This is a genomic window from Paractinoplanes rhizophilus (assembly GCF_042664765.1).
In the GTDB taxonomy this organism is placed as follows: domain Bacteria; phylum Actinomycetota; class Actinomycetes; order Mycobacteriales; family Micromonosporaceae; genus Actinoplanes; species Actinoplanes rhizophilus.
This window is the reverse complement of the sequence record NZ_JBHTBJ010000003.1, coordinates 1-57,223: the sequence shown is the minus strand read 5'-3', so window position 1 is coordinate 57,223 and position 57,223 is coordinate 1. Positions and strand designations below refer to the sequence as shown.

The window sequence follows — 57,223 nt, the reverse complement described above, 5'->3', positions numbered from 1 at the left end:
GTCCGCGTACTGGCCCTCGCGGCGCAGGTAGGCCAGCGCCTCGGCGCCGTCGGAGACGACGTTGAGCCGGTTGCGGACCTTGTGCTCCTCGAAGGCCTCCTGGGTCATCAGCACGTCGCCGGGATCGTCCTCGACCAGCAGCACCTCGATCGGTGTGCCATCGGCCCTTGTCGCATCAGTCACGCACTGACCTCCGTCTTCGCTGTCCCGCCCGGTTCCGCCGTGCCGTCGCCGGCGCCCGGTCCTTCGGACGGCTCGGCGGACCCGGCCTCGATCACGCCGGCGGGCGAAGGCGTGCCCGGCAGCACCGGCAGGGTGAAGTTGATCGAGGTCCCTTCCTCGACGTCGAGGTCGAGCCAGATCCGACCGCCATGGTATTCGACGATCTTCTTCACGATAGCGAGTCCGATGCCGGTGCCCTCGTACGCGTCGCGGGCATGCAGCCGCTGGAAGATCACGAAGACCTTGTCGGCGAACTCGGCCTCGATGCCGATGCCGTTGTCCCGCACGTTGATCAACCACTCGTCGCCCTCGCGCCGCGCGCTCACCCGGACCACCGGCGGCACGCCGGGGCGGCGGAACTTCAGCGAATTGCCGATCAGGTTGACGAACAGCGTGGTGAGCAGCGGCTCCTCGCCCTCGACCGTGGGCAGGCCGGTCCAGCTGATCTCGGCGTCCTCCCCGGCCCGGGCGTCGAGCTGGGAGCTGACGTCGGTGAGCACCCGCCCGAGGTCGACGTCGGTGAAGCCGGCGGTGAGGCGCCCGATCCGGGAGAACGCGAGCAGGTCGTTGATCAGCCGCTGCATCCGCTGGGCGCCGTCGACTGCGAAGGCGATGTACTGGTCGGCGCGCTCGTCGAGCTGACCGGCGTAGCGGCGCTGCAGCAGCTGGCAGAAGCTCGCCACCTTGCGCAGCGGCTCCTGCAGGTCGTGCGAGGCGACGTAGGCGAACTGCTCGAGGTCGCGGTTGGACCGGGTCAGCTCCTCGGCCTGGGCCTTGAGCTGCTCGTTCACCCACTCGATCTGACTGCGGGCCTCGCGTACCTCGGCCAGCTCGGCCGCGATCTTGCGGCGCATGCCGTCGACGTCGGCGGCCAGGCTGGCCAGCTCGGGCGAGCCGCCGCTCTCGATGTGCCGGTCGTAGTCGCCGGCCGCCACCGCGCGCACCTGCTCGGCCAGCTCGACCACCGGGCGGCTGACCAGCCGGTCGAGCAGCAGGAGCAGGGCCGCGCCGGCAATCACGATGATCGCGGCGGCGGCGATCTGGATCGCCACCATGGTCTGGCTCGAGTCCCGCGCCGCGGTCGCCGATCTGGTGCGCAGCGCCTGGATGTCGTTCTGCATCGCACCGATGGCCTGGCGCAGCGAGTCGAACTCGGTGGTCGAGCCGGCGATGATCAGCTGCTGGCCGGCCGTGGTGCCCTTGGTGTCGACGGCCTCGATCACCGGCTGGGCCACCTGGGTCTGCCAGACCAGCGCCCGCTGCTGCACCCGCCGGAGCGAGTCGCGGATGGCGGTGTCGCCGGGGTGCAGCAGCGCCTCGATCCGGCTGACCATCGCCTTCTCGTCGGCCAGGCCCTGGTTGTACGGGCCGAGCGAGCCCTGCTGGCCGGTGATCGCGTAACCGCGGATCCCGGTCTCCTGGTCGACGTACGCCGTGCTGAGCCCCTCGCCGGCGGCCCGCATCGGGCTGGCCCGGTTGAGCACGTCGTCGAGATGCCGGTTGTTGCGCGCCGCGGTCAGCACCGCGAGAACGGCCAGCCCGCTCAGAATCACGCCGGTGATGATGCACAGCGCGACGATCCGGTTGCGAAGAGTCCAGCCTCGCAGGTTCATCGTCCACTTCCGCGGGAGATCAGCAGCATGGCAACGTCGTCGGCGAGCGGGCCGCCGTTGGCCTGCTCGGCCTGCCCCACCAGCCAGGCCGGCAGCGCGGGCAGCGGCACGCCCCGGGCGGCCGGCTCGTCGAGCAGCGCGCACAGCCCGTCGACGTCGAGCCGCTCGGCGCCCACGCCGGTGTGGCCCTCGATCAGCCCGTCGGTGTACATCAGCAGCGACCAGTCGTCGCCGGCCAGCTCCAGCTCGGTCGGCGGCGCCGGCTTGGGCCGCACGCCGAGCACGATCCCGGGCCGCGCGTCGACCGGCTCGGCCCGCCCGCCCGAGAGCAGCACCGGCGGCGGGTGGCCGGCCAGCCGCACGGTCGCGCGGTTGCCGGGGAGGTCGAGCACCGCGGTGGCCACCGTGGCGAACACCTCGCGGGCCCGGCGCTCGCTCATCAGCACCTGCTCGAGCGAGCCGAGCACCTGGTCGTCGGACACGCCGGCCAGCACCAGCGCCCGCCAGGCGACCCGCAGCTCGACGCCGAGCGCGGCCTCGTCCACGCCGTGGCCGCAGACGTCGCCGACGATCACGTGCAGCCGGTCGTCGCCGATCTGGACGACGTCGAAGAAGTCGCCGCCGAGCAGGCCCATGGCCCGGCCCGAGCGGTAGACCGTGTGCACCTGCACCGCCTCGGTCGACATCAGCGGCTGGGGCAGCAGGCCGCGCTCGAGGCGGGCCGACTCGGCCTGGCGCAGCTCGACCTCGCGCAGCCGCTGCGCGTTCTCGTCGGCGCGCTTGCGCTCGACCGCGTACCGCAGCGAGCGGGTCAGCAGCACCCCGTCGACCTGCCCCTTGACCAGGTAGTCCTGGGCGCCCTCGGCGACCGCGGCCACGCCCAGGTGCTCGTCGGAACGGCCGGTGAGCACGCAGACCGCGGCGCTGCCGGCTACCGCGAGCAGCTTGCGGAGCCCGTCGATGCCCTCGGCGTCGGGCAGGCCCAGGTCGAGCAGGATGCAGTGGACGCCGGCCATCTTGGTCTTGGCCTCGCCCAGCGTGGTCGCCACCACCAGGTCGAACGGCGCCTCGGCCTCGCTCAGCAACTCGCGGACGAGGAAGGCGTCGCCCTCGTCGTCCTCGACCAGCAGGACACGCAGCCGCTCCTGGACAACCGCGGCGCTCGTGCGGGCGCGGGGCGCGACCGACGGCTCAGTCATGCCTTTACCCCACTCGCTTCAGCCGACCGGACGGGACGATCGTGTACCACTCCTGTCCGGCGCACAACTCGGCGATCATCACGCGCGACCCTCGGCCGGCTCGTCCGCGGCGGCCACCCGGCGCGCGTGCTCGGCGATGACCTGGCCGAGGATGCCGTGCAGGCGCCCGCAGTCGGGACAGTGCAGGTTCTCGTCCAGGCGGCGGCTGCCGCACTCCGCGCAGGTGCCCCGGTCTTCCGGGTCGTGATACTGCTCCAGCGCCCGGCACATGGCGCGGATCACGTGGTCGCCGACCGCGAAGACGCCCTCGCCGAGGGCGGTGCGCACGCCCACGACGGCGACCGGGCCGGACTCGGGATTCGGGTCAAAAGGGGCAACATTGTCGACGAACTTCGCGATCACGGCGGCGGGGTCGAACGGCGTGCTCACGCGACAACGCTATGCCACGCCCAAAACGATCTTCGGACTACCCGGTGTCACACCCCTCCGCTTAGATGGCACCCATGAGTGACACAGCCCTCGTGCGCGGGCCGAGCCGGGTGGCCGCGGCCCTGGCCACGCTGGTCGTCCTGGCCCTGGTCGGGTTTGCGGCGATCTGGTCGGTGCGCCCGCCGGCCGCCCGCGACGCGGGGGCTTCCGGGTTCGGCGCGCAGCGCGCGTTCGAGCAGGTCAAGGCGATCGCCACCGAGCCGCACCCGGTCGGCAGCGCCGCGCAGGACCGGGTGCGCGATCACGTGGTGCGCGAGCTGCGCGGGCTCGGGCTGTCGCCCGAGATCCAGGACACCGTGTCGATCGAGGGCGGCGAGCTGTCGTCGAGCGCGGGCGGGGCCGGGCTGGCACACGTACGCAACGTGGTCGCCCTCCTGCCCGGCAGCGATTCCACCGGCCGCATCTTCCTGGTCGCACACACCGACTCGGTGCAGGTCGGCCCGGGCGGCAACGACGACGCGGCCGGCACCGCGGCGATCCTTGAGATCGCCCGCGCGCTGACCGCCGGGCCCCGTCTGCGCAACGACGTGGTCCTGGTGCTCACCGACGGCGAGGAGGCCTGCCTCTGCGGCGCGAAGGCGTTCGTCGACCAGCACCCGCTCGCCCGGGACGGGGGCATCGCGCTCAACCTCGAGGCCCGCGGCAGCAGCGGGCCGGCGATCATGTTCGAGACCGCGGCCGACAACCGGGCGCTGGTCGGGGTGTACGCGCACGCCCCCAAGCCGGTCGGCACCTCGTTCGCGGTCGAGATCTACCGGCTGCTCCCCAACGACACCGACTTCACCGCGTTCCGCGAGGCCGGCTTCACCGGGCTGAACGCGGCGTACATCGACGGCGCGGCGGTGTATCACGCCCCCACCGACCTGCCCTCGGCGATGGATCTCGACAGCCTCCAGCACCACGGCGACAACGCGCTGGCCGTGACCCGCGATCTCGGCGGCCGTGACCTGGCCGCGCTGCGCTCCGCCGACGACGCGACCTACTTCCCCGCGCCCGGCCTGCTGGTGCGCTATCCGGGCGAGCTGGTCTGGCCGCTCGCCGGGCTGGCGCTGCTCGCGGTGCTCGTGTTCGGCTGGCTGGCCGTGCGCCGGGCCAGCACCACCGGCCGCAAGCTCGCCGGCGCGTCGATCGGCACGCTGCTCCCGATCGTCGTGGCGCCGGTGCTGGCCCAGCTGTTCTGGGCGCTGCTCAAGCTGATCCGCCCCGAGTACGCCGAGCTGCCCATCGACCCGTACCGCCCGGGCTGGTACCGCCTGGCCGTGCTGGCGCTGACCGCCACGGTGCTGTTCGCCTGGTACGCCTGGTTCCATCGCTGGCGGCGGGCCGGCCCGGTCGCGCTCGCCGTCGCCGGGCTCGGCTGGCTGGCCGTGCTCGGCCTGGTCCTGGCCGCCACCATGCCGGGCGGCTCCTACCTGGGCACCCTGCCCGCGCTGGCCGGCGCGGTCGCCGGCATCGTGGCGCTGCTGGTGCGCGGCTGGTGGTCGGTCGTCGCGATCGCGGCGGGCGGCGCGGTCGCGGTGATCATCCTGCTGCCCACGGTGATCATGCTGTTCCCGGCGCTCGGCATGCCGATGGCCGGCGCCGGCGCGTTCCTGGCCGTGCTGCTCGGCCTCGCCCTGCTCCCGGTGATCGAGATGATTCATCCGGTCGCGGGCGGCCAGCGCGGGCTCGACGCGCTGCGCGACCGCCGCCGCGGGGCCGTCCCCACCCTCGCGGCGCTGCTCGCCACGGTTCTCGCCACGGTGGTGGGCCTCGCCGCCGACCGCTTCGACGCCGACCACCCGGCGCTCACCCAGCTGATGTACGCGCTGGACACCGACAACAACACGGCCCAGTGGCTCAGCGACGAGCCGCGCGTGCAGAACTGGACGTCGCAGTACGTCTCGGGCGATCCGCACCCGGTCGACGCGACGCTGCCGGCTTTCGGCCCCGAGAAGATGCGCAGCGGCCAGGCACAGGTCGCCGCCCTCGCGGCCCCGAAGCTCACTCTCGAGTCGGACACCCGCTCGGGTGACAGCCGGGTGCTCAAGTTGCGGCTGCAACCGCAGCGGCAGGTCCGGCTCACCACGCTGCACGTCGAGTCCGGCGCCACGGTCACCGCGGCCACCGTCGGCGGGCGCGCGCTGCCCGCCGAAAAGCTGGCGGTGAAACAAGACGGCGGCCCGTGGGGCTTCGGCATCGTCTTCCACGCGCCGCCGGCCGAGGGCGTCGAGATCACGCTGACGGTACGGGCGAGCGGCCCGGTGCGGTTCCGGGCCATGGATGGCAGCGACGGCCTGACCGCGCTGCCCGGCTTCCGCGCCCGGCCCACCGGCGTCGGCATCGTCGGCTCGCACACCAGCGAGTTGCTGGCGGTCGCCAAGACCTACACGCTGTAAACCATGGCAAAGGTGCTGTACTCCGCGACCATGTCGCTCGACGGCTTCATCGCCGGCCCGAGCGGCGACATGTCCTGGCTGGCCGATTACCTGGGCCCGAACGAGACGGCCGAGCGCCTGGTCGACCGGATCGGCGCGCTGCTGGTGGGCCGGCGCACATTCGAGGGTGACGACCCCAACCGAGGCACCGAGAAGGAGGGCGCGCTCGAGGGCGCGTGGCAGGGGCCGCAGTTCGTGCTCACCCACCGCCCGACCGTACCGCCGCCGACCGGCACGACCTTCGTCACCGACGTGGCCAGCGGGGTGGCCGCCGCGAGCGCGGCCGCCGGCGACAAGTACGTCAACATCCTGGGCGCCGACGTCGCCCGTCAGGCCCTGGCCGAGGGCCTGATCGACGAGATCCTGGTCTTCGTCGCCCCGGTGCTGCTCGGCGACGGCACCCGCCTGTTCGCCTACCCCGGCGGCTCGACGGTCCGGCTGGAACGGTTGAGCCAGTCGGAGTCCCCGCTGGCCACCGGCATCTGGTATCGGGTGATCCGCCCATGACACGGCGGGACGCGGCCGCGACCTTCAGCGGCCGCGACCTCGACGGCCGGTGGGGGCGTCGTGCCGGAAGTGCACGAACAGGCGACCCCAGTTGTCGCCGTCCTTCTCGACGCGGTGGTAGAGCTGCTTGATCTCGCGCTGGTCGAGGAAGCGGAGCACCTTCTTCTTCAGCGCGCCGCTGCCCTTGCCCGGGATGATCTCGACCGACGAGGCCCTTTTCTCGATGGCCTCGTCGATGATCCCGCGCAGGGCCCGGTCGATCTCGTGGCCCTTGTTGAAGATGTCGTGCAGGTCGAGCTTGAGTTTCACGTCGAACGTCCCGTCGTTTGGCCGGCCCAGTCTACGGCTGCTCGGATTTGCCGAGCCATTCCTCGACGCGGTGGACGGCCTCGGAGTAGTCGGCGTGCTGCTTCATCGCCGCCGCGAGCCGCAGGTGCGGCAGCGCCTCACGAAAGCGGCCGGCCCGTTCCAGGGTCCGGCCGAGCACGTGGTGCGCGTAGTGATCCGACGGATCATGCTCGATCAGCGCTCTGAGCTGCGCCTCGGCACCCGCTAACTGGGCCGAGTTGAAGTACGCCCGGGCCAGCAGCTGGCGGACCGCGGTGTTGTGCGGCTCGGCCTCGACGATCGGCTCGAGCAGGCGGGACGCGCCGAGCGGGTCGCCGGACTCGAAGAAGAAGGTGGCTCTGCGGTACTCCTCGAGAAGATCCACGAACACGCTCCCCACACGGTCGCGAACAAGCCTTCGAACAACGCTGGCACAACAACGGGCCAACGGCGAGTGTTCCGATGATCCAAGCTTCCCGACAAATCACCGCATTCGGCAACTTCGGCGTCGGAGAATGCCTGCGTGGGGGACTTTCCGAGTCATGTGGTGTCCGTTCCGGCCCGTCCACGATTCGGGCGTGCCCGGGCCGGCGCGCTCGGGGTCTTCGCCCTGGTGCTGTGCCTGATGACGGCGGGCGGCAGCTCGCTGCCGGCGACCCGCTCGCCGGCCCTGCTGATCGCGGGGATGAACGACATCCCGTCCGCGCCCTCGGGCCGGTCGTGGGCGCCGGCCCCGATCGACGCCGACGGCCTGCGGATGGTGGCCGGCGCGGACGGGCAACGGTTCGTGCTGCACACCGTGGGCGGCGACCAGACCTTTCTGCCGGGAGTCGATCTCGGCGACACCACGCCGGGGCACCTACCGGGCGGCTCGTCGATCTCGGCGGCGCAGTACCGCGCCTGGTTCGCGGCGATGAGCATGCTCGGCATCCGGGTGGTGCGGACGTACACCATCCACCGGCCCGCCTTCTACCAGCAGCTGGCCCAGTACAACGGGGAGAACCCGGACCGGCCGCTGTATCTGATGCAGGGCGTCGCGCTGCCCACCGACGCGTACATCACCCGGCGCAACCTCTACGACAAGCAGGTCACCGACGCGTTCACCGACGAGCTACGGGACGCGTCGAACGCGGTCGCGGGCAAGCTCACCACCACCGACGGGGCTTGGGACGCCGACGTCACACCCTGGCTCGCCGGCTGGATCATCGGCGCCGAGCTCGACCCGTACGCGGCAAAAGCCTCCGACTCGCGCAACCAGGACGCCAAGCCGGTGTCCGGCCGGTTCTTCCGCAGCGTCGAGGGCGCCGCCCCGACCGAGAAGTGGCTGGCGGCGCGGATGAACGAGCTCGCCGGCTTTCAGGCGGCGAAGGGGCTGAGCGAGCCGATCGCGTTCGTGAACTGGCCGGCCACCGACCCGCTGCGGCACCCGGAGGAGCCGCTCGCGCAGGAGGACATGTACCAGCTCGACGCCAACCACGTGATGCCGACCGCGAACTGGCCGGCCGGCACGTTCGCCAGCTATCACGCGTTTCCCTACTACCCCGACTTCCTGCGGCGGGAGCCGGGACTGCAGAAGAACGGAGATCCGTACGCGTCGTACCTCGCCGCCCTGCACAAGCACCACGCCAAGATGCCCACGATGATCACCGAGTTCGGCGTGCCGTCGTCGATCGGCTCGGCGCACGCCGGCCCGCTCGGGCGCGATCAGGGCGGGCACAGCGAGGCCGACGCGATGCGGATCGACGCCGACCTGCTCCGGGTGATCAAGGCGCAGGGGCTGGCCGGCGGGTTCCTCTTCGAGTGGGCCGACGAGTGGTATCGGCTCGCCTGGAACACGATCACCCACCAGGACGCGAGCCGCCGGCAGCTGTGGCACGACCCGCTCACCAACGAGCAGCACTTCGGCCTGCTCGCCACCGACCCGGCCGGCGCGACCGAGCCGCAATCCCTGATCGACGCCGAGGGCGGCTGGCCGGCCCGCAGCGTGCGGGCGCACACCGACGAGGCGTACCTGCACCTGGACGTCCGGCTGGGCAACTCGCCGCCGGGCACCCTGCAGCTGGGGTTCGACGTGCTGCCGAGCCTGACCGGCGCGCCGATGGCGGGCAGCACCGATCGGCGGCCGGACGCGGTGTTCGCGCTGAACCTGGTGGGCGGGACCGGGCAGGCGTACGTGCGGCAGCAGCTCGACCCGCTGCCGCTGGACCAGGACGTGCCCGAGGCGCGGCGCGGGCGGGCGCCGAGCGGCTGGCGGGCGTACGAGTTGCTGGTCGGCCGCAAGCCGATCGAGCTGCAGAACGCGGGGTTGCTGCCCGAGGGGGTCCTGTGGCGCCTGCGCAAGGACCGGTTCACCGTACGGGTGCCGTGGGCGATGCTCGGCTTCGCGGACCCGTCGTCGCACGAGGTCGGGGTGCCCCGGGAGGGCAAGCTGACCTTCCCGACCAGCCCGGGGGTGACCGTCTCGGCGTCGGCGTCCGGCACCGATCAGACCATCGGGCAGGTCACCTGGGCCGGATGGGCCAGGCCGTCTTATACCGAGCGGCTCAAGCAGGGGGCTTCGGCGTTCCGGGACGCGGCGCTGTCGGTGTCGGCCGGGTGAGCATCACCAGGGTGACGCCGCCCGCGACCAGCAGCGCGCCGATCGTGATGAGCAGGAGCGGACTGCGGCCCGGCGCGCCCGGGTCCGGGTAGCCCGCGCCCCAGCAGTAGACGTCGCCGTCCTCGGTGAGGGCGCAGGTGTTGTCGCCGTCGGCGACCAGCTGGACGACCCGGCCCTCGAGGCTGACCCGGCAGAACCCCTCGCAGCCGTCGGCCCGCGCCGGCGCGGGCCCGGCCTGAGCGAGGGCCAGGCCGGCCACGGCCGGTGCGGGCCCGGCCAGGGCGGACACGGCGATCACGGCCAAGATCGCCAATACCCGACGCGTGATCCACATGCAATCATTATGGGCGTTTTGTACGCTTTCGAGGATTGCGACACGCTCCGTCTGCCGGCCTTCACCGGGGCGCTCCCCCACGTGCCGCCGGCCGTCGTCCCAACAGCTGGTCCGCAACTGGCATCACGCGCCCGGTGACACGCTATGCTTGCCGACGTGTTCAGGAGCTATCTGCGGTTTACGAGGCCGGCTTTCGCCGGTGCCTCGGTTGTCACCGCATGACCTGAGACACCAGCCAGAGCCGGCCCGGGGCAGCGACGACGTCGCTGCCTTTTTGTTTGCCGGCTCTCGCCCCGGGCGCCGGCCCGAAGTGGAGATGTACACGATGACCATCCCCGAGGTCCAGCGCGTCCGCGACCAGCGCATCGCCGCCGTCGTGCCGCTGATGAGCCCCGCGCTGCTGCACCACGAGCTGCCACTGACCGCCGGCCTGCACGACAACGTGCTCGACGGCCGCCGCCAGGTCGAGGACGTGCTCAACGCCCGAGATCCACGGCTGCTCGTGGTGGTCGGCCCGTGCTCGGTGCACGACCCGGTCGCCGCCGGCGAGTACGCCGGGCTGCTGCGCGAGCAGGCCGACCGGCTCGCCGACGACCTGCTGATCGTGATGCGGGTGTACTTCGAGAAGCCGCGCTCGACGGTCGGCTGGAAGGGCCTGATCAACGACCCGCGGCTGGACGGCACCGGCGACGTCGGGTCCGGGCTGCGGATCGCCCGCAAGCTGCTCCTCGAGATCGTGAGCAAGGGACTGCCGACGGCGGTGGAGTTCCTCGATCCCATCACGCCGCAGTACATTGCGGACACCGTGGCCTGGGGCGCGATCGGCGCCCGTACGGTCGAATCGCAGGTCCATCGGCAGCTGGCCTCCGGCCTTTCCATGCCGATAGGCATGAAGAACCGGCCCGACGGCAGCATCAGCACGGCGGTCGACGCGATCCAGGCCGCCGCGGTGCCGCACGTCTTCCCGGGCATCGACTACTCGGGTACCCCGGCGATCCTGCACACCACCGGAAACCCGGACACGCACCTGGTGCTGCGCGGCGGCGGGGGCCGGCCGAACTACAGCGCCGCCGACGTCGAGAGCGCGCTGCAGATGCTGCGCAAGGCGTCGTTGCCCGAGCGCTTGGTGATCGATTGCTCGCACGGCAACAGCAACAAGGACCACCTGCGCCAGCCGCTGGTCGCCGACGACGTGGCCGGGCAGGTCGCCGACGGGCAGCGCGGCATCAGCGGGGTGATGCTGGAGAGCTTCCTCGTGCCCGGGCGTCAGGACCTCGGCGGTTCGCTCACCTACGGGCAGTCGGTCACGGATGCCTGCATGGGCTGGGACGCGACGGTGGACGTGCTGTCCAAGCTGGCGTCGGCGGCTCACCGCGGGCGTGCCGGGCGGGCATAAGCCCCCACGCGATCAGGGGTGACGCGGGCTTGGACGACGTGCGGGGAATTCGCCGGCGACGATCGAGCCCGTGCGGCCCGGACGAGACGGCGGGCCCGCGTCTGGCGTGGTCAAGCGGAATCGGAGCGGCGGCGCACCAAGCGGTAGGTCACTGTGGACGCCACCGTCGTGGCACACAGGGCGGCGATCACGGCGGCGATCCACCAGCCGAGCACCGCCAGGATGACGGCGGCCGTCCAGATGACGATCGCGGTGAGGATCAGCGATAGGGTCGCGCCCCTTCGGGGCGCGGGCCGGGCGACCCGTCCGCCGCTCATGCGGACACAGAACTCCGGGTCCGCACGCCTCAACTGCCGCTCCAGCTCCGCCAGCCGACGGCTGTCTTCCCTGCTCAGCATGTCGTCACCTCCGGTCGGCGCCGAGCCTGCCTGGATCGAGCGCGAACCATCTCGATCTATCTCATTGTTACTCGCGCGTTGCCTTCGTGATACCTCCGGAGATGCCAGATCCCGTCGCGCGCCGAAATACGCCCGTGACCAGCGAGCCTTCAACCGGCAGGCCCGGAGATGGCATCGGACGACGGCGGACGCACCTCCGGGGCCGAACGATGGAGCGGGCCGGGTGCGAGAGGGCAGGGCCAAACTGGGCCGAGCGCCAGCGCGCCGCGCCGACGGCGCGCAGGAAGCAAGGCGGCACGCCAATTGCGCGGCGGCTGCGAGCAGAGTGGCACGCACCGGGTGGCACGCACCGCCCGGCACGGACCGGGTGGCACGGACCGCCCGGCACGCACCGGGTGACACGGACCGCGCGGCACGGACTCGGCCGCCTGCGGGCTGTATGACGTCGGGTCAGGCGGCGATGGCGGCCGCGGCGGTCAGTCGAAGGTGATCGTGGCCTCGGGGACGGCCCGGGCTCGGGCGACCTCGGCGGCCTCGGCCTCGATCTGTTTGCGGCGGGTGGCGGGGAGCGGGACGAACGAGGTGACGGAGAGGTCGACGCGTTTGCGGCCGGCCATCTTGGCTCGCCAGGTGCCCAGGATCTCGCCGTCGAGCAGGAGGACGCCGGGGTTGCCGAGGACGCGCCACACCTCTTTCTGTTGTGGGCGGTCGGGGACCAGCAGGTCGCGGTCTCTCGCCTGGAGCAACGGATCCATGCCGGGGAGCAGGCGCACGCCCTCGGACGGCTCGGCGGTGGCGAGGGCGTCGACCGAGGACTCGGGGAGCCACGCCCGGCGGCCGTCGACCTTGACCTCGGCCAGGCCGGCGGCAGGCCAGACCCGTTTCATCTCGGCCGTGGTGCTGCCGAGGTATTTGCCCAGCTCGGCGGGGGTGGCGGGGCCAAGGAAGCGAAGGTAGGTGGTGATGAGGTCGGCGATGCCCTCGTTTTCGGTGGGCTGGGGCGGGGCGTCGGGGATCGGGGCCAGGGTGGCGTCGCGGCCGCGGGACTCGACCTCGATGCCGCCGGGCAGGCCGGAGTGCTGCCAGACGTTGCCGGCGATGTGCTGGGCGCCGCAGCTGCGGCAGTAATAGGTGAGCTCGCGCGGCACCCGCTTGCTGACCTGGGTGCTGACCTCGCCGCGGGGCATCGAGTCGTGCACCACCTCGCGGAAGGCGGCCGCGGTCGCGGTGAAGGCGGCGATGCCGAGCAGCATGCCCTCGCGGATCTGGCCGCTCTTGATGCGTGCGGTGGCGTCGGCATCGCTGACCGGCCACAACTGTTTGACCAACGTGGACAGGTCGGCGCGACGGTGCAGGTGCGGGGCGCCGCGGGCGGCCCAGACGGTGATCAGGCGCTCGTCGTCGAGGTCGGCCGACGTGCGGGCGGCCAGGGCGACCCGCTGCGAACCCGGGGAATACTCCTGCACGCCCAGATCGAGCACGGGCAGGTCGGCGGGGCGCTGATCGGTGCGCTCGGCCAGGCCGAGGGCGGTCACGCGGTAGGCCATCACCTGTGCACGGTCGACAGTGACCATGACACCTCCCGGTTGGTCCGGAGGCCGCCCCGGCGACGGGGCGGCTTTCTTTCAAGTGCGACGACCGTACCGCCGGGCTGCGACATTTTTCAGGCGATCGAGGCGGCTGCCGGGATGGCCCGTCATCATCTCCCAGGTGTCGAGGCTGCTCGGGCCGTGCGGGCCGACCTGGAGGATGGGCGCCTCGCCGGTCAGCGTGTAGCCGCAGCGGCGGGCGACCGCGGCGCTGGCCGTGTTGGCCGGGTCGATCCGCAGCAGCAGGCGGCTCAGTTTGAGCGTGCTTCCGGCGTACGCGGAAAGAAGGGACAGGGACCCCGACGCCAGCCCGCGGCGACGATGGCGCGCGCCCACCAGATAGCCCAGTTCGGCCTCTTTGAGGCCGGCGTCGATGCCGAAGAGCAGCACCTCGCCGAGGGGCCGGCCACCGCGCTCGGTGATCGCGAGCTGGAGGCGCTGACCGCTCATCCGACCCTGACGTGCGCGTTTGAGGTACGCGACGCCGGCCTCCGTGTCGAACGGCGAGGGCATGGGCGTCCAGCGGGCGATGTCGGGATCGTCGAGGAGCTCGATCAGGTCGCCGAGATCGTCGGAACGCCACTCGCGCAGGACTACGCCGTCGCCCGTCAGCGTGATCGGGAAGGGGAGACGGCTGGCGGCCACGCCTTGATCCTGCCCGAATGAATCCGGTTCAAGCCAGTCCGTCATGATGCCACCCCGCAACCGATCGATGATCCACGAGGCGTGCGACGCGGCGGGGGCGGGCGAATACCGTTGAGCTCGTGGACGAGCGGACCGCGCTGGTGACGCGGCGGGGCGAGAACTACGGCGGCCGCTCCCGCCAGGAACGCGCGGTGGCTGCTGGCCGGGGTCTCGGAGGCCGCGCCGCGGGCGCCGGGGAGCATCGAGGAGATGCTGCGTCCGGCCGGACGCGGATTCAGCCGCGACGGGCGGCGATCTCCATGCCGGCCGCGCGCAGGCGGGTCACCAGGGCGTCGCCCAGGGCGGTGGCCGGCGTCAGGACGCCGCCCTCGGTGGCCGGCAGCGCGTCGCGGTCGTGAGCGAGGGCGAGGGCCGACTCGCCGAGCATGACGGCGGTGGCGGCGTAGCCGGGGTCGCCCTTGGCCCGGAACCGGGCCGAGTAGCGGACGCCGGAGGTCGTCGTGGCGAACAGATCCATGGTGAAATGCCCCTTCTCGCGGGACTGCTCGTCCGGGCCCTCGCCCGGCTTGGGCAGGATGCGATCGAGGACATAGCGGGTCGGCGGCAGCGACAGGCCGGCCATCAGCGCGCCGAGGCCGAGCCGGGTGCCGTGGGCGATCACCGGGGAGAGCGGGGAGGCGCCGACGCTCATCGCCTCGCGGTAGCGGAAGGCTCGGCCGTACTCCCAGCCGCGCAGCGCGTTGCTGCGGCGCACCACCCGGGTGTTGTAGGAGGCCATGAAGAACGGCGCGAGCGTGCCGCGCAGCCGCGGATGCACGGCGGAACCGGAGAGAACCGCGGTGTCGTCCTGCCGGCCCAGATCGGGCTCGGCGGATCGGTCGGGGGTCAGCGAGTACGGGCTGGCGGCGACCCGGCGCAACTTGCCGTCATTCTTGACCACGTCGAGCTGATGGCGCATCGAGTCGATCGTGCCGCCGCTGATCCCGCCCCGCATGCTGGTGACGACCAGCGTGGTGTCGGTGAGCTCGCCGGCGCCGTCGGCCGTGACCTGCTGCGCGAGCACGTGCACGCCGATGTCGGACGGGATCGAGTCGAAGCCGCAGGAGTGCACGATGCGGGCGCCGGTCGAGCGGGCGAGCTCGTGGTTGTCGTCGATGCTCTGCCGGGCGAACAACACCTCGCCGGTGAGGTCGGCGTAGTCGGTGCCGGCCGCGGCGCAGGCCCGGACGAGCGCTTTGCCGTATTTCGCATATGGCCCGACGGTGGTGACGACCACCCGCGTCGCGGCCGCGATCCGCTCGAGTGCCGGCACGTCGGTGGCGTCGGCCACGAGAACCGGCCAGTCGACGCCGAGACGCCGCTTGACCTCGGCGATCCTGGCCTCGGAGCGGCCGGCCAGGGCGATTCGCGTGCCGGCCGGGGCGTGCTCGGCCAGATATCGAGCCACCAGCGCCCCGACAAAGCCGGAGGCGCCGTAGACGACGATGTCGTGATCGCGGGGCTGGTCGCTCATGGCAGCCGATTCTGCACCAGGTTCCGGCGTTCGGCCGAACAAGTTACTGATCGGTAATGACGCATCGGCCGGCCCCACCGACGACTTCGGTCGCACAAGCGTGTTAATCGGTCATTCTCGACATAAAGCAAGATCAAATGGGGCAATAGCTGAGAACAACGTCACCATTAAGGCGCTGGGCTTGGCCGTTCTCCTTGAGCCGTGGATACCGTCGGCCGGTCCGCGATGCGGGCACCGCGGGTGGAACGCCGAGTCCCTGCCACCGCCCGCCGGACATCGAACTCGTGGCAGGGAGCGGGGGACCCAAACGTTCCTCGGCGCGCGATGCGCGCGCCTCGGGGTGAAGCCGCACGATGGCGGCCGGGCACCTCAGCCCGAACCCGACAGCTGACCTCGCAGGCGTGGAGGGTTCTCTTTCATGGCACAGATCCACAAGCATGCCCGCACGCCGCGGGCGCGCAAGCACGCCCGTTTCGCGATCGGCCTCGCCGCCTTCGGCGTCGCGGGCACGGCCGCCCTGCTGGGCCCCGCTTCCCCCGCGCAGGCGTCCAGTGTGAACTGGGACGCGGTCGCGCAGTGCGAGTCGGGCGGCAACTGGAGCATCAACACCGGCAACGGCTACTACGGCGGGCTGCAGTTCAGCCGCAGCACGTGGAAGGCCTACGGCGGCACCAAGTACGCCAGCACCGCGAACAAGGCGAGCAAGGCGCAGCAGATCCGGATCGCCGAGAAGGTGCTGAACGGCCAGGGCATCGGCGCGTGGCCGGTCTGCGGCAAGAAGGCCGGCTCCTCGAAGCACTACAAGGGCACCAACACGAGCGGCTCCAAGTCGTCGAAGTCGACCCACAAGTCGAGCTCAGCCCACAAGTCGAGCTCAGCCCACAAGTCCAGCTCGGCCCACAAGTCGAAGTCGACCGCCGACAAGGCCACCAAGCAGGCCACCCGGGCGACCACCTCGCACAAGGTCACCCGTAGCACGACCGCGAAGGCCACCGGCAAGACCTACGTCGTCCGCTCCGGCGACACGCTGTCGGCCATCGCCACGAGCAACCACATCAAGGGCGGCTGGCACACCCTGTACCAGCTGAACACCAGCACCATCAGCAACCCCGACCTGATCTTCCCCGGTCAGCGGATCGCGCTCTGATCCACCCGTAGCGATCCAAGATCCACCCGTAGCGATCCGGCCGCTCATTCCCCGGGGCGGCCGGGTCGCATCCCCACCCGCGAGATCGCGGGCGCCGGAAGCAGGCGCTTGCCGGGGATCAGTCTTTCGGGGTGACGAACTCGGGCTGGTCGAGCACGCGCAGCCAGGTGCCGTCGGGCTGGCGGCGCACCACCTGCGCGCGGGCGCCGGCGTTGTCCTTGGGCGGGGTCGAGGTCAGCGCCAGGTCACCGCTGATCAGCGTCGGCAGCGGCTGCTCCGGCTCGAAGGCCGGCATGTGCGGCAGCGCCTGCTCCCACAGCTTTTGGATCGCTGCCCGGCCGACGGTCTGTTGTCCGGGCGGATAGGCCATCACCGCATCCTCCTCGTAGAGCAGGGCGAGGCCCTCCGCGTCCTTCGCGTTGGCGCGCTCGACGAACAGCCGGGTCAGGTCTTCGGGCTGACGAGCCTTTTCGCGTTCGGTCATGACTCCACCCTCGCGCGGTGCGATTCAGAAGTCCAACGCATAGTTTTTCTGAGAGCTAGAATTTGCGGTTATGGAACTGCGGCAGCTCGAATACTTCGTGGCGGTGGCCGAGGAGGCCGGATTCACCCGCGCCGCCCAGCGCGTGCACATCAGCCAGTCCGGGGTGAGCGCCCAGGTCAAGGCGCTGGAGGCCGAGCTGGGCGCCGAGCTTTTCGACCGGTCCGGGCGGGTCGCGCGACTTACCGAGGCGGGTCGGGTGGCCCTCGAGTACGCCCAGGCGGCGCTGACCGCGGCCACCCGTCTGCGCCAGGCGATCGACGAGGTGAAGGGCCTGGTCCGCGGGCACCTCACGGTCGGGATGGTGACCGGCTGCGAGATCACTCCGCTGTTCGCCGCGCTGGCCGCCTTCCACCGCGAGCACCCGGCGATCGAATTGGAACTGCTCGAGGACGACTCCCGCACTCTCGTCAACTCCGTACGGACCGGCCTGGCCGACATCGCCCTCGTCGGCGTCGCGTGCGCGCCGCCCGAGCACCTCTCCGCCCAGGTGATCGCCAGCGAGGGCCTGGTGGCACTGGTGCCGCCCGACCATCCACAGGCGAGCGTGGCCGGGCTGCCGCTGCGCGAGCTGATGGCCTACTCTCTCGTCACCCTCCCGGAGGGGACCGGCATCCGGGCCGCCTTCGACGAGGCGTGCGTGTCCGCGAGCCTGATTCCCGACGTGGTGCTGGTCGCGTCGGCGCCCGCGGCCGTCGCCGACATGGCGGCGCGGGGCCTGGGCATCGCGGTGCTGAGCGAGTCGATGGGCAAGCTGCACCCCGGACTCGTGGCCGTGCCGATCACCGAGCTGGGGATCCCGGCGCTGCTCGCGCTCGTGTGGCGACCGCGGACGAGCCCGGCGCTGGCCGCGCTGCTGCCACACCTCCGGCGGGAGTTCGGCGACAACTGACAAAGGCGCGGGCTGACCCGACACGCGCCGCGGGCGGGACGCTGCCGCGTGGTCGTCGGTGACCCGTGCTCGACGGCGAGGCCAGGGGACGCGGCGGCGCAATGCGAAGCCGCGACGGAACGGAGTCGCGCGCGGAGAGCGGGGGCGCGGCGCGGGCGAAGGGCCGGCCACATGTGAGGCGCGATCCCGTCGCCGTCATGACGGAGATCTCCCTGCGGCAGCAGCTTCGTGCGGCGCTGCCGGCTGCCATGAAGTCGCGCGACCGGGCGGCCACGGCGGCGCTGCGGGCCACCCTGGCGGCGATCGACAACGCCGAGGCGGTCGCGCCGGCCGCGGAAGCGCCGGGCACGAGCCTCGCGATCGAGCACATCGCGGTGGGTGTCGGGGCGACCGAGGTCGCCCGCCGGGCGCTGACCGAGGTCGAGGTCGAGGACATCGTCCGGGCCGAGGTGGTCGAGAGGGAGACGGCCGCCGACGAGTACGAGCAGAGCGGGTACGCGGATCGGGCAGAACAATTGCGCAACGAAGCCCGGGCCCTGGCCGCCCACCTCGCCGACGCCGGAAAGGGCCCACAGTGAAGAACGGCCGACGCTCAGAAGGCTAGGGCCTCGGCGATCGGAGTGTCGCCGGCGAAGAGCTCGAACGTGACGCCGATCGTCGACGGGCTTTGCAGGCAGGCGGCGAGGACGGCGGCCACGTCGTCGCGAGGGATCGGGCCCCTGTTCCCGAGGGTGCGGCTGACCTTGACGAGCCCGGTGCCGGGGTCGTCGGTGAGGTGGCCGGGGCGGACGATCGTGTAGTCGAGGCCGCTCGCCACGACGTACGCGTCAGCCTCTGCCTTTGCCTCCAGGTACGGCCGCATGGCGCCGCCGGCGGCCGGGTCCTCGGCGCCGATGGACGAGACCATCACATAGCGGGACACGGACTCGGCCGTCGCGGCGTCGGCGAGCTTGACCGCGCCGCCCAGGTCGACGGTGCGCTTGCGGGCCGGACCACTGCCCGGCCCGGCGCCGGCCGCGAAGACCACGGCGTCGGCGCCCTTCACGTACGCGGCGAGCGAGGCGTCGTTCTCCAGGTCGCCGATGACCGGCACGGCACCCACCGCCCGCAGGTCGCCCGCCTGCGCCGGCTTGCGGATCAGCCCCCGCGCGGTGTGGTCGTCGGCGGCGAGCAGCTTCAACAGGCGGAGGGCGACTTGGCCGTGGCCGCCGGCTACGAGAATGTCCATCCCCCAGTCATACCCCCATGAGCCCTAAGGGCGATCACCGATTGAGGGTCGCGAATCGGCTGCATAGCGTCACCGGTGTGCTCAACGATCTGCTCGGCGGCCTCCCTCCGATCCTGGTGTACGTCGTCGTCGGAGCGCTCGTCGCGGCGGAGTCCGCGTTCGTCGCCGGGCTGGTCCTGCCGGCCGCTACCGCGCTGATCGCCCTCGGGCTGCTGGCCAACGCGGGCACCGTGCCGATCGGGCCGGCGCTCGTCGTGGCGGTCGCGGCCGGGCTGATCGGCGGGACGGCCGCGTTCCACTCGGGGCGGCGGCGCGGGCCCAGGCTCCGCACCGGCCGGCTCGGGCAGCGGGTCGGCGAGAAGCGCTGGGATCGGGCCGAGCGGCTCTTCGCGCGGCACGGCGGCCGGGCGGTCTTCCTCGGGCAGTGGATCGTGGGGGCGCGCACGCTGGTCCCGCGGCTGGCGGCGGTGAACGGGGTGCCGTACCGGCGCTTCGCGGTCTGGCACACGCCGGCCGCGGCGCTCTGGGCACTGTGGATGGTCGGTGCCAGCTATCTGGCCGGCGCGTCCTATGACCTGCTCGTGGCGCGGGCCGGCCGGGCCGGTGGCGCCGTGGCCGTGCTGGCTGTTCTGGTTGTCGTGCTGATGCTGCTCGGGCGATGGCTGGGCCGCCATCCGCGGCCCTTCTACTCGCTCGCCAACGCCCGCCTCCGGCTGCGATGGCGACCGCGGAGGGTCACGCTTTGGCGGGGCCGGGATGCGGGGCCGGTGGTCGAGCTGGGGCTGGGCGCCGGGCTGCTCTTCGGGCTGGCGGCGCTCCTCGTCCTCGTGGTGCCGACGGTCGTACGGTTCAGCGGCCTCGCGGACGCCGATGTGACCATCACCGACTGGGCCCGCGGGCAATGGACCTCGGACGGCTACCTCTTCGCACTCGACACCGCGACCTTGGCCGACCCGGCCGTGCTCTTCGGCATCGCCGCGGCCGTTTCGCTGGGCCGGTGGTGGTTCCGGCGGCGGCGGGGCGCGCGGGAAGGGCTGATCACCGCGGTCGGTCCGGTTCTGCCGATCGCCGTGCTGGCCGCGGCGTTCGCGCTGACCACGGCGCCGGCCTGGGAGAGCTGGCGCGCGCCCAGTTCAGTGGTCTTCCCGGCGGCCGGCGAGTTCGACGGCTCCATCCCCTTCGACCGGGCCGGGCCGATGGCGACCATGGCCGCCGGGCACACCGCGCAGCTCGCCGGGGCGGTCGGCCTGCTCGCCTGGATGCTCTCCGCGAACCTGCCCTGGAAGTGGCGGGTCACGGTCTGGACGGCCGCCGCGATCTACGTGGTGGTGTTCGCCGGCTCGTGGGTCTATCTGGGGTGGAGCCGCACCAGCGAGACCGTGGCGGCGGTGCTGATCGGCGCGGCGTGGGCGGCGCTCAACGCCGCGATCTGGTCGGGACCGCGGGCGCGGGGAGAGCGCACGGCGCCGGCAAGCGAAAGCGAACAAGAGATGGGTACGACGCCGGACGACCACCGGCTTTGCGCGGCGACGCGGGCCGGGCGCGACCGGGTGGAGGCGGGCGGCGCCTAGGGTTTTCGGCCCACCGCGCCGTAGATGGCGACGTCCCGGGCGGTCGGCCGGTCGTCGCGAGCCGGACGCCAGTCGCTGACCGAGACGACACCCGGCTCGATCAGGTCGAGGCCCGCGAAGAACCGCGCGAACTCCGGCCTGTCGCGGGCGCGGGCGTCGGTGCGGCCCGAGGCCAGCAGCTCCTGGTGCTTCGCCACCTGCTCCGGCGGCGCGTAGTCGAGGGTCAGGTTGCTCGCGACCAGATAGCTGCCCGGCGCCAGCGCGTCGAGCAACTGCCGCACCACCGTCACGGCCTGCTCGTCGTCGTGGATGAAGTGCAGGACCGCGACCAGCAGCAGCCCCACCGGCCGGCGCAGATCGAGCACCGCCCGCAGCTCCGGGTGCCCGAGAATCGCCTCGGGCGAGCGCAGGTCGGCCTCGACGTACCCGGTGCGCCCCGCCGGCGTGCCGACGGTCAGCGCGCGCGAATGGGCCATCACGATCGGGTCGTTGTCCACATAGAGCACCCGCGACTCCGGGGCGACCCGCTGCGCGACCTCATGGGTGTTGTCCGGAACGGGCAAGCCGGTCCCGATGTCGAGGAACTGGCGGATGCCGCTTTCCGCGAGGAACTTGACGCTTCGCCGCAGGAAGTCCCGATTTTCCAGGGCGGCGATCCGGGCCGTGGGGAACGCCTTCGCCAGCAGATCGCCCGACTCCCGGTCGGCCGCGAAATGGTCCTTGCCGCCCAGCCAGTAGTTGTACCGCCGGGCCGGGTGCGCCACCGAGGTGTTCATCCGATCCGACGAGTTCATGCGATCCACAAGGGAACTCTAGGCCCCGAGATTTCCGCGCACCATGGCCAGCAGCCTCGGCGACGCGGCCCGGTAACCGGTCGCCAAACCTACAGCAGGTCGGGCAGGGCGATGCCGGTGTCGGCCAGGCGCTCGGGGTCGATCGGGCGGCCCGAGCGGATCAGCGCCTCGATCTGGTCGGTCACGTCCCACACGTTGACGTTCATGCCGGCCGCGACCTTGCCGTCGACCAGCCAGAACGCGATGAACTCGCGGGTGGCGAGGTCGCCGCGGACGACCACCTCGGCCTTCTCGCCGGGCGCGATCCAGCCGGTGTACTCCATGCCGAGGTCGAACTGGTCGGTGTAGAAGTACGGCAGCTTGTCGTACGAGACGTCCTGGCCCAGCATCGCCCGGGCCGCCACCGGGCCGGTGTTGAGCGCGGTCGCCCAGTGCTCGACGCGGACCCGGTGCCGAAGGTAGGGATGGTCGACGTTGGCGATGTCGCCGGCCGCGAAGATGTCGGGATCGCTGGTGGCCAGCCGGCGGTCGACCAGCACGCCGTTGTCGACGGCCAGACCCGCGTCGGCGGCCAATCCCACGTTCGGCGTGACACCGATGCCGGCGATCACCACGTCGGCCGCGAGCGTCTCGCCGCCGGCCAGCCGCACCGCGCCCTCCTCGACCGCCTCGACCTGGGCGCCCAGGTGCAGGGTGACGCCGTTGGCCCGGTGCAGGCCGGCGAAGACCTCGGCGATTTCCGGACCCAGCACGTTCACCAGCGGAAGAGCAGCCCGCTCGACGACGTCGACGGTCGCGCCACGGCTGCGCGCGGCCGCGGCGACCTCGAGGCCGATCCAGCCGGCGCCGATGACCACGACCCGGCTGCTGCCGGTGACCGCCGCGGAGATGCGCTGCGAGTCGCCGAGCGTGCGCAGCAGCAGCGCGCGATCGCCGCCCGGCACCGGGAGCGGCCGGGGCGTCGAGCCGGTGGCGAGCAGCAGCTTCTCGTACTCGATCTCGTCGCCGCCGTCGAGCCGCACCCGCTTGGCCGCGCGGTCGATCGAGGTCACGGTCGTGCCGAGGCGCAGCGTGACGTTGTGCTCCGGATACCACTGCGCGGTATGGACGTACACGCTGTCCACCGCGTCGGTGCCCAGCAGAAGGCCCTTGGAGAGCGGGGGCCGCTCGTACGGAATCTCGGTCTCCGACCCGATCAGCGTGACCGGGCCCTCGAAGCCCTCGTCACGCAGGGTCTCCACCGCTTTGCCGGCGGCCAGGCCGCCGCCCACCACAACATAGGTCATGAACTCATCTTGGCCCTTCGAGATGGTCTTCGCCCACCGGGGGCCGGGACCAATGTTTGCCGGTCAGGCGGCGGTCGTCGAAGCGACGCTCGTCCTCCCGGGGCGTCGCCGGGACGGCCCGCCGCTCGCCCCGGCGACGCTCGGGAATGATCCCGGACATTTCGATGGTCGCCGCCACCATGAGCACCTCGGCGTGCACCGGCCGGGTGCGCTCCTCGGTCTCCCGGTTCTCGGTCCCGATCGTGCGCAGCACCCGGACGAACCAGACAAGCGTCGCGGCTCCGGCGATCGCGCGCAGGGACAGGGTGAGCGCGTTCTCGCTCACCCACGCGGAGGCGAGGGCGAGCGCGGCGGCGCCGGCGAGCTGGATCTTGAGGACGGCCGGCGACGGCGGCACCCGGGCGCCCCGGCCGAACGCCTCCAGGGCGACATAGAGAAAGACGTACGCGGCCAGCGTGGCGAAAGCGCACCCCTCCAGCCCGAAGCGGGGCACGAGCGCCAGGTTGAGCCCGACGTTGAGGACCGCGGCGAGCAGCGTGCCGATCGCGGCGGCTCCGGTCCGGCCGTCGGCCATCAGCGTGCGGGTGACGGCGAGCTGGCCCGCGTACGGAATCGCGGTGATCAGGACGATGCACACGACGAAGTGCAGCCGCGCGGGGTGATAGGAGGCGGGCGCCCAGATCCGCAGCACCAGCGGCGCGCCGCACGCGAAGCCGACCACCACCGGGAGCATCAGCCGATACAGCGCGTCCCGGCTCGAGGCCAGCACGCCGCGCCGCTCCGACTCGTCGGCGATGCCGAAGAACCGCGGCATCCAGGCCGAGTTCAGCACCGACAGCAACAACATCGGCATCGAGGCGACGTTGTACGCGACCTGGTAGCGCGCCACCTCCGCGCTGCCCAGTTGCGCCTCCACGACGAGCCGGTCGGAGACCGACAGCACGAACGTGCTCAGCGCGGCCGGCACCAACGGCAGGGCGAAGCGCAGCGCGCGGTCCAGCACGTGCCGGTCGCGCCAGAGCAGCAGGGCCGGCGGCGCCACCACCAGGCCGAGAAGCGCCGCCACGAACTGCGCGGCGACCTGCCCGCCGAGAAACACCTCGGCCGTCGGCCGGTAGAACTTCACCAGGCCCAGCGCGAGGGCCTCGGCCACCACCGCCTGCAGGAAGCTGACCGCGCTGAACATCAGCAGCTTGTCGAGGCTGCGCAGCAGGCCCAGCGAGATGGTGGTCAGCGCCGACGACCCGGCCCACAGCACGGCCCAGCGCAGCGCCGTCTGCTCGTCGCCCATCTCGAGCGCGCCGGCCCAGAACGGCACGGTGAACCAGGCCGCCGCGGAGAAGCCGGCGGTGATCACGAGCGCGGCCAGGATCAGTTGGTGGGCCCCGCGCGGGTTCTCGAAGGTCGAGTATTCGCGCTGCACCGCGGTCTGCAGCCCCAGGCCGGCAAAGACGAACAGGACCTGCATGACCGCGTTGGCCGAGGTGATCGTGCCGAACTCGGGCAAGCCGAGCACCCGCGTGGTGATCGGGGTGAGCAGCGCGGCGCCGATGATCTGCACGGCCCACATCAGCATGTAGAGCGAGTCGCGCCCGAACAGCTGGGCGATGTGGCCCTTCTCCGGCTCCGGGGACGCGGACATCAGGCGCCCGTGTATGCGAAGAGAACCGAGCCGCCCTCGGCGAACACGACCTTCCAGAGCGGCGAGTTGCCGAAGGCGTTGCGCAGCGCGGCGAACCGGGCCGGCGTGTGCAGTCCGTACTCCCAGCCGTAGTACGAGGAGGTCGGCGACCAGAAGGCGAAGAGCCGGTCGGTCGGATCGTTGGAGCCGGAATAGTCGATGAGCGCGTCGGTCATCGTCTCGACCAGGCCCGAGTTCGGCGTGCTGGCGATCGTGAAGTCGTCGGCGGCGTCGATGTCGGTGCGGTAGACCGAGAGGTGGGTGAGCGGCCCGGCGATCGGCCCGCTCGGCACGTCGCCGGGCCCGATGATCAGGCAGTAGTTGACCGCGCCGTCGGTCGGGGTCCGCGCGAAGACCTGGAAGGCGTCGCGGTCGCCCGCGCGCATGACGTTCGAGGCGTCCAGGGCGAAGGTGCCGACCAGGAAGTCGGCCGTGAGCACCGCGACGACGGCGAGCTGAGCGGCCTTCCGGCCGATGTTCGCCTGGGCGGCGAGCACGGCCAGCCACGGAATCGCGAACAACACCGCCCGATAAAGACCTTCTTTTCCGTACGGGTGAGCCACCACGATCGCCAGGCCGGCGCCCGGGCAAGCGACCAATGCCCAGGTGCTCAGACTTCGGCGCTGCCGCCACAGCACGACCAGGACGAGCGCCCCGAGGATGAACAGGCTCAGCAGGAGCGCCGCCTCGGTGGCGAGAAAGACCGGCAGCCGGCCCAGCCCGCCGGAGGTGGTGGGCGTCGGCGTGGTCAGGTTGCCGGAGCTGCCCAGGTCGCTGAGGCTGACGAACCGGCTGAGGTCACGCCAGTTGACGACGGCCCAGAGCGCGGCCGGGCCGAGCACGGTGGCCGGCAGCCACCACGGGCGCTGCCGGCGCAGCAGGACCAGCAGGCACAGCGCGCCGCCGGCGATGTACGGGCTGAGCTGGTGGGTGATCGCGATCGTCGCGCCGAGGACGGTCATCGCCGGCACCTTGTGGCGCAGCGGGAGATCGGAGAGCGCGAAGCCGAAGATCAGGACGGCGAGGACGTATCCCACCGACTGCGGCGAGAAGTAGTCCTGCCCGATCGTGTTGGCCAGCACGCCGAGGACGACGGCGAGCCAGGCCGCCGCGCGGTCCTTGATCACTTGACCGGCGAGGAAGCGCGCGGCCACGACGCCGGACAGGCCGATCAACAGCTGCCACGCGGTCGCCAGGTGGATCGAGTCGCGGATGCCGGCCGCGTCGGCGAGCCAGGCCATCGCCGAGAAGAAGCCCGGCCAGCCGTTGTAGACGTCCACACTCGACTCGAGGACGTGCTGATGACGGATCTGCTCGACCAGCTCGACGTGCTTGGCGGCGGACTGGATCCGGGGCATGTCGTAGACGATCGCCGGGGTGGCGGTCAGCACCACCACGAGCGCGAGCACCCCGGCGGGGTGCCACCGGGAGATCACCAGCGACAGGACGATCACGCCCAGGCCGACGTACCAGACCGGGCCGATCCGCGTCAGGAACCCCCACAGCCCGGGATCGGTGTGCCGGTGGGCGACCGCGGAGATCAGGCAGACCAGGGCGCCGGTGCCGGCCGCGAGCACGCCCGGCCCGGGCCCGGCCGGCTTCTCGGCCAGGCCCCCGAGGCGGATCCGCAGCACCGCGGCGACGTGCAGCGGGACGGTGATCGCGCACACCAGGGCGGTGGCGACGAAGGTCTGCCACCAGCCGATCCCGAGCATCACCGTCGAGACGATCACCAGCGTGGCGAACGCGGCGCCGACGCTCAGCGCGAGCCGCAACGGCAGCCCGATGCGGGGGAACATCGCCCACGGCGCGGCGCCCGCGCCGAACAGGAGGTACACGACGAAGCCGACGACTCGCGGGCCGTGCAGGCCGAGGAGGAACCCGGCCAGGCCGAGGGCGAACGCGCACAGGCTCAGCGCCGAGATGACCAGCCGGGCATGGGCGGTGCTCGACTCGGTCGTCACCTCGATCTTTCCCGGGCGCGCCGGGCGCGCAGGTAGAGCAGCGGGCCGGCGAGGAAGCCGGTGAGCTCGCGGCGCATCGCCCCGGCGGGGGCCGCGACCGTGGCGCCGAGCCGCTCGTTGGTGCGGCTGCGGATCTGGGCGATCCGGATGAGCCCGGCCGGCACCCGTCTGAGCAGCCGGTTACGGGTCGACGGGTCGAGCAACAGCTTGGTCAGGTACGCGGTCAGGCCGGTGCCGTAGCCGTACATCTGCTCCAGCAGCGACGCCTCGTCGGCCCGGTGGTGGTGCCAGACCACGGCGGACGGCTCGTAGGCGATCGCCCCGCCGTCGAGCAGGATCCGCACGAAGATGTCGAGGTCCTCGCCGCCGCGGGTGAGCGTGCCGGCCCCCAGCGCCTCGTCGAAGCCGCCCGCCCGGACCAGCCGCTCCCGCTGGAAGGCGAAGCTCGCACCGGTGCCGAAGATGCCCGCCGAGAACGGGTAGAGCACGCCGTACCGGTCGCCCATCGACAGGTCGAAGAACTGCGGCCGGCAGCGGGTCGACCAGGAGGCGAGCCGCGCGTCGAAGTACGCCTCCGAGCCGTTGCCGATCGCCGCGGTGCAGACCAGGCCGGTCACGCAGGCCACGTCGTCGCGCCGCTGGAAGCCGCGGATCAGCCCGTGGATCCAGCCGCGGTCGACCGCCACGTCGTCGTCGGTGTAGGCCAGGTAGCGGCCGCGGGCGGCGGCGAGCCCGGCGTTGCGGGCCCGGGACAGGCCGGGGCGCGGCTCGCGGACGTAGCGGAACCGGTCGTCGCCGGCCGCGTACCGCTCGACCACGGCCCGGGTGGCGTCGTCGGCGGGCGCGTTGTCGACGACGAGGAACTCGACCGGCCGGTAGGCGACCGCGGCGAGCCGGTCGAGGCAGGCGGGCAGCGACTCGCTGCGGTTGCGGGTACAGACCACGACCGAGACCAGCGCGTCGGAGACGACATGGTTGGGGCAGTTGCGGGTCGGCCCGGCCGGGCGCCACCCGTCCCGCTCGGCCTCCTCGGGGATCTCGGCGCCCTCCTCGATGAGGTGCGCCACCAGCGGGTCGCCGAGCTCGCGCCAGGCGGCGGCCCGGATCTCGTCGTGATCGCGCGGCGTGCCGGTACGCGGCCGGGTCACGTAACCGAGCGGCTCGCCGTGCAGCCGGACGAGCACCCGCATCGTGGTCTCGTCGCGCGGCGGGACCATCGCCGACGTCGCGTCCCCGGCCAGGTCGAAGTCGCAGCACCAGATGGCCGGCGTGGCCGGCTCGGCCGGGTGGCTCCCGGCGCGGCGCATCAGGGCCAGCACGCCGCTCGCCAGGCCACCCAGCTCGCGCCGCAGGACGTCGCGTGGATCGAGCCGGGCCGGATCGGCCAGCTGGTGCAGCAGCTCGACGGGGGTGGTCTCGCGGCACACCTCGACGCGGGGCAGGGCGTACCGGTTGCCGGGAGCGGGATGGGCCCGCGCGGTGGTGAGCGCGAACGCGGCGGCGTATCCGGCCCGCCGGGCGCGGTCGCGGACGCGACGATCGTGCTCGCCGTACGGGTATGCGAGGAACCGCGCCTCGCCGTGCCCCAGCGCGGTCACCGCCGTCCGCGACCCGGCGAGGTCGGCCCGCAGGACGGCGTCGCCCAGCGTGGTGAGGTGGGCGTGCCGGCGGCTGTGCGAGGCCAGCTCCCAGCCGCGGCCGTGGATCTCGCCGAGCTGCTCGGCGGTGAGCAGGGGCAGCTTGCCCGCGCCGTGTGCCACGTCCCACGCGTTGTAGCCGCCGATCTCGTCGCTGACGACGCAGACCACCGCGGGGATGCCGTGCCGCTCGAGGACCGGCGCCGCGTGGGTGAGCATGCTCTCGTACGCGTCGTCGAAGGTCAGCAGCACGCTGCGCGGCTTGAGCGGCCGCCCCGCCAGATGCTCCAGCAGGTCGTCGCCGTCGATGAAGGTGTACCCGGCCTGGACCAGCGCCGAGATCTGCGCCGCGAACCGCGCGGGGGCGACGCTGTACCGCCCGACGCGCGGATCGTCGATCTCCTCGATCGCGTGGTAGGCGAGGATGCCCACCCCGGTGGCCGCGGTGCGGACCAGCCCGCCGTTCGCCCGCGCCCCGGTCCAGTACGCGATGTCGCGCACCTTCGCGAAGAAGAACTCGGTGGCCAGATCCATCCGCCCGCGGTCCACCCGCTCGACGACCCGGCTGCTGAGCGCCCGCACCGGGGCCTGCGGCAGCGTGGCGATCGCCTTGGCGAGGCGCCCGTCGAGGGTGTCGCCGCGGTGCCCGGCGCTGAGCACCGCGCCGAGGCCCGGATGCTTGCGGGAGAGGATGGCGTCGGACTCGCCGGCCTGCCGCCACTGGCGGATGTTCTGCTCGGCCGAGACCACGTACCGCTGGTGGGAGACGGCGTTCGGGGCGAACCGGGCCCGCGCGCCCTCCTGCAGCAGCCGGTAGACGAGGTCGGTGTCCTCGCCGCCGAAGGTGCCGTGTGCGGTGAGGGCCCGGTCGAACCCGCCGACCTTGGTGAACCATTCCGCACGCACCGACAGCTGCCCGGTGAGGAAATCGGCGACGCCGAGCCGCCCGCCGGACAGGTCGAGCCGGACCCGCCGCTCGGTCGCCCACCGCTCGACGCCGCGGGTCAGGATGTTCACCGGCGAGCGGTCGTCGATCTGCATGTGCCCGACCACCGCGTCGGCGCCGGCGAGGAGGGTCTTGTCGTGCTCGATGATCAGATCCGGCTCGACGGTCATGTCGTCGTCGAGGAAGAGCAGGAACCGGCCGCGGGCGACGGCGGCCCCGGCGTTGCGGGCCGCGGCGGCGCCCCGGTTCGGCTGGTCCAGCACCTTGATCGGCAACGGCAGCACCAGCTCGCCCAGCGCCTCGGCCGTGCCGTCGGTGGAACCGTCGACCACCACGATCAGCTCGCACGGCCACGGCCGGACGGTCGCCGCTATCGAGGCCACGGTGTCCCGCAGAATGTCCCGCCGGTTATAGGTGGGAACGATGATGCTGAAGCGGAATGGTGTTGCGTTCACGGTCCTTTTCCCCGATCGCCGTTGCGATCAGGATCCGTCGCTTTCGCCGCGGATCGGGCCTATTCCCGGAATTGGGTCAGCGGCGCGCGGCGCAACGACTCGACGACATATCCGGCCACCGTGCTGCCGAGGCCGGCGAGCACCACGCCCGCGCGGAGCAAACCGTCCGGGCGGCGCCGGGCCCCCGCGATCCCGTTGAGCACCGCCGCCGGCAGCGTGATCCGCACGTACCGGCGCTCGGTCGACAGGGCGGCGCCGGCCCCCTGCAGCAGTGAGACGATCCGCTTCGACCGCCCCTCGTGATAGCAGCGGCTCAGGAAGTAGCGCATGGTCTGCCGGGCGGCCGGCACGTAGTGGTCGACCGCGGTCAGCGGGTCGAAGACGACCTGGTGGCCCGGGTCGTACGCCGCCACCCGGATGCAGAACTCGGTCTCCTCGCAGCCCACCGGCTTGGTGCCGACCCGGCCGATCGCCTGGGAGAAGCCGCCCACCTCGGCGAAGACCGATCGGCGCACCGCCATCGACGCGCCGATCGGGTTGCGTACCCGGCTCTTGACCTCGGGCAGGCCGCGGTAGCTGCACCCGACCACCCAGCCGAACTCGTCGGGGAACCAGCGCGGGGCGTGCCCGCCCTCCCAGCTCGGCCGGACCGCGGTGCCGGCCACCGCCACGTCGTCGGTCGCGAACGCCGCCCGCAGCCCGGCCATCCAGCCGGGGGCGGCGACCGCGTCGTCGTCGAGGAACGCCACCACATCGCCGCGGGCGCTCTCGACGCCGGTGTTGCGGGCGTCGGAAAGGCCCGGGCGGCCGCCGTTGGCGACCACCCGGGCCCGGGGGAACTCGGCGCGCGCCCACTCGAGCAGCGCGTCGTTGTGGTCGATCACCAGGATCAGCTCGTCGCGCTCGTCCAGCTGGGCCTCGACCGAGGCGCCGGCGCGGCGCAGATCCGGCCGGCGCTGGTCGGCGTAGCTGCAGATCACGACGCTGATCGAGGCGTACGTATCGACCTTGTGCATGGCGGCCAGTACGGCCGGCCACTAGGTGTTCTTGAGGATTGCTCCCTCGGCGGTTAGCAAAATCACCGCGGGTCAGTCGAAGTTCAGCCCGCCCGTCCGGGTCCGCTTCAGCTCGAAGAAGTCGGGGTACGACGCCAGCGCCACCGCGCCGTCGAAGATCTTGAGCGCGTCGTCGCCGCGCGGGATGCTGGACAGCACCGGCCCGAAGAACGCGATCCCGTCGATGTGCATGGTCGGGGTGCCCACGTCGTCGCCGACCGGGTCCATCCCCTCGTGGTGGCTGCGGCGCAGCTCTTCGTCCCACTCGGTGGCGGTGGCCGCCTCGGCCAGCTCGGCGGGCAGGCCCACCTCGGCCAGCGCCTCGCGGACCACCACGTCGAAGTCCTTGTTGCCCTGGTTGTGAATGCGGGTGCCGAGGGCGGTGTAGAGGGGGGCGAGCACCTCGTCGCCGTGCTTCTCCTTGGCCGCGGTCACCACCCGGACGGTGCCGAGCGATCGGTCGACGAGCTCGCGATACCACTCGGGGAGGTCGCGGCCCTCGTTGAGCACGTAGAGGCTCATCACGTGGAAGCGGAGGTCGACGTCGTCGCGGAGGCTCTTGACCTCGAGCATCCAGCGAGAGGTGATCCAAGCGAAGGGGCAGGCGGGGTCGAAATAGAAGTCGACTGTTGTCACGCTTCGACGGTACGCCGGGCGCGGGCGTCCGGCTGATCCAATTCCGCGGCGATCGAGTGGGCCATCGCCTCGACGCCGGCCATCGCCAGGTCGATGCCGAAGGCGTAGTAGCGCTCGGTGTCGAGCGCCCGCGCGTACGTCGCGGCGAAGGCGACCACCATGGGGTATTTGTCGGCCGGGAGGCTCTCCATCGAGAGGCGCTTCTGCCGGCGCCATTCGGCGGCCTGGTCGGCCGGCACGTTCATCGGGCAGTCCGGCTGCGCCTGCACCAGGCCGATCGCGGTGTGCAGCAGGTGGGTCGCCACCCAGTATGCCTCCTCGATGCCGAACCCGGCCTCGGTGAGCAGGGCGAGCGCGTCGTTGGTGGCCCGGGTGAAGCTCTCGCCCTGGCTCTTGTCGATCGCGAACATGAGGTCGGCCAGGCTGGGGTGCTGGCGCATCACTGTGACGAGCGCCTCAACCATCGCGCGCAGCTGCTTCGGCCACGGATCCGTGGCGGCACGGTCGGCCCGGACGGTGGAGAGCGCGTGGTCGACGACCCCGAGCAGCAGCTCGTCCTTGTTCTTGAAATGCCAGTACAGGGCCATCGGCGTGACGCCCAGCTCCTGCGCGAGGCGGCGGATCGTGACCGCCTCCACGCCCTCCTCGTCGCCGAGCCGCAACGCCCGCTCGGCGACCGCCGCCCTGCTCAATCTCTCGCCTGCCACTTGACAACCATACAACGTATAGGTGTCATGTACCTAGTACATGTACGTTGTACAAGGACGCCGTACAGGGGGAATGATGGACAAGAACCGCAGGTGGTGGGCGCTGGTGGCGGTCGCGCTCGGCACCTTCATGACGTATCTCGACAACAACGTGGTCAACGTGGCCCTCCCGTCCATCCAGCGGGACCTCGAGCTGAGCCTCTCCGGGCTGGAGTGGATCGCCAGCGCGTACGTGCTGGTCTTCGCCGGCCTGCTGCTGGCCGGCGGCCGGATCGCCGACGTGCTCGGCACCCGCACGGCGTTCTTCGCCGGCCTCGCCGTCTTCACCGCCGCCTCGGTCGCGGCCGGCCTCGCGCAGAGCCAGGAGATGCTGATCGGCGCCCGCGCGGTGCAGGGCATCGGCGCGGCGCTGCTCACCCCGGCCTCGCTGGCCCTGCTCCCCCAGCTCTTCCCCGACCCGCGCGAGCGCGGCACCGCGATCGGCATCTGGGGCGCGGTCGGCGCGCTGGCCCTGGCGATCGGCCCGTTCACCGGCGGGTGGCTCAGCCAGCACGCGTCCTGGGGCTGGATCTTCCTGATCAACGCGCCGATCGGCGTGGCCACCGCCGCCCTGACCGCATGGAGCGTCCCGGCCGCCCGGCGCGGCGCCGCCCGCGGCTTCGACGTGCCCGGCGTGCTCACCTCGTCGGTCGCGCTGTTCGCCCTCACGTACGCGCTCATCGAGGGCGAGTCGCGCGGCTGGACCTCCGGCGTGATCCTGGCGTCGTTCGCGGTCGCCGCGGTGGCCGCCGTCGCGTTCGTGGTCATCGAGCTGCGCTCGGCCAACCCGATGATGGATCTGGGCTTCCTGCGGCAGCGGGTGTTCACCGGCGGCCTGCTCGCCATGGGCCTGTGGGCGTTCGGCGTCTTCGGCATCTACTTCTACACGGCCATCTACTTGCAGAACGTGCTCGGTTTCTCGCCCACCGAGGCGGGGTCGGCGTTTGTGCCGATGGCGCTGGTCATGGCCGTGACGGCGACGCTCGCGCCGCGGCTGGAGGTGCGCTTCGGCGCCGGCCGCACGGTGGCGCTCGGCCTGGGCCTGATGGCGGTCGCGATCTTCGGCATCTCCGGCTACGGCGAGGGCACCACGTACGGCGACCTGCTCGGCTGGTTCCTGCTCTACGGCGTCGGCGGCGGCATGCTGGTCCCGCTGAACAACGTGATCGTCGGCGCGCTGCCGGCCGAGCGGGCCGGGGTCGGCTCGGGCATGCTCAACGTCTCCCGCGAGGTCTTCGGCCTGCTCGGCATCACCATCCTCGGCGCGATCCTGACCAACCGCTCCAACGCGGCCAGCGGCGCCGAACTGCACCGGTACCTGGCCGGCTACCAGTTCTCGCTGGTGGTGGCGGCGATCCTGGTGGCGGTGGGGGTGCCGGTGGCGCTCTGGTCGCTGCGGGCGGCGCGTCCGGCTCCCGAGGCCGTGACCCCCGAACCGCAGCAGCTCGAGTTGGTCTGAGTGGTCGGGAAGCGGCGGCGAGCTCCACCCGAAGCGGCAACGTGACGCTGAAGGTGGCGCCGGCCGCCGCCGCCGGTCCGGCGTCTCAGCCGGTTCGGCGTCGCCTCCTCTTGCGCGCCCGCAGCAGCGTGCGCACGGCCGGCCCCTGCAGTCCGGCGCCTACGCCGGCGAGAAGACCGCCCGGAGCGTACATGTCGGCCTGGGTGTGAATGGCATGAACGAGCAACCCGACGCCGGTCAGATAGACGGCCCCACCGACGATCGCCCGGGCCAGAGTCCGCCCTCGGCGGGGCGCCGCGTAGTTCACCCCGGACAGTCAACCAGGCAGTCGATCAAGCTGCCAGGCCGGTCGCCACATTCGCCGCCACCACTGTTAACGCGTCAGTGTTGACTCGTGAGAGTTGTCGTGCGAGTGTTTATTTGTGAGTAACAGTCAGGGTGTGGGCTGATGGATGCGATTTCGGTGCGCCATCTGGTCAAGCGGTACGGCGACCGCGAGGTCGTCCACGACGTCAGTTTCACCGGGCGGCAGGGCGAGACCGTGGCGGTCCTCGGCGCCAACGGGGCCGGCAAGACCACGACCGTCGAGATTCTCGAGGGCTTCCGGGATCGCACGGCGGGCGAGGTGACCGTGCTCGGCACCGACCCGCGCGACGGCGGTCCGCACTGGCGGGCCCAGCTGGGCATTGTCCTGCAGTCCACCGGGCTCGACGCGGAACTGACCGTCGCCGAGACCCTGGCCTTCTACGGCAGCCTCTACCGCAAACCCCGGCCGTACGCCGAGGTGATGGAGTCGGTGGGTCTCACCGAGCAGGCCAAGGTCCGCCTCGGCCAGCTCTCCGGCGGCCAGCTGCGCCGCGTCGACCTCGGCGTCGGCATCATCGGGCGGCCCCGGGTGCTGTTCCTTGACGAGCCGACCACCGGCTTCGACCCGGCCGCTCGCCGGCAGGCATGGGCGATCATCGAGGCGCTCCGGGCCGAGGGCACCACCGTGCTGCTCACCACCCACTACCTTGAGGAGGCGCAGCGGCTCGCCGACCGGGTGGTGGTGATCGCCGACGGCCGCGTGGTCGCCGACGACACCCCGGACGGGATCGCCGAGCACGTCGGCCTGCGCACCGAGGTCACCTTCCGGCTCGGGGCCGCCGTTCAGCGCTCCGACCTCACCGGGCCGCTGTCCGGCGCCGAGGTCGACGGCGAGCAGGCCACGATCCGTACGGCCGAGGTCACCCGGGTGGTCGGCGCGCTCACCGACCTGGCCCGCTCCCGGTCCGCCGAGCTGGCCGGGCTGTCGGTCACCCCGGCCAGCTTCGAGGAGGTCTATCTCCGGCTCACCACGCATCCGGCCAAGGAGAACGGCGAGACGGAGGTGAGCCATGTCTGAGGTCCTCGCCGGCGAGCCACCGGCACCGGTCTCGGCGCTGAGCTATCTCGGTGGCCAGATCAAATACCAGATCCGCCTGCTGATCCGTACGTCGCGGGCGCTGGTCTCGGCGATCCTGCTGCCCGCGCTGCTGCTGATGGCGCTCAAGATGAGCTCGGACAGCACGCCCGCCTCGACGTTCAGCTACCTGGTCGCGGGGGCCGTCGTGTTCAGCGTGATCTCGATCGGCTACGTCACCCATGCCACCGGCCTGGTCGGCGCCCGCGAGCAGGGCGTGCTCAAGCGACTGCGGGGCACGGCGCTGCCGGCCTGGTGCTATCTCACCGGCCGGGTGGTCGCGACGCTGATCGTCGCGCTGCTGTCGTCGGCCGTCGCACTGGCGGTCGCGTGGGACGTGGTGCACGTCCACATCGCGCTGTCCCGGGTGCCCGCGCTGGCGCTGGCCGTCGTGATCGGCACGCTGTGCTGGGCGGCGCTCGGCACCGCGGTGGCCGGCCTGATCCCCCGGCCGGCGTCGGCCTGGCCGGTGCTCTCGCTGACTTACCTGCCGCTGCTGTTCATCTCCGGCGTGTTCTTCCCGGCGACCGAGGAGCCGGCCTGGGTCTACCGGCTGGCGGGCTGGCTGCCGGCGCAGCCGTTCGCCGCACTGGTCGAGAGCGGGCTGACCGGGTCGGCCGCCGGGGTCGGCCGGCATGTCGCGATCCTCGGCGCGTGGACGCTCGCCGGGGTCGTCCTCTCCGCGCTGACCTTCCGCTGGCTGCCCCGCGCCGGTCGGTCCTCGGCGAAGAGGCCGGTGGGTAGAGTGACCGCATGACCGGGCCGGCGGCGAAGGGCAGGGTGCGCAAGGCGACGCCGCCGACCCCGACCGGCCGCGTGCTGCTGGGGCGCCAGGATCGCCGGCGGGCCGTGATCGAGGGCGCCCGCCACGCGTTCGCGCGCAACGGGTTCGCGGCGACCGTCCTCGACGAGGTGGCCGCCGAGGCGGGCATCAGCAAGGTCATCCTCTACCGGCACTTCGACTCCAAGGCGTCGCTCTACCAAGCGGTACTCGACGACGTGGCCGAGCGCCTGACCGAGGCGGTCCGTGCGCCGTCCGGGCTGGGCGCCGGGAGCCTGAGCGCGCTGGCCGCATTCGCCGCCGACGATCCTGACGGCTTCCGCCTGCTGTTCATCCACGCCGCGCACGAGCCCGAGTTCCAGAGCTACGCGGTGGAGCTCTCCACCGAGGCGATCGCGATCAGCGACGACCACCTCCGCGACCGCATCCCCGACGAGGGCCTGCGGCGGTGGGCGTCCCGGCTGATGCCGGCCCTGGCCATCGAGGTCATCGAGTCCTGGCTGGACAGCGGCCGGCCGGGCACGCCCGAGACAGCGGCCGACGCCGCCCGCACCATGCTGCACACGATGACCGCGGTGATCTCGAAAAGCGCCGGCCCGACGTAGCCGACGGCCGGGACGATCGGCGCCGGGCTCCTCGCCGAGGCGGTCGTCGTCATGCTGCGCGCGCCGTTGGCGGCCCGCCACGGCGCGGCAGGTTGACGGCCGGCGCAATGATTCACCAGAGATGCATCATCGGTAATGGTTGCTCGCGGTCGAGCTGGCGGCAAGTCGGCCCGGCCGTGCGAGAACGGCGTTCAAATCAATTGATCGACACTGGATAAGCATCTCGGAAAAGACTAGTATCGGCTCGTGAGGGCGATTATCAGCGACTACGACGTCATCGTTTGCGGAGCCGGCGCGGGCGGCCTCACGGTCGCCGCCGAGTTCGGCCGGCAGGGCCGGCGGGTGCTCCTTCTCGACAAGCTGACCGACACCGTGGAAACGTTCAAGGGCGAGCTGCTGCAGCCGGGTTCGCTGGTCACGCTCGAGCGGCTGGATGCTCTTGACAAGCTGCTGGCCAGCGGCGCCACCCGGATCAACCGGCTGGTCAGCACGACCGCCGACGGCGTCGAGTTGTGCGCGATGGATTATCGGTGGCTGCCGAGCCGGCACAATCATTGCCTGACCCACACCTACAAGGGAATTCTCGACAATTTCATCGGAATTCTGCCGGCCTCGGTGGAATTCCGTCGCGGCGTTTCGGTGAGCCGTGCCGTTCGCGGCGACGACGGACGTGTCGGCGGCGTCGAAATTCGCACCTCGAGCGGCCTCAGAACGGTGCGTGCACCGCTCGTGGTCGCCGCCGACGGGCATTCCTCCAAACTGCGCTCACAACTCGGCATAGAGACAAGCCCCATTCCGTACGCTCATCAGGTCGTGGCGATAGATCTGACCGACGTCCCCAGCCTCGCGAGTCAGGCCACGACGTTCATCACCCCGCGAGGAATGCGGGTGATGTATCCGATGCCCAACGCCGGCGGCCGGCTCTACCTCCAGATCGCCAAGGGGCTGGTCAACCAGATCGGCAAGGAGTCCCTGCGCGAGTGGGTCGACCAGGCGATCGCCGAGTGCCCCGCGCTCGCGCCGATGACCGAGGCGATCCACCGCGGCCTGCCCGGGTCGCGGGTGCTCTCCGCTCGCCGGTTCGTCGCGCCCGAGTTCTACCGCGACGGCATGCCGCTGCTCGGCGACGCGGCCCACGCCGTGCACCCGATGGCCGGTCAGGGCATGAACGCCGCGATCGCCGACGCCGTCGCGCTGGCGGCCTTCTTCGACGAGATCGACCTGACCGATCGCCGGCCGGTCGACCGCGCCCTGCAGCGGTATGCCGCCAAGCGCATCCCCGAAGTCCGGACGCTGTCCGAGTTCAGCCACCGCTTCGCCGACCTCTTCACCGACACGCTCACTGCGGCCCGCTACGCGAAGACGCGGTACGTGCTCCGCTGCCACGGCAGCAACGAGCGGTTGTGCTACAAGATCATGCACAACATCTCCGGGCTGGGTTACCTGCGTTTCTCGGCGCTCGACCGCCTCCAGCAGGTCGGCTTCCCCGACCGGCACGCGCACCGGCTGCCGGCCGCGACGCCGATTCCGGAGCCGATCGCGAGCTGACAGCGCCGGCCGGGGGCCGACGCTGCCGGGGGGCAACGGCGTCGCCCCCACCGAGCTCAGGCCGACACGGCCGCCGCATCGTCCAGCAGGCTCACGAGGTGGTTCCGGTCGAGCTTCGCGTGCGCGGTCAGCCGGAACGACGCGACGGCGAACACGCGACGCGGCACCATGTAGTACGGCAACGTCTTCGCCAGCTCCCGCCGCACCGCCGACTCGTCCACCGCCGACGCCTCGACGAACAGCACCAGCTCCGCGCGCCCGGCGTCGCCGGAGCGCACCGCGGCCACCCGGGCGCCGCCCAGCACGCCGGCTGCGACCGTCTCGATCTCGCCCAGCTCGACGCGGTAGCCGCGCACCTTGACCTGCCCGTCGATCCGGCCGAGATGATGCAGCAGGCCGGCCTCGTCCCACTCGGCGAGGTCGCCCGTGCGGTACCAGTCCGCGCCGTCCTCGTGGGTGAACTTCGCCGCGGTCAACGCCGCGTCCAGGTATCCGTGGAACACCTGCGGGCCGCCCAGGAGGAGCTCGCCGTCCGCACCGAGCCGGACCCGGACGGTCGGCGCCGGAGTACCGATCGGCAGGATCCGGCCATCGGGCACCGCGTCGCCGGGCGCCATCCGGTGGGTCGTCGCCCAGATCGTCGCCTCGGTCGGGCCGTACACGTTGTCGACGATCGCGAGCGGAGCCGCCGCCCGCGCCGCTTCCACCGTGCCGCGGGGAAGCGGCTCACCACCGATCACCAGGTGTCGCAGGCGGGGAAGCGAGCCCGGCGCCAGGTGCCCGGCGGACGCGGCCGAGTCGAGCAGGCTGGGCGTGCAGGCCCACACCGTCACCCCGTACCGGTTGGCGGTGTCCGCCGGGTCGAGCGCCTGGAGCCGGGAGACCGGCAGCAGGGCCGCACCGGTGCTCCACGCGCCCCACATCTCGAACACCGAGAAGTCGAACGTCAGCCCGTGGCATTGCGAGAAGATGTCGCCCGGCCCGACGGCGAAGGCCGGCATGGCCTGGGTCAGGAACGCGTGGACGTTGCCGTGGGTGATGCCGACGCCCTTGGGGCCGCCGGTCGATCCGGACGTGAAGATGAAGTAGGCGACCTGATCGGCTGGCACCTCCGGGACGGCGGCGCGGTGCGGCCCCGGTTCCGGCGTCGCACGGGCGTCCACCGTCCGCAGCTCGCCCATCGCGGCCAACTGGGCGGCGACCACCGGGTTGGCGCGCTCGTCGGTGTGCACCACGCACCGGACCCCGGCCTGCCGGGCGATCTCGGCGTTGCGGGCCGGCGGGAAGTCCAGCGACAGCGGAACCACCGCGGCCCCGGCGTACAGGGCCGCGAGGTAGGCGCGGTAGGTGGCCGCCTCCCGCTCCCCCAGCACCGCGACCACGCCGCCGTCGCCGATCGTGGCGGCCAGGGCGCTTGCCTGCGCCGCCATCTCCGCATACGTCGTGGTCCGGTCGCCCTCGATCACGCACGCCGCGTCGGGATGCGCGACGGCCGAGCGGGCGAACCAGTCGATCAGCGGCCGGACCAGCTCGACCGGCGGGTGGGACGCGTGCCGGTCGACGAAGGCCCACAGCGCTTCCACGCTGCGGAAAGCGCGCTCGTCGAAGGAGCGGAGGTCGATGCCGTACCGCTGCCCGAGGGTCCGTCCCAGCCGGAGCATGCCCATGGAGTCCAGCCCGTAATGCGTGAGCGGGGTGTCCGCCGCCGGTTCGGCGCCGGGCAGCTGCGCCCGCAGGATCTGCTCGAAGGTGCTGTCCCAGGGCACGGTCACCGCTCCTCCACGATCTCGAGCACGGCCGCGGTGACGGTGTAGCCGGTGCCGCCGCCCAGCAGCAACACCCGGTCGCCCGGCCGGACCTTTCCGGTGGTGATCAGGTGGTGCAGGCCGATGAACTGATCGGCGGTGCCGATGTGCCCGGTGGTCCGGCCGAACTCCCAGGTGGACCGCTCGATCGGCAGGCCGAGCATGCGGTCGAGCTGGATCTGCGTCCGCCACCGGGTGGTGACGACCGGGATCACGTACGCGAGCCCGTCCGCGGTCGTCCCCGCCTCGGCCAGCACCTTGCCGAGGCACTCGTGCAGCAGCGCCTCCATCCGCGAGTAGTGCTCGAGCATCGGCACGTCGGTCTGGTGGAACCGGCCGCGCATCGCGTCGAAGTCGACCGGGCTCAGGTCGCCGCCGGAGCCGAACTCGCCGCCCCGCGCCTCGCCCTCCAGCGAGTTCTCGGCCAGCGTGATCAGCGAGCGGACCCGGGCGAAACCGCCGGCGCCGCTGAGCACCACCGCGCTGCCGCCGTCGGCCAGCACGGACTGATCGCCGTACCAGCGCCGAACCCAAGGATTGTCGAAACGGTCGCCGGCGGTGACCAGCACCGCGTCGTCGGGGCCGGTGACGAACCGGCGGGCGAGCTCCAGCGAGCCCATCGCCCCGTTGCACTCCTGGACCACGTCGAACGAGGGAACCGACGCCCCGGCGGTGTGCCGGGCGACGTAGGGCGCGGCCTGCCAGTACCGGGCGCCCTGATAGTCCACGTAGGAGTGGAAGACCGCGCGGACCGTGCCGATCTGGTCGCCGGCCATCGCCAGCGCGTCCCGGCCGGCCGCCGCGGCCATCTCGGCGGGGTAGAGCTCGGTCTCCACGCAGGCCGACTCGACCTCGTCGGCCGCCGCCGACTCGGCGTCGTAGTGACCGGCGGCGATCGCCTCGGCCGCGGTCTGCCGGCTCGGCAGGTAGACCCCGACACCGGCCACGTACAGGTCGTTCATGTGCTCACACCGTCTTTCCGGGATCGGGGGTCGCGGTCCACGGCGGCCGGGCGAAGGCCCCACTGGTGGTGCCGCCGCGGCGCACCAGCTCGCGGTACCGGGCGAGGGCCTGCAGGGCATATCCGTTGGCCGTGTGGTCGTGCCGGTACAACAGCTCGAGGAAATAGACGCCCAGCAGGCTGGGCCGCCACAGGTGATCGGGGCCGCGGTGCTCGACGAGCCAGCCGGCGCCGCGGGACGGCATCGCCTCGGCCGGGTCGACGCCCGCCGCGCACAGGCCGAGCATCGCCATCGCGGTCTCCTCGACCGTCGAGCGGCCGGGGCCGAGCGCGTCGCCCCACCCCCCGTCGGAGTTCTGGGTGAGCCGCAGCCACGAGATGCACCGCCGGGCGACCGGCGAGCCGGCCAGCCCGACGTCGGCCAGCGCCCGCAGCACCGACCCGGTGCCGGCGGTACGCCCGAGATACCACTTGTTGTCGATGCCGCCGTCGGGGTGCTGCACCTTGGCGAACCACCGGTACGCGGCGGTCAGCCGGGGATCGCCGGGCGGGCACATGCCGGACAGCCCGAGCGCCGAGACCGCCTCGGCCGACATCACCGCGCACGGCCCGTACAGCACCTTGGGCGACCGCGCCTTGCCGACCATCGCGAACGAGGGGTCCATCGTGGCCAGTCGCCCGACCTGCGCGAAACAGCTCCAGGAGCCGTCGTAGTTCTGCTGGTCGAGCAGCCACTGGGCGCCACGGCGTACCTGCTCGTCGCGTACGTCGTGGCCGTCGCCGGCGATCGCGATCACCGCGTCCCCGGTGTTCCCGCTGTTCGGCCAGCCGGACGGCAGGCCCCAGCCCCATCCGCCCGGCGGCGCGCCGGTCCAGATGAAGTCCTCGTCGCGCTGGGCCGCCCGGATCCAGCGCACCGCCTTCGCCACGCGCGGATCGGCGCCGAGGCCGACGTGCTGCATGCCGGCCGTGATGAAGTTGGTCGCGTCGACCTCGAGGTCACGGGTGACCGCCCAGGCGCCCTCGGGCTTGATCGTCGCGCGGAAGTACTTGAGGCAGTGCCGGACGATGTCCGGGCGCAGGCCGGCGAGCGTCAGGCCGATGCACACATTGGCCGACATCATCGGCGACTCGACGAAGCCGCCGTCCGGGCCCTCGAAGCCGACGAGGCCCTCGAGGTAGGCGATGGCCGGCGGCGTGGCGGCCCGGTTGATCGCGGCCCGCGCCCGGCCGGCCGGCAGCAGTTCGGCGCACATCAGGCCCCACGCCATCGCGGTCGGCATCGCGAAGGTCAGCTTGCGGCGCAGCGGAGCCGGCAGCAGCGCCAGCTCGATCGGCACCCGCAGCAGCCCTTCGTTGCTCATCAGCCCGGCCAGCACCAGGTAGAAGTGCACGAGCACGGCCAGCGAGCAGCGCTCGACGTCGCGGACCGCCTCGGCCCCGCCGAACTGCTCGACCCGGGCCCAGCCGCGGCTGATCTGCTCGGCGGCGGCGTCCGGCGCGATCAACGCCAGCGCGGCGACCGACAGCGCGGTGCCGTTGAGCGTCGCCTCGGTGTCCACATCGTCACCCCAGCCGCCGTCCGCGCCCTGGGTGCGCAGCAGGAAGGCCAGCCCCCGCTCGATCAGGTCGCGGCAGCCGACGGGGTCGGCCAGGTGCATGGCGATCAGCACGTCGGCGGTGGCGCCCGGGCTGGCCGAGAGCCGCCCCTCCCAGCTGCCGTCGGGACGTTGCAGCGCGAACAGCGCGTCCGTGGTCTCGGCCAGGGCCGCGTCGAGCCCGGTCAGCCGGGTCGCGTCAGTGGTGGTCATGTCGTCTCCTCGCCGTCGCTCACCAGGCCACCGGCAGGTGGTGCGGTCCGCGCTGGATGCTGTCGGTGCGCCAGTCCAGCCGGTCGGGATCGGCGGCCAGGCGCAGACCGGGCACGCGGGCGACCAGTGTGCCGATGGCCACCTGCATCTCCATCCGGGCCAGTGCGGCGCCGAGGCAGTAGTGCGAGCCGTGGCTGAACGCGATGTGCTTGTTGGGAGTCCGTCCGAGGTCCAGCACGCCCGCCGCCGGGAACGCGCGCTCGTCGCGATTGGCGGAGAGCTTGGAGACGAATACCAGGTCGCCCTTGGCCATCCGGGCGGCACCGAACTCGAGGTCCTCGGAAACCGCGAACGGCAGCCCGGCGTGCCCGAGCGGAACGAAGCGCAGCAGCTCCTCGATCGCGCCCGGCAGCAGCGACGGGTCGTCCCGGAGCCGGCCGAACTGCTCCGGCTCCTGCAGCAGGACCAGGCAGGAGTTGACGATCTGCGTCATGGTCGTCTCGTGGCCGGTGACGAAGAGCAGCATCGCCAGGCCGACCAGCTCGGCGTCGCTGAGCGGCTCGTCCGCCGGGTCGGCGCCGATCAGATCGCTGAGCAGATCGTCGCTCGGGTCGGCGCGGCGCTGTCCGATGTGCCGGGCCAGGTAGCCGTAGACGAAGGCGAAGGCGTTGCGGACCTCGTCCGGCTCGCGGCCCCCGGTGGCCATCAGCAGCTCGACGTTCTCCCGGACCCGTTCGCTGTCGCCGGCCGGGATGCCGAGCAGCTCACAGATGATCCGGATCGGCAGCGGGCGGGCCAGCGCGGTGAGCAGATCGGCCGGCGGGCCCGCGGCGAGGATGTCGTCCAGCAGCTCGTCGACGATCTGCTGGGCTCGCGGACGCAGCGACTCCACGCGCCGGTGGTTGAAGTACCGCGAGATCAGCTTGCGGGACTCGGTGAGCACCGGCGGGTCGGCGTAGATCAGCGCGGTCCGGCCGGCCGGGCCGCCCAGACCCATCGCTTGCACCGTACGGGCGTCCACCGTGCCGCCGCGGGTGAGGCGGGGATCGGTGAGCGCCCGCTTGGCGTCCTCGTACCGGGTGATCAGCCAGGCCCGGCGGCCGTCACGCGTGCCGACCTCGAACACCGGGCAGTGCTCGCGCAGGGTCGCGTACAACGGGTCGGGTTCCACCCGGATGTCACCGGCGAACGGGAACTCGGGGGCCTCGGGGGTTTCTGTCATGACTGCGAGCTCCTCACCAGCGGGGCGAAACGGGCGATCGTCGAGACGGCATCCATCGGTTCGCGCAGCTCCTTGGCCTGCGCGGACCGCTTGATCTCGGTCAGCACCGCGCGCGCCTGGTCGTGGTCGAGCTCGAGCCCGGCAGCCTCGGCCGCGGCCAGCACCGAGGACACCCCGGAGTGCTTGCCCAGCACGATGTGCCGCTCACGGCCGAGAAGCCCCGGCTCGTACGGTTCGTACGTGCCGGGGTCGTGCACTATGCCGTCGAGGTGCAGACCGCTCTCGTGGGTGAAGGCGTTGCCACCGACCACGGGTTGGTAGGGCGGCACCGGCACCCCGATGAGGTGGGCCACGTGGTCGGCGAGCGGCTGGATCAAGCCGAGGTCCAGCCCGGTGTCGTGCCCGAGCGAGACGTGCAGGGCGAGCGCCACCTGCTCGAGCGGGGCGTTGCCGGCCCGCTCCCCCACCCCGAGCACCGAGCACTGCACGCCCGACGCCCCGGCCTGGATCGCCGCCAGCGAGTTCGCCGTGGCGAGGCCGAGGTCGTTGTGGCAGTGCACCGCGACCGGGAGGGGGCACTGCCCGGTCACGGTACGCACAAGGTCGGCCATCGAGGCCGGGTTGGCCACGCCGACGGTGTCGGCGAGCCCGATCGTGTCCGCACCGGCGTCGGCCGCGGCACTGCAGATCCGCAGCAGCACGTCGAGGTCGCTGCGAGTGGCGTCCTCGGCGGCGAACACCACCTGCCGGCCGGCCCGCTTGGCCCGCCGCACCGCCGTACCGACCGCCCGCAGCACCTCGTCGACGGTCATCCGCAACTTGGCCCGCAGGTGGACGTCGGACGTGCCGATGAAGATGGCGATGCTGTGCGCCCCGCTCTCCACCGCCGCGTCCACGTCCCGGTCGACCGGCCGGGCGATGGCCTGGATCAGCGCGTCCCCGCCCGCGTCCACTATGGAGCGGATCGCGGCCGCCTCGTCGGCCGAGACGGCGGGGAAGCCGGCCTCGATCAGCGGGATGCCGGCGGCGGCGAGCCGATCGGCCAGCTCGCGCTTCTCCGCCGGGGTGAACACCACACCGGGCATCTGCTCGCCGTCGCGCAGGGTGGTGTCCGAGAGGACCACCACCCCCGGCGGCTCGGGCGGGGCGACCGGCTCCGGCCGGCGTGGCTGGGTGGTGGCCGGCCCGGCGCCCGACGCCGTACGGAACGTGTTGAAAAGCTGGTTGAGCCGGATCATGTCGGCCGCCGACGCCGACATCGTCAGCTGCCGGGTCAGGTACGCCCGCCGGGGATTGCTGCGCCCGTGCAGGAAGATGTCGCCGAAGACCCGGCCGGAGGTGGTGATCCGCAGCTCCGGGTGGGCCGGCGCGGCGTCGTCCGGCGCGAGCCGGCTGATCCGGCCGTCGTCCGCGAGCAGGCGCACGCGCAGGTCCGGATCGGTCAGCCGGATGTCGATGACCCGCCGCCAGTCGTGCAGGCCGGGCATGGCGGCGAGGGTGGCGAGCTGCCGGTCGACGAACTCGACGACGGCGTGCGCGGCCGGCGTCTCCGCCGGCGGCGCGAACTCATGCCGCTCGCGCAGCAGCCGCTGGCTGATCCCGGTCGCGGTCAGGGCGGCGACGACGATCAGAACGGCGAGCGGTGCCCACGGCGCCAGCCCGAGCAGCGCCCCGGCCAGCAGGATGCGCGCGAACACCAGCACGGTGTGTGCCCGGTAGGCGGCCGGCCGGGACGGCTCGCCGGACATCCGGGCCAGGGCCGCCGCTGCGAATGCCGCCGCCGACGCCAGCATCGCCACGAAGGCAGTGGTCACGGTCCGGTTCAGCAGTTCCGGCACGAGAACCGCGACCGCGTACGCGGCCAGCAGCAGCCCGGCGGCCACCCGGGTGGCGGTCGCGGCGCCACGGTGCACGGCGAACGTCCGGTAGCCGCCCGCCCGGTCGCCGTCGATGTCGCGAATCGCGCCGACCAGGTTCGAGGCGGTGTCGTGCAGGACGAACACCACCGCCAGCACAGCCACCCGTGGCGGCGGGAACGACGCCACCATCATCGAGCCGTACCAGAACGCGAACGCGGTCATGCTGCCGCGTGCGAGGTTGCCGGCCAGCCCGCGCCCCTTGAGCAGCTTGCTGTAGGCGACGCCGGTTCCGAGCGCGACCAGGACCAGCAGCACCGTCCGCCAGTTCAGCAGCAGGGAGAGGACGGCGCCGGCCACCGTGCAGCCGAGGAACATGGCCAGCGCCGTCCCCGCCCCGAGCCGGCCGGAGGGGATCGGCCGATGCGGTTTGGCCTGCGCGTCGAGGTGCCGGTCGAAGTAGTCGCCGCCGTACAGACCGGCCAGCCAGCCGAGCGTGGGAATCGCCCAGGCGGCCGCCAGCCGCCCGGCCGGCGCATGCGGCGCGGTGAGCGACGCGCCGGCCAGGCCGACCAGACCGACGTAGAAAGCCGTGTACGGCCGCCACGTCTCGAGGTGGGCGAAGAGCTTGCCGCTCACCGGACCCTCCGGGCGGCGCTCTGCGCGAAGTACGCCAGCGAGTCCCGGCTCGCCGAGGGCGGCAGCACGCCCAGGGCGGCGACCGCCTCGTCCGCGTACCGGCAGGCGGTCTGCGTCGCCGCGGCGAGCGCTCCACTGTGGTCGAGCAACGCCCGCAGCCGCTCGAAGCGCGCGTCGACGTCCCCGGCGCCGGTCATCAGCTCGTCCAGCTCGCGCCGGCGGGCCGGATCTGCGCTTTCCCGGCACAGCAGGAACGGCAACGTCAACCGCCCGTTGGCCAGATCGCTGCTGCGCGGCTTGCCGGTCTGCTCGGCGCTCGACACGTACGGCAGCAGGTCGTCGGAGATCTGGAACGCGTAGCCGAGGAGAATGCCGTAGTCGCCCAGCGCGACCACCTCGTCGTCGCTGCCGCCGCCGAGGATCCCGCCGATCGCGCAGGACGCGCGGAACAGCGCGCCGGTCTTGCCCTGGATCATCGTGAGGTACGACGAGATCCGGCAGTCGAAGCCGCTGCGGATCTCCTCCTCGAGCAACTGCCCGCGGCACAAGTCGGTGCCGGCCCGCGCGGCCTCGGCCATCGCCGCGACGATCCGGTAGTCGGGGACGCCCAGCGGCCCGCAGGCCGCCAGCGCGCCGAACAGGTAGAAGATCAACGCGTCGCCGCCCACTATCGCGTCGTCGCGGCCGAAGCGCACGTGCACCGCCGGCAGGCCGCGCCGTACGGTGTCGCCGTCGATGATGTCGTCGTGCATGAGGCTCGCGACGTGGGCGCCCTCGGTGCCGGCGGCGGCCGGCAGCACGCGGTCGATGTCGCATCCGACCGCGCTCGCGCTTTCCAGCAGCAGAATCGGCCGGAAGAACTTGCCGGGTGCGCTCACCGCGTAGTGACAGACCGTCTCGAGGGTGCCCGGACCGGTCCAGTCGTCGGTGAGCCGGTGCCGCACGAAGCCACCGAGCCGCTTGACGCGCTCGAGGACATCCTGCTCGGCAAGGGCCGGCGAGACATCGGGGGGCAGCACGGACTGGGACATGAATACCTCACCTGGGACGAAGGGGGAGACGTCAGCCGGCCACGACGGCCGGGTCGGCGTCGTCGAGCTCCAGGCCCGACTCCTCGGCCAGCCGCAGGGCTTCCTCGATCAAGGTCTCGACGATGGCGCTTTCCGGAACGGTCTTGACGACCTTGCCGCGGACGAAGATCTGGCCTTTGCCGTTGCCGGAGGCCACCCCGAGATCGGCCTCCCGTGCCTCACCCGGGCCGTTGACCACGCATCCCATGACGGCGATCCGCATCGGGATCCCCATGTCCTCGAGCCCGGCGGTGACCTCCTCGGCCAGCCGGTAGACGTCGACCTGGGCCCGGGCGCAGGACGGGCACGAGACGATCTCGAGCTTGCGGGGCCGCAGGTTGAGCGCCTGAAGGATCTGCGCGCCGACCTTCACCTCCTCGACCGGGGGCGCGGAGAGCGAGACCCGGATCGTGTCGCCGATCCCCTGGCGCAGCAACGCGCCGAAGGCCACGGCGGACTTGATGGTGCCCTGGAACGCGGGACCGGCTTCGGTCACGCCGAGGTGCAGCGGGTAATCGCACTGCGCGGCGAGGATCTCGTACGCCCGGATCATCACCACCGGGTCGTTGTGCTTCACCGAGATCTTGATGTCGTGGAAGTCGTGCTCGGCGAAGAGCGAGGCCTCCCAGAGGGCCGATTCGGCCAGGGCCTCCGGGGTCGCCCGGCCGTGCTTGGCGATCAGCCGCGGGTCCAGCGATCCGGCGTTGACCCCGATCCGGATCGGCGTGCGGTGCTCCCGCGCGGCCTGGGCGATCTCGCCGATCCGGTCGTCGAACTTCTTGATGTTGCCGGGGTTGACCCGGACGCCGGCACAGCCGGCCTCGATCGCCGCGAACACGTACCGGGGCTGGAAGTGGATGTCGGCGATCACCGGGATAGGCGACTTGCGGGCGATCTCGGGCAGCGCCAGCGCGTCGTCGGCGGATGGGCAGGCGACCCGGACGATGTCGCAGCCGGCGGCGGTGAGCTCGGCGATCTGTTGCAGGGTCGCGTTGACGTCCACGGTCGGGGTGGTGGTCATCGATTGGACGGACACCGGCGAGTCGCTGCCCACGCCGACCGGGCCAAGCCGCAGCTGGCGGGTCGGGCGCCGGGGGGCGAGCGCGGCCGGGGCCGGCATGCCGAGGTTCACGGTCATGATGTGCTGTCACTCATCTCCATGCGGGTGCCGCCCGGCCAGGGCAGCAGTCGGGACGTGCGCTCGACGACGGCGCATGCGACGGCCTGCGGGGTGAGCCGGCATTCGGCCAGCACCTCGGCGCGGGTGCCGTGCGCGAGGAACCGGGGCGGGGCGCCGAACGAGAGCACCGGGGTGGCGATGTCCTCGTCGCTCAGGCGCTCCCCGACCGCCGAGCCGAACCCGCCGGTGCGCACGCCGTCCTCGAGCGTGACCACCAGGCGGTGCTCGCGGGCGAGCGAGACGACACCGGGTGGCATCGGGGCGAGCCACCGCGGGTCGATCACCGTGACGCCGATGCCCAGCGCCTCGAGCCGATCGGCGACCGCCAGCGCGAGCGGGGCGAACGCGCCGGCCGAGACGATCAGGACGTCCGACGGCGAGCCGGAGCGCAGCACGTCGACGCCGCCGATCTCGGCGACCGCGGCGATGTCCGGGCCGATCGCCCCCTTGGGGAACCGGATCACGCACGGCGCTTCGTCCTGTTCGAGGCTCTCCCGCAGCGCCCGGCGCAGCGTGCTGCCGTCGCGCGGCGCGGCGATGCGCAGGCCGGGGACGACGCGCAGCACCGACAGGTCCCATACGCCGTTGTGCGACGGCCCGTCGTCGCCGGTGACGCCGGCCCGGTCGAGCACGAACACGACCGGGCACCGGTGCAGGGCCACGTCCATCAGCACCTGGTCGAAGGCGCGGTTGAGGAAGGTGGCGTAGACCGCGACGACCGGCCGCAGCCCGGCCATGGTGAGGCCGGCGGCCGAGGTGACCGCGTGCTGCTCGGCGATGCCGACGTCGAAGACACGATCCGGGAACCGCTGGGCGAAGGCGTCGAGCCCGGTCGGATGCAGCATCGCGGCGGTGACCGCGACGACGGCCGGGCACTCCTCGGCCAGCCGCACGAGTTCCTGGCCGAACGCTGCGGTCCACGACGGCGACGCGGTCCGCAGCGGGCGGCCGGTGTCCGGGTCGATCACGCCGACCGCGTGGAAGCGGTCGGCCTCGTCGGTCTCGGCCGGGCGGTAGCCGTTGCCCTTGCGGGTCAGGCAGTGCACGATCACCGGGCCGCCGAACTGGACGGCCTGGCGCAGCGCCTTCTCGATCGCCGCGACGTCGTGGCCGTCGACCGGGCCGACGTACTTGAGGCCGAGGTCCTCGAACAACACCTGCGGCGCGACCAAGTCCTTCACGCCCTTCTTGAGGCCGTGCAGGGCGCCGTACACGAGTGGGGCGGCCGACTCGAGGAGGCGTTCGCCGGTTTCCAGGAAGCGTTCGTAGCCGCGCGAGGTGCGAATCGCGGCGAGGTGGCCGGCCAGCCCGCCGACGGTCGGCGAGTACGAGCGGCCGTTGTCGTTGACCACCACGATCACCGGCGTGTCCTTGGCGGCCGCGATGTTGTTCAGCGCTTCCCAGGTCATGCCGCCGGTGAGCGCGCCGTCGCCGACGACCGCGACGACCGCGCGATCGGTCACGCCGGCCAGCCGGTAGCCCTTGGCCAGGCCGTCGGCGTACGACAGCGCGGTCGACGCGTGCGAGTTCTCCACGATGTCGTGGACGGACTCGTCCCGGCTGGGATAGCCGGAGAGCCCGCCGCGCCGGCGGAGCTCGTCGAAGCGGGCGGCGCGCCCGGTGAGCAGCTTGTGCACGTACGCCTGATGGCCGGTGTCCCAGATGATCCGGTCCCGGGGTGACTCGAAGACCCGGTGCAGCGCCAGGGTGAGCTCGACGACGCCGAGGTTGGGGCCGAGATGCCCGCCCGACTTCGTCACCTTGTCGATCAGGAGTCGCCGGATCTCGGCGGCGAACTCGGGAAGCTGCTGCGCGGGTATCGCCCGGACATCAGCGGGACTGCGAACGGAGTCGAGCACGGCGCCGTCCTCCACTTCTAGGGTTGTCGAATAGCGGATGGCATGGCGAAGACGACGTGCTCCTCGGCGGTCTTGTCGGTCTCCACCTCGGCGAAGCCGGCGTCGTCCAGGCGCTCCAGCAGCTGCTGGACGAGCACCTCGGGAACGCTGGCCCCCGAGCTGACGCCGACGGTGGCGACGCCGTCGAGCCAGGCCGGGTCGAGGCCGGAGACGTCCGGGACCAGGTGCGCCCGGACCCCGGCCTGGCGGGCCACGTCGACCATGCGCAGGGAGTTGCTGGAGTTGGTTGCGCCCACGACCAGCACCAGGTCGCTGCGCCGGGCCAGGGCCTTGATGCCGTTCTGGCGGTTCTGGCTCGCATAGCAGATCGTCGAGCTGGGCGGCGCGGCCACGTCGGAGAACCGGTCGGTCAGCGCGGTCACGATGTCGGCGGTGTCGTCGAGCGAGAGCGTCGTCTGGGTCACGTACGCGATCGGTGTGTCGTCGGGCAGCTCGAGCCGGGCGACGTCCTCGACCGACTCGACGACCACCGTGTGGTCGGGGGACTCGCCGCGCGTTCCCTCGGTCTCCTCGTGCCCGTTGTGCCCGACCAGCACCAGCAGGCGGCCCGCACGGACCTCCCGGCGAGCCTGTTGGTGGACCTTCGACACGAGCGGGCAGGTCGCGTCGATGACTGTCAGTTGGCGGCGGACGGCGTTCGCCCGGACCGCCGGGGAGACGCCGTGTGCGGAGAAGAGGCAGACGCTGCCGGGTGGGACGTCGTCCTCGGAGTCGACGAAGATCGCGCCGCGGCGGGCCAGCGAGTCGACGACGTGTCGGTTGTGGACGATCTCCTTGCGTACGTAGACCGGCTCGCCGTGCAGTTCGAGAGCCCGTTCCACCATCGCGATGGCGCGCTCGACGCCGGCGCAGAAGCCGCGGGGCTCGGCCAGGATGACTTTCCGCTCGGATTCGTGCATGCAGACGACCTCGCTGACGGTCGGGTCTCGGATCGAGGTGGTGCGGCCGGCTCGCGGGCACGAAAAAAGCCCCCGGGAAGGGGGCTTGCGTCATCCGTGATCAGTAGACGCGGGCTGGGTCACCGCGATGCGGGCAGGCCGGACGTGCCAAAAGCGTGACATGATCAACTTTGGCTGTCAACGGGTGATCTCTGGCTGGCCGGGCGCCGGGTGCGGCGCATGGTCACCTCGTGGACGCGGGCTGATCGGCGGCCGGCTGCGGCGTCAGCAGGCCGGCGAGCTCGGCCGCGAGCTCCTGGACCCGGGCCAGGCCGGCCGCGTCCAGATGGGGCGCGGCGGCGGCCAGCGCGGCGTCGATGGGGCGCGAACCGTACTCGTCGAAGGTCTGGTGACGGACCCGCGGATCGAGCCGGACCCGGGTGCGCCGGCGGTCCTCCGGGTCGGCGGCGTGCTGGAACACGCCGTCGTCGGAAAGCTCACGCACCACCTTGGACACCCGGCTCTGCGCCAGGCCGGTGCTGCGGCTGATCTCGCTGATCGTGCTGCCCGGGAACCGGGCGACATGCTCCAGAATGGCCAGCTCGCCGACCGAGATCGGCAGCTCGGCACCCTCCTGACTGGCCCGCAGCGCGATCTCGCGCAGCCGACGGGCAAGCCGGTTGAGCTGGAACACGTCCACGCGGTCATGCTACACGCGGGGTGATCGGCAGCTTGCCCGAGAGCGAGCGGCTGGATAACATCACTCGGTGATGCATCTCTTCGGATGCAAAGCGCCGACGGGGGACGCCATGACCAATCTCGGAGACCTCACCCAGCACCATCGGCCGTTGGCCGGCGGTCCGCCGGGGCCGGGCCGCCGCTTCACTCGCCCGCGGGCGTCTCCCCGCCGGCCGCGCCGGCCGCGTGCCGGGCCACCGCGAGCCGGGTCAGCTCCGCCAGGTCGTACTCGGCGCGGCCCGGCGAGCCGTAGCGGGTGAGCTTGCCACGCCGGGCCCACTGCCGGACGGTGGCCACGTCGACGCCGAGCATCAGCGCCGCGAGCCTCGTCGTCACGGTGTGCGGCCGGTTCATCGCCGGCCTTCGGCGAACGCCGAGCTCAGCAGCAGCCACCGGTCGTACCGCAGCAGATGCCCGGCGGAACAGGCGATCCCGCCCGGCACCCGGTCGGGCCACAGCTCGGCGTCGCACTGGTCCTGCGGGCACACGCCGAGCGGGGCGCGGGCGGAAGACTCGCGATCGATCGCGCGGGTGGCGTCGGCGGCCACCTCGGCCAGCTCGATCACGAAGTCGCCGGCCGCCGGATGCGCGGCCAGCCAGGCGAGATCGCGCAGCAGGAAGGCCACCATGTCGGCGACCTCCCGGCGGGGCGCCCGCCGGCACCGCCGCTCGGCGACGACCATTTCCGACCACGAGGCGAGAATGCCGCGGATCGCGAACCGGGCATCGACCGCCTCGTCGGTGAGCGGAGTCGAGACCTCGCAGCTCGCGTGCACCCGGGTGCACAATTCGTCGAATCCACGGCGGGAACGCCACTCCGCGCAGTCCGCGTAAAGCCCGGGCAGCACGGACAGATTTCGACGCGCCGCCTCGAGGCAATCACGGCATAATCTCGTCGGCGCAATTCGCACGGGCCGTGCATTTTTTGGATGCGGACCGTCGCACAGTGCGGCCTTGTTCATTTTTCCCCCGCTTGATGCTTCGTCACGGCAGCTGGGAGAGCATTTTCCCAGCTCGTGGCTCAACGTGCCATTTGGAAGATCCACAATGGACTCCCTGCTTTCATTGGCCCCCTTCGATCAAGAAGGTAGCAGGAGAAACACAGTATATACAACCCGGTAGCCGATTCATCACGTTCAGGTTCGGCATCTCTTCCAGTGCCCGAAATATCGGATCGCTCACCTATTCCGGAATAGCACCGAACTCGGTCGCGAGGGCGGCCTCGGCACGTCGGAAACCTCTGGGCGATATGCATCCCAGTTACACTTATCAGTACCAGGCAATTTAGATTGGCGTCAAATCACGCAACGGTCGAGAATGCGGATGCGGAAGCCTTCCGAACCATTAACCGGCTACTGACGGTCACGTTCGTACGGGTCGGGGTCGGCGACTGCTCCAGCACCACCGCCCGATGATCAGGCGTGGCGGGCCCGCAGCGCTCCCCGGACTCCGGGCGGTCGGCCACCACGAGCGCTGATGCCGAGACCGGCACTCCCGACACTGTCACCGTGGCACCACGACCATCGGCCGGGCCGATGAGTCGCACCGCCGGCGAAGGGCCGGGGATGGCTGGAGGACGGCAGTCCGCAGGCCGGTGAGTCCGGAGCCGACGACGGGGATAGAGGAGCTGCCGATGGGTGAGGTCCATGGTCAGGATCCGCGGACCGGTGCTCGGCTACCAGGTCACTCGGTGCTCACTTTCTCGTCCACCGGCTCGAACGCCAGTTGACCGACCTCGACCGCCCACAGGACCTCGGTCAGCCGCTGGTGAGCGCGGGCGAGGTGCCGACGGTAGGTGCTGAACGGCAGGCCGAGCACCTCGGCCGCGGCCTCCTGGGAGGTTGAGCCGTGAAGGTACGTCCGTGCCAGCACTCGCCGGTGCTCGGCCCCACCCGGTTCGCGGTCCAGCGCGGCGATCGCCTGGCGCAGCGTCGCCTCCAGAGCCTGGGCAGGGACCGGTTGGGTCGGGTCGGCCAGCGCGCTCGCGAGCAGCGGCGAGCTCGCCAGCCGGTCGGGGTGGCCGAGGTCGGACAGCGCCGCACGGACCGCTCGGGTGAACTCCTCGAGCGAAAGGGGAGCCGGTCGAACCAGCTCGGCCGGCGGTGGGCCGGTCTCGCCCGTCAGCTCGCGGCAGGCCATCAGCTCGGACAGCAACCGGAACGGGAAGCGCCGGCGGTCCCAGCCGTAGCCGACCTGCCGGCCCGGGCCTGCCGAGACCTCGAACATCCGGCGTAGGCCGAGGTACTCGAAGTAGGGGCCGTACTGCTCGTCCTCGAGGGTGATGACGAAACTCCAGGCGGCCGGCTCTCGCGCCCATTCCAGGAGGCACGCGACGCCGTTGACCAGCAGCAATGCCGGGTCGCCCTGGTAGCGGCCGGACGCGCCGCCGAACCGGCTGACGTTGATCCGCTCTCCGGGACGCAGCGGACCGTGTTCCGCGACGGCCGCCAGCACGGCTCGGGCGCCCGGGTCGTCGGTGTCGAGCGGGCCGCCGGTCGGCAGGTAGACCAGCATCGTGAACGCCTCGACGCCGCTGTCGCTGCGGACGCAGTAGATGCCGCGCGGCTGCTCCTCGGCGTAGCGCCGCGCAAGCTCGGCCACGTCGACCCCCTCGGCGTGCCGGATGAGCTCGATGATGGCGGCGATGTCGACCGGTTCCGCACGGGCGATCGAGAGCTGTCCCCTGTCGCGCAGCGCCGCCGACTGATCGGCAAGAGGACCGGCGCGATGGCTCAGGAGGATCTCGGCAGCCGCTCGATCGGGCCGAGGGTTGGTTGGGTCGAAGAGCCGCTCGAGGAAGTAGTTGCGGATCGCCACGTGAAGCGTCGAGTAGGCGTCGGGCGAGCGCTGCGCGAACTCGGCCTCGAACGCCTCCCGGACGACGTCGTGGAGGAAGAGCCCGACCTCGCCTCGCCGGACGTACGGACGCGACTCCAGCCACGCCCAAACCTCAGCCGCCCGGACCCCGACGATCCGGGCCAACAGGTCCTGGGTCATCCGGGTGGCGTGCGCGCACGTGGCCAGCCCGGTGCGGTGCGCCTCTTCGGGGACTTCGTCGACGACCCGGGCGCAGAGCGCGGCGGCGACGGCCGGGGCATCGGCCAGCTGCGCGATGGCGGGAGCGTCGATGCTGGCCTCGGCCAGCATGGCGAGCGCGAGCGGGTGTCCCCGGCCGACGCGGACCAGGTTGGGGCCGGCCTCCGGCGCCACCCCGCACCGCTCGAGCAGCACGCGGCTCTCGTCCTCGTCGAGCACCGACAGCTCGTGCACACGGATCAGCTCCCGCCAGCCTGCGTCGTGTCGCCACTCGGATGCGGGGACCGACCGGCCGGCGAGCACGGTCACGGACCGGCCCGGACGGGACGGGACGAACTCGTCGCGGAACCAGGTGTCGAGAAAGTGGGCCAGCAGCTCGTAGCCGTCCACCAGCAGCAGATCGACGCCACCCGCTTTGCTCGTCCGTGAGGCGCGCTCCTCGACAGCCGACATCAGGGCCGCAGCCGTCGGCTCGATCTCCCGGGCGTCGACGTACACAGCCGCGAGGCCGCGTCGAGTCGCCGCGCGGGCGCACGCGTCCAGCAGCGTCGACTTGCCGATCCCACCCTGCCCGTGCACCAGATGAACGCGCACCGGCGAGGTGCCGTCGAGCGAGGCGACGACGGCATCGAGTTCGGTGCGGCGGCCGACGAAACCTCGGTCGCGGGCGCGAGCGAGGGTCTCGCCCACCGAGAATCCGGGCTCCATCCCGTGAGGGTAGACCCCCGGAGTCGACCGCTTCGACCGGAAAAATGGGCCCCTCACAGTCAGGTTGCTCGCTCGACGCAGCCATGCGCATCGGGCTGCGCCGTAGCCGGGTCTGTCCTGGCCGTCTGCCAGACTCCTACCATCACGGCCGGAGAGTGCCCGCATGTGTCGACCGCAGGTGCGGCTTCTCGCCGCCATCGAGCCGTGTCGACGGCGGCCTGAGACTGGATCTAGCCCGCCGTTGACACTGGTCGCGCAACGGCACCTGGGCGCGGGCACTGACGGTGCTGCACGCCGCTGCACGCGCGGCGGATGTCCGGGCGGAGCACAACAGCCTCGATGCTGGTCATCGACACCCACCTGGCTCGCGGCGCCTCCAATGGAGGCGCCAGCTTCCACGATCGCGGCGGTGCCTACGGCTGGACCGAGGAGTCACCGAGCCCGCAGCACGCAAGCTCGGCGGACGGCACGGCGTCCCGGTCCCACACCAGCCGCCAGCCCAGCACCGCTTGCCAGAACAGGCCGACCTGCCGGGTGCCATCACAGGCGAGCTCACCCAGCACGCCGCACCCGGCGAGGTAGGCGTTGCCGGGCTCGATCACGCAGAACTCGTAGCCCACCCGTCGAGAACCCGACCTACCGAGGATGAAAAGGGCTCAATGTTGACCACCAGAGGCACGGGCCTGCGAATATTTGCCAGCTCGTTGACCTGTTCAAACGAGGTGGACCGGCCGGGCGAGCGTAGAGACTACGACAATTTGTGGCCGATTCATCAAGCCTCTGACCAGTAGTTTCACCCATAAGGATGATATATCCGAATCTGTGCCCCCGGTAGGAATCGAACCTACGACACACGGTTTAGGAAACCGTTGCTCTATCCCCTGAGCTACGAGGGCGTACGGCCCATATCGTACCGACCTGGGGATACTCACGAGTGCCCGGGCGTCCCGTGGGGTGCCAAACGGTCCCATTGGGTGCGCCGGCGGCGGTTCCTTCGCTGGTCGGGGCACGCATGGAGCACCTTCGGAGCACATTCGGCCCGGCCTGCCCGGCGGTGACCGCGGGTGCCCAGCGCTGATCTCGGTTGCTACCCGCTCGCCGAGCACATCCGGAGCATCTCCAGCCTCTCCTGAACAGGGGAGACACCTTCCGCGGTCGACTTGACCTTCGCGAGGGTCAACGCGATCGTTCGTGCACCGGTACCGCGGGGTGCGCCTCCTGCGGCAGCGTCGCCGGGCATCTCGCGCACGAGGTGCCCGGCGCGTGGCGTTTACTCCTGCGATGGTTCGCCACGTAGACGGCGGCGCCATGCCGCAAACCGGCTACGAATGCCATCGAGCTCGTCGCCGGCGACGCCATACTGAGCGAAGTCGTCCGGGTCCAGAAGAGCGGCCCTGCTGGAGGGCGTCGGCAAAGATGCGCCGATCGAAGCCGGAGTCCGCGCGTTCGGCAAGGCGCAGGACGTCCTCATCGGTGTACCGGCCGGATCGAAGAGTGGCGTCGATGTCGATGAAGTCGCGGGCCAACGCTCGCCCGTAGAGCGCGCCCATCTTGTTCGCCACCGCGTCGTCCGGATGCAGTACCGGGCCGACGGCCATGAGGATGGGTTCGTTGGCCTCACCCGATCAGAGGGAATTGCGTTCATCGAGGCCGGTAAGGGAAAGGCGCACCTGACCTGCAAGGATGTGACTGACTAGATCATATCCACAATAGAATCAGGTGCACCTTTCCGGTGAGCA

At 71.8% G+C, this 57,223-nt stretch carries 48 protein-coding genes, 1 tRNA gene, 1 pseudogene and 1 riboswitch (1 of these 51 cut by a window edge); of the genes and pseudogenes, 13 read left to right on the top strand and 37 right to left on the bottom strand.

Features of this window, described 5'->3' with window-relative positions; all coding sequences use genetic code 11:
- The 4 genes from ACFQS1_RS06050 to ACFQS1_RS06035 all read right to left on the bottom strand — a co-directional run.
- Positions 1-108 carry the 5' portion of a response regulator gene (locus tag ACFQS1_RS06050; protein WP_378965415.1) on the bottom strand. Its footprint begins 273 nt before the window's first position, so 108 of the gene's 381 nt are visible here — the first part of the coding sequence; its start codon is at positions 106-108; the stop codon falls past the left edge of the window.
- Positions 109-179: 71 nt separating this feature from the next.
- Positions 180-1,835 carry a sensor histidine kinase gene (locus ACFQS1_RS06045; RefSeq protein WP_378965101.1) on the bottom strand — a complete coding sequence of 552 codons (1,656 nt, stop codon included), beginning with the start codon at positions 1,833-1,835 and terminating at the stop codon, positions 180-182.
- Positions 1,832-3,034 (bottom strand): PP2C family protein-serine/threonine phosphatase, encoded by a 1,203-nt coding sequence (locus ACFQS1_RS06040; protein WP_378965100.1) that lies wholly within the window; start codon positions 3,032-3,034, stop codon positions 1,832-1,834. The genes ACFQS1_RS06045 and ACFQS1_RS06040 overlap by 4 nt, the downstream gene beginning before the upstream one ends.
- Before the next feature lie 78 nt (positions 3,035-3,112).
- Positions 3,113-3,463 (bottom strand): hypothetical protein, encoded by a 351-nt coding sequence (locus ACFQS1_RS06035; protein ID WP_378965099.1) that lies wholly within the window; start codon positions 3,461-3,463, stop codon positions 3,113-3,115.
- A gap of 74 nt (positions 3,464-3,537) precedes the next feature.
- Here ACFQS1_RS06035 and ACFQS1_RS06030 point away from each other — a divergent pair, with 74 nt between their 5' ends.
- Positions 3,538-5,901, top strand: coding sequence for a M28 family peptidase (locus ACFQS1_RS06030; protein WP_378965098.1), 2,364 nt, complete (start codon positions 3,538-3,540; stop codon positions 5,899-5,901).
- A gap of 3 nt (positions 5,902-5,904) precedes the next feature.
- Entirely contained in the window at positions 5,905-6,447 is a 543-nt protein-coding gene (locus tag ACFQS1_RS06025) for a dihydrofolate reductase family protein (RefSeq protein WP_378965097.1), read from the top strand.
- A 24-nt stretch (positions 6,448-6,471) separates the two neighbouring features.
- Here ACFQS1_RS06025 and ACFQS1_RS06020 read toward each other — a convergent pair whose 3' ends face one another.
- Together ACFQS1_RS06020 and ACFQS1_RS06015 are read right to left on the bottom strand one after the other, a co-directional pair.
- Positions 6,472-6,756, bottom strand: a complete 285-nt coding sequence (locus ACFQS1_RS06020; protein ID WP_378965096.1) for a Smr/MutS family protein — start codon at positions 6,754-6,756, stop codon at positions 6,472-6,474.
- Between the two features lie 31 nt (positions 6,757-6,787).
- The gene (locus ACFQS1_RS06015) at positions 6,788-7,159 is read right to left on the bottom strand and encodes a tetratricopeptide repeat protein (RefSeq protein ID WP_378965095.1); all 372 of its coding nucleotides are present in this window, start codon (positions 7,157-7,159) and stop codon (positions 6,788-6,790) included.
- A 138-nt stretch (positions 7,160-7,297) separates the two neighbouring features.
- Between ACFQS1_RS06015 and ACFQS1_RS06010 the strand changes: the two genes are divergently transcribed.
- Entirely contained in the window at positions 7,298-9,373 is a 2,076-nt protein-coding gene (locus tag ACFQS1_RS06010; protein ID WP_378965094.1) for a hypothetical protein, read from the top strand.
- Here the strand turns inward: ACFQS1_RS06010 and ACFQS1_RS06005 are convergent.
- On the bottom strand, positions 9,318-9,707 hold the full coding sequence (locus ACFQS1_RS06005) for an RCC1-like domain-containing protein (protein WP_378965093.1): 390 nt from the start codon (positions 9,705-9,707) through the stop codon (positions 9,318-9,320). The genes ACFQS1_RS06010 and ACFQS1_RS06005 overlap by 56 nt on opposite strands.
- Before the next feature lie 316 nt (positions 9,708-10,023).
- Between ACFQS1_RS06005 and ACFQS1_RS06000 the strand changes: the two genes are divergently transcribed.
- Positions 10,024-11,103: a 3-deoxy-7-phosphoheptulonate synthase gene (locus tag ACFQS1_RS06000; RefSeq protein WP_378965092.1), complete on the top strand. Its 1,080-nt coding sequence runs from the start codon at positions 10,024-10,026 to the stop codon at positions 11,101-11,103.
- 110 nt (positions 11,104-11,213) lie between these two features.
- Here the strand turns inward: ACFQS1_RS06000 and ACFQS1_RS05995 are convergent, their stop codons facing one another.
- The 4 genes from ACFQS1_RS05995 to ACFQS1_RS05980 form a co-directional block, all read right to left on the bottom strand.
- The gene (locus ACFQS1_RS05995) at positions 11,214-11,501 is read right to left on the bottom strand and encodes a DUF3040 domain-containing protein (RefSeq protein WP_378965091.1); all 288 of its coding nucleotides are present in this window, start codon (positions 11,499-11,501) and stop codon (positions 11,214-11,216) included.
- Between the two features lie 476 nt (positions 11,502-11,977).
- On the bottom strand, positions 11,978-13,075 hold the full coding sequence (locus ACFQS1_RS05990; RefSeq protein WP_378965090.1) for a DNA glycosylase AlkZ-like family protein: 1,098 nt from the start codon (positions 13,073-13,075) through the stop codon (positions 11,978-11,980).
- A gap of 51 nt (positions 13,076-13,126) precedes the next feature.
- The gene (locus ACFQS1_RS05985; protein ID WP_378965088.1) at positions 13,127-13,795 is read right to left on the bottom strand and encodes a GNAT family N-acetyltransferase; all 669 of its coding nucleotides are present in this window, start codon (positions 13,793-13,795) and stop codon (positions 13,127-13,129) included.
- Positions 13,796-14,009: 214 nt separating this feature from the next.
- Positions 14,010-15,248 carry a saccharopine dehydrogenase family protein gene (locus ACFQS1_RS05980; protein WP_378965087.1) on the bottom strand — a complete coding sequence of 413 codons (1,239 nt, stop codon included), beginning with the start codon at positions 15,246-15,248 and terminating at the stop codon, positions 14,010-14,012.
- A 257-nt stretch (positions 15,249-15,505) separates the two neighbouring features.
- Positions 15,506-15,665, top strand: a riboswitch (cyclic di-AMP (ydaO/yuaA leader).
- Between the two features lies 1 nt (position 15,666).
- On the opposite strand from ACFQS1_RS05980, the gene ACFQS1_RS05975 reads away from it, so the two are divergent.
- On the top strand, positions 15,667-16,395 hold the full coding sequence (locus tag ACFQS1_RS05975) for a transglycosylase family protein (RefSeq protein WP_378965086.1): 729 nt from the start codon (positions 15,667-15,669) through the stop codon (positions 16,393-16,395).
- Positions 16,396-16,513: 118 nt separating this feature from the next.
- On the opposite strand, the gene ACFQS1_RS05970 is transcribed toward ACFQS1_RS05975, so the two are convergent.
- Positions 16,514-16,879: a YybH family protein gene (locus tag ACFQS1_RS05970; RefSeq protein WP_378965085.1), complete on the bottom strand. Its 366-nt coding sequence runs from the start codon at positions 16,877-16,879 to the stop codon at positions 16,514-16,516.
- A 70-nt stretch (positions 16,880-16,949) separates the two neighbouring features.
- On the opposite strand from ACFQS1_RS05970, the gene ACFQS1_RS05965 reads away from it, so the two are divergent.
- Together ACFQS1_RS05965 and ACFQS1_RS05960 are read left to right on the top strand one after the other, a co-directional pair.
- Complete coding sequence (locus ACFQS1_RS05965) at positions 16,950-17,828, top strand: LysR family transcriptional regulator (RefSeq protein ID WP_378965083.1); 879 nt, start codon at positions 16,950-16,952, stop codon at positions 17,826-17,828.
- A 197-nt stretch (positions 17,829-18,025) separates the two neighbouring features.
- Positions 18,026-18,406: a GatB/YqeY domain-containing protein gene (locus tag ACFQS1_RS05960; protein WP_378965082.1), complete on the top strand. Its 381-nt coding sequence runs from the start codon at positions 18,026-18,028 to the stop codon at positions 18,404-18,406.
- Between the two features lie 14 nt (positions 18,407-18,420).
- Here the strand turns inward: ACFQS1_RS05960 and ACFQS1_RS05955 are convergent, their stop codons facing one another.
- A complete protein-coding gene (locus ACFQS1_RS05955) occupies positions 18,421-19,056 on the bottom strand; it encodes an SDR family oxidoreductase (RefSeq protein ID WP_378965081.1) in 636 nt (211 codons plus the stop codon).
- A gap of 77 nt (positions 19,057-19,133) precedes the next feature.
- Here ACFQS1_RS05955 and ACFQS1_RS05950 point away from each other — a divergent pair, with 77 nt between their 5' ends.
- A complete protein-coding gene (locus ACFQS1_RS05950; protein ID WP_378965080.1) occupies positions 19,134-20,627 on the top strand; it encodes a DedA family protein in 1,494 nt (497 codons plus the stop codon).
- Here ACFQS1_RS05950 and ACFQS1_RS05945 read toward each other — a convergent pair.
- The 8 genes from ACFQS1_RS05945 to ACFQS1_RS05910 form a co-directional block, all read right to left on the bottom strand.
- Positions 20,624-21,421: an SAM-dependent methyltransferase gene (locus tag ACFQS1_RS05945; RefSeq protein WP_378965414.1), complete on the bottom strand. Its 798-nt coding sequence runs from the start codon at positions 21,419-21,421 to the stop codon at positions 20,624-20,626. The genes ACFQS1_RS05950 and ACFQS1_RS05945 overlap by 4 nt on opposite strands.
- An 89-nt stretch (positions 21,422-21,510) precedes the next feature.
- The gene (locus ACFQS1_RS05940; RefSeq protein ID WP_378965079.1) at positions 21,511-22,707 is read right to left on the bottom strand and encodes an NAD(P)/FAD-dependent oxidoreductase; all 1,197 of its coding nucleotides are present in this window, start codon (positions 22,705-22,707) and stop codon (positions 21,511-21,513) included.
- A 4-nt stretch (positions 22,708-22,711) separates the two neighbouring features.
- Entirely contained in the window at positions 22,712-24,349 is a 1,638-nt protein-coding gene (locus tag ACFQS1_RS05935) for a lipopolysaccharide biosynthesis protein (protein ID WP_378965077.1), read from the bottom strand.
- Entirely contained in the window at positions 24,349-26,352 is a 2,004-nt protein-coding gene (locus tag ACFQS1_RS05930; protein ID WP_378965076.1) for a hypothetical protein, read from the bottom strand. The genes ACFQS1_RS05935 and ACFQS1_RS05930 overlap by 1 nt, the downstream gene beginning before the upstream one ends.
- A complete protein-coding gene (locus ACFQS1_RS05925; RefSeq protein ID WP_378965075.1) occupies positions 26,349-29,390 on the bottom strand; it encodes a glycosyltransferase in 3,042 nt (1,013 codons plus the stop codon). Before ACFQS1_RS05925 ends, ACFQS1_RS05930 begins: the two co-directional genes overlap by 4 nt.
- A 59-nt stretch (positions 29,391-29,449) precedes the next feature.
- On the bottom strand, positions 29,450-30,406 hold the full coding sequence (locus tag ACFQS1_RS05920; protein ID WP_378965074.1) for a glycosyltransferase family 2 protein: 957 nt from the start codon (positions 30,404-30,406) through the stop codon (positions 29,450-29,452).
- 72 nt (positions 30,407-30,478) lie between these two features.
- Positions 30,479-31,081 carry a mycothiol-dependent nitroreductase Rv2466c family protein gene (locus ACFQS1_RS05915; protein ID WP_378965072.1) on the bottom strand — a complete coding sequence of 201 codons (603 nt, stop codon included), beginning with the start codon at positions 31,079-31,081 and terminating at the stop codon, positions 30,479-30,481.
- Entirely contained in the window at positions 31,078-31,788 is a 711-nt protein-coding gene (locus ACFQS1_RS05910; protein WP_378965071.1) for a TetR/AcrR family transcriptional regulator, read from the bottom strand. The genes ACFQS1_RS05915 and ACFQS1_RS05910 overlap by 4 nt, the downstream gene beginning before the upstream one ends.
- A 73-nt stretch (positions 31,789-31,861) precedes the next feature.
- Between ACFQS1_RS05910 and ACFQS1_RS05905 the strand changes: the two genes are divergently transcribed.
- The 5 genes from ACFQS1_RS05905 (at position 31,862) to ACFQS1_RS05885 (ending at position 37,661) form a co-directional block, all read left to right on the top strand.
- Positions 31,862-33,286 (top strand): MFS transporter, encoded by a 1,425-nt coding sequence (locus ACFQS1_RS05905; protein ID WP_378965070.1) that lies wholly within the window; start codon positions 31,862-31,864, stop codon positions 33,284-33,286.
- Positions 33,287-33,734: 448 nt separating this feature from the next.
- Positions 33,735-34,670: an ABC transporter ATP-binding protein gene (locus ACFQS1_RS05900; protein ID WP_378965068.1), complete on the top strand. Its 936-nt coding sequence runs from the start codon at positions 33,735-33,737 to the stop codon at positions 34,668-34,670.
- Positions 34,663-35,484 (top strand): ABC transporter permease, encoded by an 822-nt coding sequence (locus ACFQS1_RS05895; protein ID WP_378965067.1) that lies wholly within the window; start codon positions 34,663-34,665, stop codon positions 35,482-35,484. Before ACFQS1_RS05900 ends, ACFQS1_RS05895 begins: the two co-directional genes overlap by 8 nt.
- Entirely contained in the window at positions 35,481-36,113 is a 633-nt protein-coding gene (locus ACFQS1_RS05890; protein WP_378965066.1) for a TetR/AcrR family transcriptional regulator, read from the top strand. Before ACFQS1_RS05895 ends, ACFQS1_RS05890 begins: the two co-directional genes overlap by 4 nt.
- A 246-nt stretch (positions 36,114-36,359) precedes the next feature.
- On the top strand, positions 36,360-37,661 hold the full coding sequence (locus tag ACFQS1_RS05885) for an FAD-dependent oxidoreductase (RefSeq protein WP_378965065.1): 1,302 nt from the start codon (positions 36,360-36,362) through the stop codon (positions 37,659-37,661).
- A gap of 56 nt (positions 37,662-37,717) precedes the next feature.
- On the opposite strand, the gene ACFQS1_RS05880 is transcribed toward ACFQS1_RS05885, so the two are convergent.
- The 16 genes and pseudogenes from ACFQS1_RS05880 to ACFQS1_RS05805 form a co-directional block, all read right to left on the bottom strand.
- On the bottom strand, positions 37,718-39,433 hold the full coding sequence (locus tag ACFQS1_RS05880; RefSeq protein WP_378965064.1) for an AMP-binding protein: 1,716 nt from the start codon (positions 39,431-39,433) through the stop codon (positions 37,718-37,720).
- Positions 39,430-40,428, bottom strand: a complete 999-nt coding sequence (locus tag ACFQS1_RS05875; RefSeq protein ID WP_378965063.1) for a ketoacyl-ACP synthase III family protein — start codon at positions 40,426-40,428, stop codon at positions 39,430-39,432. The genes ACFQS1_RS05880 and ACFQS1_RS05875 overlap by 4 nt, the downstream gene beginning before the upstream one ends.
- A 4-nt stretch (positions 40,429-40,432) precedes the next feature.
- The gene (locus ACFQS1_RS05870) at positions 40,433-42,238 is read right to left on the bottom strand and encodes a prenyltransferase/squalene oxidase repeat-containing protein (RefSeq protein WP_378965062.1); all 1,806 of its coding nucleotides are present in this window, start codon (positions 42,236-42,238) and stop codon (positions 40,433-40,435) included.
- Between the two features lie 19 nt (positions 42,239-42,257).
- A complete protein-coding gene (locus ACFQS1_RS05865) occupies positions 42,258-43,460 on the bottom strand; it encodes a cytochrome P450 (protein WP_378965060.1) in 1,203 nt (400 codons plus the stop codon).
- Positions 43,457-45,955, bottom strand: a complete 2,499-nt coding sequence (locus tag ACFQS1_RS05860; RefSeq protein WP_378965059.1) for a UbiA family prenyltransferase — start codon at positions 45,953-45,955, stop codon at positions 43,457-43,459. Before ACFQS1_RS05860 ends, ACFQS1_RS05865 begins: the two co-directional genes overlap by 4 nt.
- Entirely contained in the window at positions 45,952-46,986 is a 1,035-nt protein-coding gene (locus tag ACFQS1_RS05855) for a polyprenyl synthetase family protein (protein ID WP_378965058.1), read from the bottom strand. Before ACFQS1_RS05855 ends, ACFQS1_RS05860 begins: the two co-directional genes overlap by 4 nt.
- 31 nt (positions 46,987-47,017) lie before the next feature.
- Entirely contained in the window at positions 47,018-48,166 is a 1,149-nt protein-coding gene (gene ispG, locus ACFQS1_RS05850) for a flavodoxin-dependent (E)-4-hydroxy-3-methylbut-2-enyl-diphosphate synthase (RefSeq protein ID WP_378965413.1), read from the bottom strand.
- Complete coding sequence (gene dxs, locus ACFQS1_RS05845) at positions 48,160-50,064, bottom strand: 1-deoxy-D-xylulose-5-phosphate synthase (protein ID WP_378965057.1); 1,905 nt, start codon at positions 50,062-50,064, stop codon at positions 48,160-48,162. Before dxs ends, ispG begins: the two co-directional genes overlap by 7 nt.
- A gap of 17 nt (positions 50,065-50,081) precedes the next feature.
- Positions 50,082-51,023: a 4-hydroxy-3-methylbut-2-enyl diphosphate reductase gene (locus ACFQS1_RS05840; RefSeq protein ID WP_378965056.1), complete on the bottom strand. Its 942-nt coding sequence runs from the start codon at positions 51,021-51,023 to the stop codon at positions 50,082-50,084.
- A gap of 223 nt (positions 51,024-51,246) precedes the next feature.
- Entirely contained in the window at positions 51,247-51,702 is a 456-nt protein-coding gene (locus ACFQS1_RS05835) for a MarR family winged helix-turn-helix transcriptional regulator (RefSeq protein ID WP_378965055.1), read from the bottom strand.
- A 182-nt stretch (positions 51,703-51,884) separates the two neighbouring features.
- Positions 51,885-52,094, bottom strand: a complete 210-nt coding sequence (locus ACFQS1_RS05830) for a MerR family transcriptional regulator (RefSeq protein ID WP_378965053.1) — start codon at positions 52,092-52,094, stop codon at positions 51,885-51,887.
- The gene (locus tag ACFQS1_RS05825; RefSeq protein WP_378965052.1) at positions 52,091-52,588 is read right to left on the bottom strand and encodes a hypothetical protein; all 498 of its coding nucleotides are present in this window, start codon (positions 52,586-52,588) and stop codon (positions 52,091-52,093) included. Before ACFQS1_RS05825 ends, ACFQS1_RS05830 begins: the two co-directional genes overlap by 4 nt.
- An 835-nt stretch (positions 52,589-53,423) precedes the next feature.
- The gene (locus ACFQS1_RS05820) at positions 53,424-55,484 is read right to left on the bottom strand and encodes an AAA family ATPase (RefSeq protein WP_378965051.1); all 2,061 of its coding nucleotides are present in this window, start codon (positions 55,482-55,484) and stop codon (positions 53,424-53,426) included.
- Positions 55,485-55,897: 413 nt separating this feature from the next.
- Positions 55,898-56,104, bottom strand: coding sequence for a VOC family protein (locus ACFQS1_RS05815; protein ID WP_378965049.1), 207 nt, complete (start codon positions 56,102-56,104; stop codon positions 55,898-55,900).
- Between the two features lie 203 nt (positions 56,105-56,307).
- Positions 56,308-56,380, bottom strand: a tRNA-Arg gene (locus tag ACFQS1_RS05810).
- Between the two features lie 374 nt (positions 56,381-56,754).
- Positions 56,755-57,100, bottom strand: a pseudogene (locus tag ACFQS1_RS05805) (nucleotidyl transferase AbiEii/AbiGii toxin family protein); the annotation flags it as partial.
- Positions 57,101-57,223 lie beyond the last annotated feature (123 nt).

Bases quoted from the DNA above. Each gene is read 5' to 3' on its own strand.
- ACFQS1_RS05990 (WP_378965090.1), bottom strand. From the start codon at position 13,075: ATGGTCACTGTCGACCGTGCACAGGTGATGGCCTACCGCGTGACCGCC.
- ACFQS1_RS05875 (WP_378965063.1), bottom strand. From the start codon at position 40,428: ATGAACGACCTGTACGTGGCCGGTGTCGGGGTCTACCTGCCGAGCCGG.
- ACFQS1_RS05940 (WP_378965079.1), bottom strand. From the start codon at position 22,707: ATGACCTATGTTGTGGTGGGCGGCGGCCTGGCCGCCGGCAAAGCGGTG.
- ACFQS1_RS05830 (WP_378965053.1), bottom strand. From the start codon at position 52,094: ATGAACCGGCCGCACACCGTGACGACGAGGCTCGCGGCGCTGATGCTC.
- ACFQS1_RS05945 (WP_378965414.1), bottom strand. From the start codon at position 21,421: ATGAACTCGTCGGATCGGATGAACACCTCGGTGGCGCACCCGGCCCGG.
- ACFQS1_RS05965 (WP_378965083.1), top strand. From the start codon at position 16,950: ATGGAACTGCGGCAGCTCGAATACTTCGTGGCGGTGGCCGAGGAGGCC.
- ACFQS1_RS05980 (WP_378965087.1), bottom strand. From the start codon at position 15,248: ATGAGCGACCAGCCCCGCGATCACGACATCGTCGTCTACGGCGCCTCC.
- ACFQS1_RS06030 (WP_378965098.1), top strand. From the start codon at position 3,538: ATGAGTGACACAGCCCTCGTGCGCGGGCCGAGCCGGGTGGCCGCGGCC.
- ACFQS1_RS05995 (WP_378965091.1), bottom strand. From the start codon at position 11,501: ATGCTGAGCAGGGAAGACAGCCGTCGGCTGGCGGAGCTGGAGCGGCAG.
- ACFQS1_RS05890 (WP_378965066.1), top strand. From the start codon at position 35,481: ATGACCGGGCCGGCGGCGAAGGGCAGGGTGCGCAAGGCGACGCCGCCG.
- ACFQS1_RS05955 (WP_378965081.1), bottom strand. From the start codon at position 19,056: ATGGACATTCTCGTAGCCGGCGGCCACGGCCAAGTCGCCCTCCGCCTG.
- ACFQS1_RS05820 (WP_378965051.1), bottom strand. From the start codon at position 55,484: ATGGAGCCCGGATTCTCGGTGGGCGAGACCCTCGCTCGCGCCCGCGAC.
- ACFQS1_RS06045 (WP_378965101.1), bottom strand. From the start codon at position 1,835: ATGAACCTGCGAGGCTGGACTCTTCGCAACCGGATCGTCGCGCTGTGC.
- ACFQS1_RS05870 (WP_378965062.1), bottom strand. From the start codon at position 42,238: ATGACCACCACTGACGCGACCCGGCTGACCGGGCTCGACGCGGCCCTG.
- ACFQS1_RS05840 (WP_378965056.1), bottom strand. From the start codon at position 51,023: ATGCACGAATCCGAGCGGAAAGTCATCCTGGCCGAGCCCCGCGGCTTC.
- ACFQS1_RS05935 (WP_378965077.1), bottom strand. From the start codon at position 24,349: ATGTCCGCGTCCCCGGAGCCGGAGAAGGGCCACATCGCCCAGCTGTTC.
- ACFQS1_RS06000 (WP_378965092.1), top strand. From the start codon at position 10,024: ATGTACACGATGACCATCCCCGAGGTCCAGCGCGTCCGCGACCAGCGC.
- ACFQS1_RS05970 (WP_378965085.1), bottom strand. From the start codon at position 16,879: ATGACCGAACGCGAAAAGGCTCGTCAGCCCGAAGACCTGACCCGGCTG.
- ACFQS1_RS05865 (WP_378965060.1), bottom strand. From the start codon at position 43,460: ATGACAGAAACCCCCGAGGCCCCCGAGTTCCCGTTCGCCGGTGACATC.
- ACFQS1_RS05920 (WP_378965074.1), bottom strand. From the start codon at position 30,406: ATGCACAAGGTCGATACGTACGCCTCGATCAGCGTCGTGATCTGCAGC.
- ACFQS1_RS05900 (WP_378965068.1), top strand. From the start codon at position 33,735: ATGGATGCGATTTCGGTGCGCCATCTGGTCAAGCGGTACGGCGACCGC.
- ACFQS1_RS06025 (WP_378965097.1), top strand. From the start codon at position 5,905: ATGGCAAAGGTGCTGTACTCCGCGACCATGTCGCTCGACGGCTTCATC.
- ACFQS1_RS05855 (WP_378965058.1), bottom strand. From the start codon at position 46,986: ATGTCCCAGTCCGTGCTGCCCCCCGATGTCTCGCCGGCCCTTGCCGAG.
- ACFQS1_RS06005 (WP_378965093.1), bottom strand. From the start codon at position 9,707: ATGTGGATCACGCGTCGGGTATTGGCGATCTTGGCCGTGATCGCCGTG.
- ACFQS1_RS06040 (WP_378965100.1), bottom strand. From the start codon at position 3,034: ATGACTGAGCCGTCGGTCGCGCCCCGCGCCCGCACGAGCGCCGCGGTT.
- ACFQS1_RS05975 (WP_378965086.1), top strand. From the start codon at position 15,667: ATGGCACAGATCCACAAGCATGCCCGCACGCCGCGGGCGCGCAAGCAC.
- ACFQS1_RS05895 (WP_378965067.1), top strand. From the start codon at position 34,663: ATGTCTGAGGTCCTCGCCGGCGAGCCACCGGCACCGGTCTCGGCGCTG.
- ACFQS1_RS05905 (WP_378965070.1), top strand. From the start codon at position 31,862: ATGATGGACAAGAACCGCAGGTGGTGGGCGCTGGTGGCGGTCGCGCTC.
- ACFQS1_RS05960 (WP_378965082.1), top strand. From the start codon at position 18,026: ATGACGGAGATCTCCCTGCGGCAGCAGCTTCGTGCGGCGCTGCCGGCT.